The organism is Mesorhizobium sp. P2_E10 (assembly GCF_056404235.1).
In genome coordinates this window covers 1-56266 of the sequence record NZ_JBFUEK010000020.1, presented here as the reverse complement: position 1 = coordinate 56266, position 56266 = coordinate 1, and the positions used below count along the sequence as shown (strand labels likewise).

Genomic DNA, 56266 nt, shown 5'->3' with positions numbered 1-56266 from the left:
ACGAGCGTGATCGCGGGCCTGGGCGTTTTTGCCCTTGGCGCGCTTTCCGTCGCCGGCGATTATCGGGCTGCTGCAGCCGGTGGGGCGGCATTGGCAGCAATCCTGGCCAGCCGCGAGGTCCTGCACGGTCTTTTGAAGCGACTGACCTGGGTCGAACTTCGTTCGGCGCTGATCCTGGCGGTGATGACGGCGATCGTCTTGCCCCTGCTGCCAAACCGGACGATGGACCCGTGGGGCGGTTTCAACCCTTGGGAAGTCTGGTTCCTGACGGTGCTGATGGCCTCGATTTCGTTCGCCGGCTATGTGGCGGTTCGCATTCTGGGAAATACGCGTGGTCTGCTGGTCAGTTCGCTCGCCGGTGCGATCGTCTCTTCCACCGCCGTGACCTTGGCGCTTGCCCGCAACGCCGCCTCGGCGAACAATCCGCTACCGCTCGCCGGGGCGGCATCGTTGGCTGCAATGGTTTCGGTGCTCCGCGTCTGCGCCGTGGTTCTGCTCATCGAGCCAAGCGTGTTCGTTTCGATCGCCATACCGGCGATTGCCGCGGCGCTCGCCTTCGCTGTCTGCGGAACATTGCTGCTGACCCGCGACAGCGGGGACAGTGAAGGCAGCACCATCGCACGCAATCCATTCGAACTGGGTCCGTTGCTGCTCTTCGCCTTGCTCTTTGCAGTCGTCGCGACCGCAAGTGCCGGTCTGGCCGCTCAATTCGGTGGACGCGGCCTGCTGGCGAGTTCGGCCCTGGCCGGCGCATTCGATGTCGATGTCTCGGTGCTTGGCGCGCTGCGCCTGGTCAAGCATTCCGTGTCCGTCGAGACCGTGGGCCAGGCCGTGCTCGCGGCGCTGGCAGCAAACGCGATCGGTCGCCTGTCACTCGCAGTATTTGCCGGTCCGGTCAGGTTCTGGTTGCCACTGGCCGTCACAACCGTGATCGCCGCGACCATGGGCATCTGCGCCCTGCTGTTGCTCGGGCCTGGATAGAAGTGCTGTTCTCGAGCCTCTTTGATGCGGATCAAGGGCCAGGTCCGGCCACCGCTCTATGAAACTCCGTGAAAGGAGTTCGCCATGACCAGTTTGAACGACCTCACTCCGAAATTCCGCAATATCCGGCTGCTGCTCGCGCGTGAAAAGGGCCACCCGGAAGGCGACCGCGAAGAAGGCTATGACATGCTCGCTCCACTAACCGGCGAAGGCCGGATCGATGCCGACGAATGGAAGTCGCACAGGGCCTCTTGCCGTGTTCGTCGCTTTCGCACCGGCGACGAGGATCTGATTGGCCGGCTGAGACGCAAGCCCGGCGGACAGTGGTATTTCGACTATGCCGACGGCGATCGCGACGACGAGATCGGCTTCCATCTCGGCGACGAACGGTTTGTGACCGGTGAGTACGTATCGATAGAACGCAACGGCGCCATGCACACCTACCAGGTGGCAAGGGTCGAGCGCCCCTGACGCGGCACCGCCGCGCTCGCTGGGAGTAGACCATGTCGCGACGCATCCTGATTGTGGTCGGCCATCCTGACCCGTCCCCGGACCGGCTCTGCCGCGGTCTTGCCAACGCCTATGGCGAGGGCGCGGAAAAGGCGGGGCACGCGGTCCGGAGGGTCGATCTGGCAGCGCTTGATTTTCCGATGCTGCGGACGATGCAGGAGTTCGAACATGGTACGGTTCCCGACGAGCTGAAGGATGCAGCCGAGGCGATCGTGTGGGCCGAGCACATCGTCTTCGTCTTTCCGCTGTGGCTGGGCACCATGCCGGCTCTGCTCAAGGCATTCCTGGAACAGGTGATGCGGCCAGGGACGGCCTTTGCTTACCCGGACAAGGGCGGCGGCTTCACCAAGACACTGCTTCGCGGCCGCTCTGCGCGCGTCGTGGTGACGATGGCCATGCCTTCCGTTGTCTATCGGCTATGGTTCCTCGGACACGGCATCGCCGGCATGAAGCGAAGCATTCTGCATTTTGTCGGCATCAGCCCGGTGCGCGAGACCTTGTTCGGCATGGCCGCTGGCGCCAGCGACGCGACCCGCGCGAAGTGGATCAGCCAGATGCGTGGATTGGGTGAACGGGCCAGATAGTGCTCGTTGTGAATTTCAATCGCGGCACGTATCTCGTGTTGACCTTGCCTTAGGGGTTAACTTGCTGTTGTGCGGCGGCCAAAGCGACAAGACTGGCGATCCCGGCAAGCTTGCCGAGACTGCGACAGTTCTAGGCATGGAGCCTGGTTCAGGGCCTATGGATCGACGGTGAACTCAGCCCACATGCCCGCCCCATAGTGACCTGGCACGTTGCAGATAAGCAGATATTTTCCAGCCTTCAGCTCGACGGTCAGAGAGCCTGATTTGCCGGGATCGAGCTCCGACACCTCGCCCTTGTCGCCGGCTTTGTCTTCGTCGACCCGGTTCTCGGCCTCAAGGTAAGGAAGCGGCTTGCCGGGTTCGGCAAGGTACATCACGATCATTTCGTGAACGGTGTCCTTGGAGTCATTTTTCACGTTGAATGTGACCTCCCCGGCCTTCACGGCACCCGGCAAAGCCTTGATGCCCATGGTCGCCTTGGCGAGATCGAGTCCCGGCGCCGCATAGGCGAGCCCCATCGGCATCTCAGTACCCGCGCCCTTGTCCCACAGCGAGATCTCGACAAGCGAAGCAGCCCGAACGGCGCCGGCACTGCCGGCCATGAGCATTGCGGCGGCAAGCCCGAGCGCAACTCTCCTCGATAGGGTTTTCATGGCGATCTCCTTCAGGACAGCAGCAGAAGTGCTCTACATCCTGGCCGTCATCCTGCTCGCCGCGTCACCCGCCGTCCTTGCGCCAGATCAAACCGACCGGCGCGAGCCCATCGGCGCGCCAATGTAGCTGTCAGCCAGTTGTCAGGTTGAATTGGCTATGTCGCACCAATGACGGTGAAATACCCGTCTGACACGACCGATCGAAATCCCAACCGCAGGCGCAACATCCGCGCCCACCCCCCCGAATGGAGCCATCATGTATCGCACACTCGTTCTCGCCACTCTCGCCGGCATGGTTGCAGGACCGGCGTTCGCCGCCGGCGGCAGCTGCAGCACCGCCCCGAAATCACAGTTCAAGCCCAAGGCAACGCTCGAGGCGCAGTTGACTGGCGAGGGACTCACCGTCCGCCAGATCAAGGTCGAGAAGGGTTGCTACGAAGTCTATGCGGTCGACAAGGCCGGCAAGAAGGTGAACCTGGCCTACAATGCCGAGACCCTTGAAAAGCTCGACAATGCCGAAGCCGGCGAAAATTGATCCGAACGGTTCGATGGTCATGGACGCGCGGTCATCGCCAGAGATGGTGCGCGTCTGGGACCTGGTCGTGCGAAGTTTTCACTGGGCGCTGGTGCTCAGCTTCGTCACGGCCTGGCTGACCTCGCATTCCTCCGAGGGCATCCATCATTGGGCTGGCTATGCCGCGGCGGCGCTGGTCGCGATGCGGCTGTTGTGGGGCGTTCTGGGCACCCCCTATGCGCGCTTCTCGCAATTCGTGCGTGATCCGGCAACAGTGCTGCGCTACCTCTCAGCATTGCTGAGCGGTCGAGAAGCCCGCTACATCGGCCATAATCCGGCCGGCGGCGCAATGGTGATCGTCTTGATTGGGGCGATGGGATTAACCGCGATGACCGGATGGCTGATGACGACGGACGCCTATTTCGGCGTGTCGTGGGTCGAGACGGCACACAGCCTCGTCGCGCACGGCCTGCTCCTGCTGGTCCTCTTCCATATGGGCGGCGTCGCGCTGGCAAGCTTTCGCCATCGCGAAAACCTGGTCCGGGCCATGATCACCGGGCGAAAACGCAAAGCCGAGCCCACGGACATAGCCTGACGATCTGTCAAGGCGCCAAGCGATTCGCGCGCCCTCGACGATCTCGGGGGCGCAAGTCGGTCGCCATTCGTTCGGCGGCGGCGAAAGCCATCCATGCGACATCGGGCAAGTGGATCGGACACACGTGCAAGCGATGAGCGAGCGCTTTTCCCGGGCGCCCAGGAACCCCAAACTTGCCATTTGCCGCTCGCAGACGGATTTGACCGGTATCAAGGCAGCTAGTGCTGATTTCTTGTCTGTTGCCTCCCATCAGAGCCTTCAAAGTGGGGAGAGCATCATGACTACGGCCGATTTCAACATCCCTGTACCGAAAGTCGCGACCGCCGCACCAACGAAACTTCGACTGGGTTCCCTGACCGCACTGGTGATCGGTTCCATGGTCGGGTCCGGCGTGTTCAGCCTGCCGCAGAACATGGCGGCAGGTGCTGGTCCCCTCGCAATCCTGATTGGCTGGGCAATCACCGCGGTCGGCATGCTGGCGCTGGTCTTCGTCTATCAGTCGCTCGCGACCCGCAAGCCCGAGCTCGATGCGGGGCCGTACGCCTACGCCAAGGCCGGCTTCGGTCCCTTCATCGGCTTCAACAGCGCCTGGGGCTACTGGATCAGCGCCTGGGTTGGCAACGTCTCCTACGCGGTGATCGTGTTTAGCGCCCTGTCCTATTTCTTTCCCGCCTTCGGCGACGGAAACACCTGGCAAGCGGTGCTCGGCGCATCGGTCCTGCTGTGGCTGATCCACGTCCTGGTTCTTGCCGGCATCCGGCAGGCCGCCGTGGTGAACCTCATCGTCACGGTGGCAAAGATTGCTCCAATCGTCCTGTTCGTCGGCGTAGTGGCCGTCGCGTTCAAGCTGCAAGTCTGGTCGCTCGACTTCACCGGTCTGGGCAACGCCAGTCTCGGCTCGATCACCGCGCAGGTAAAGAGCACCATGCTGGTAACCCTGTGGGTCTTCATCGGCATCGAAGGCGCCAGCGTCTTTTCCGGCCGTGCCGAGCGCCGCAAGGACATCGCCACCGCGACAGTTCTCGGCTTCTTCACCTGCCTCGCACTCTATGCCTTGGTGTCGCTGCTGTCGCTCGGCATCCTGAACCAACCTGACCTCGCCGCGCTGAAGAACCCATCCATGGCCGGTGTCCTGGAGGCGGTTGTCGGCCCTTGGGGCGCCATCCTCATTAACATCGCCCTTGTCGTGTCCGTGATCGGCGCGTTCCTCAGTTGGACGCTGCTTGCGGCCGAAATTCCGCACGTCGCCGCCAAGGACGGCACGATGCCGAAATTCTTCGGCCGCGAAAGCGAGCGCGGCGTGCCGTCGATCTCGCTTCTCATCACCAATCTCCTCGTTCAGGCCTTCCTGGTAATCACGCTTTTCGCGCAGAGCACCTATCAGGCGCTGTTCTACATCGCGTCCGCCGCAATCCTGGTTCCTTACATCTTTTCTGGAGCTTACGCGGCCAAGCTCGCGCTGACCGGCGAGAGCTACGAGGGTGGTGAGCAGCGCGTCGGGCCGCTTTTTGCCGGGTTGCTGGCGACGGTCTATGGGCTGTGGCTCGTCTACGCGGCCGGGCCTGCCTACCTGTTCATGTGCGCGATCCTCTATGCGCCCGGCATCATCTTCTACATCTGGGCGCGCCGCGAAACCAATCAGCGCGTGTTCCACCCTGTTGAAGCAGCGCTCGCCACAGCCCTCGTCGCCGTCGCCATCCTCGCCGTTTACGAGATGTGGACTGGCGCCGTCAGCCCACTTTGAAAGGGTTGGTTCGATGACGAACCTGGGTGTCCATTCCGAAGTCGGTCGCCTGCGCGAGGTGATGGTCCACCGTCCTGACCTCAGCCTGCGCAGGCTGACACCGGAAAACTGCAAGGCGCTGCTCTTCGACGACGTGCTGTGGGTCAAGCGGGCCCGCCAGGAACACGATGTCTTCGTCGATGCGCTGCGCGAACGCGGTGTGCTGGTGCATTCCTTCGGCGAGCTCCTGGCTGAGACAATGAGCCTGAGCAAGGCCCGCGACTGGCTTCTCGATCGCAGGGTACACGCCGGTATCGTCGGGCTGGACATGGTCGACGAGTTGCGCGGATGGCTCAACGAGATGCCGTCAGAGCTGCTTTCGTCCTACCTTGTCGGGGGCGTTGCCAGGGCGGAGCTTCCTTTCGAGCCCAAGGGCCTGACCGGAAGGACGCTCGCCCCCCAGGACTTTGTGCTGCCGCCGCTGCCAAACCAGCTGTTCACCCGCGACAGTTCCTGCTGGATCTACGGCTCGGTCTCAGTCAATTCCATGTACTGGCCCGCCAGACGCCCGGAAGCGTCCAATGTCGAAGCCGTCTATCGCTTCCATCCCCGCTTTCGCGACAGTGGCATCCCGTTCGTGTCGCCGGACCCGGGAACAGGTACCAGCCTTGAAGGCGGCGACGTCATGCCGATCGGTGGTGGAACGGTTCTCGTGGGCATGGGGGAGCGCACCACGCCGCAAGCCGTGGGCGACCTCGCGCGCAACTTGTTCGCGGCCGATGAGGCGACGCGCATAATTGCCGCCTTGATGCCTCGGGACCGCAGTTTCATGCATCTCGACACCGTCTTCACCTTCTGCGATCGCGACCTCGTCACCTTGTATCCGGCGGTGATCGACCGGTTGCGCACTTTCTCGCTACGGCCAGGCGATGGAGTGGCGGCGGTCGAGGTCACCGATGAGGCAAAACCATTCACGGCCGTGGTTGCTGAAGCCCTTGGACTGAAATCGCTACGCATCATCGCCACCGGCGGCGACCGCTACGAGGCCGAACGCGAGCAATGGGATGATGGCAACAATGTCGTGGCGGTCGAGCCCGGCGTGGTCATCGGCTACGATCGCAACGTCTACACCAACACGCTGCTGCGCCGTGCCGGGATTGAAGTGATCACGGTCGAAGGTGCCGAACTCAGCCGCGGCCGCGGCGGCGGACACTGCATGACCTGTCCGATTGTCCGCGACCCGATTTGACCCGAAAGGTAGTCCCGATGTCGATCAACCTTCATGGCCGCTCCGTCCTGACCCTGGACGATCTCACCGCCGACGAGATCCGCTTTCTTCTCAAGCTGGCCGCGGACCTCAAGGCTGCCAAGCTCGCCGGTCACGAAATCCCGCGTCTTGTCAGGAAGAACATCGCTCTGATCTTCGAAAAGGATTCGACGCGCACACGCACGGGGTTCGAAGTGGCGGCCTATGACCAGGGCGCTCACGTCACCTATTTTGGCCCCACCGGCAGCCATATCGGCCACAAGGAATCCATGAAAGACACCGCCCGCGTGCTCGGCCGCATGTACGACGCGATCGAGTATCGCGGTTTTGGCCAGCACCAGGCCGAATTGCTGGCCGCGCATGCCGGCGTGCCGGTCTACAATGGTCTTACCGACGAGGCGCATCCGACGCAGATCCTCGCCGACCTCATGACCATGCGTGAATTCACGCACAAGCATCTTTCGGACATGACCGTCACCTTTGTCGGTGAGGGCCGGGACAATGTCGCGTTGTCGCTGGCGCTCGGAGCAGCCAAGGTCGGTATCGACATGCGCATCGCGTCGCCAAAAGAACTCTGGCCGGATGAGGAATTCTGCGCCCATGTCAGGGATCTGGCCGAACGCAGCGGTGGCCGTTTCCGCCTCGACGAAGACGTGACGGGCTGTGTCCAGGATGCTGATTTCATCTACACCGACGTGTGGATGTCGATGGGCGAGGACAAATCGGGCTGGGCCGAGCGCATTCGCCTTTTGACGCCCTACCGCGTCACCAGCGAGGTGATGGCGGCCGCGGGCAACCCTCATGTCAAATTCATGCATTGTCTGCCGGCGTTCCACGACACCGATACCGAGATAGGCGCCTTCGTGGCGAAGGAATATGGCATCGACTGCATGGAGGTCACCGACGAGGTGTTCGAGTCGGCTGCGTCGATCGTCTTCGACCAAGCCGAAAACCGCATGCACACGATCAAGGCCCTGCTCGTCGCCACGATCGGCAACTGACATGCTTATCGTCGTTGCGCTCGGCGGAAACGCACTCTTGCGTCGCGGAGAACCGATGACGGCCGGGAACCAGCGCGCCAACATCGTGCGCGCTGCGTCCGTGCTGGCCAAACTCGTCGGCGAAGGGCATTCGATTGTGGTCACACACGGCAACGGTCCGCAGGTGGGACTTCTGGCTCTGCAGGCAGCGGCAACCTCGGATGGCCGCACTTTTCCACTCGACGTGCTTGGCGCCGAGAGCGCAGGGATGATCGGCTACGTCATCGAGCAGGAACTCGGCAACCTTCTCAAGGACAGGCTTTTTGCGACCCTGCTGACACAGGTGAAGGTCGATCCGCACGATCCGGCTTTCGCTCACCCGACGAAGCCTATTGGCCCGGTCTACGATGAGGCAACAGCCCGCGGGCTGGCCAACGAACGCGGCTGGCAGATTGCGCCCGATGGCGACAAATGGCGCCGTGTTGTGCCCTCGCCCAAGCCGCTGGAGATCCTGGAGGCCTCCGTGATCTCGTTTCTTGTCGAGCGCGGCGTGATCGTCATCTGCACCGGTGGCGGCGGTGTTCCGGTGATAGCCCGCGACGACGGCAGTCTTTGCGGCGTGGAGGCCGTCATCGACAAGGATCTGGCAAGCTCGCTTCTTGCGCGTCAATTGAAGGCCGACATGCTGCTGATGCTGACCGATGTCGATGCGGTCTATGCCGACTACGGCGCCGCCACCGCCCACGCGCTCCGTCGGGTTGCAACGACGGAGATATCCGGGCGGGATTTTGCGGCCGGCTCCATGGGGCCGAAGGTCAGCGCCGCAATCGAGTTCGCTGATGCAACGGGCAGGCCTGCAGCGATCGGCAAGCTCGATGACGCGATCGAGATCGTCAGGGGTGAACGCGGCACGTGGTTCGAAGCCAGCGCTCCGGCATCACTCATCGAGACTTTCGGAAATAGTGCGTAGCGGTTTTGCGTCCCGAACTGCGGAAAACAAAGAGGTGAGCGGTGCTGTCGAAGACCTGCCCCAGGCTACAGCCGCGTCTGCCATGGTGTGGATTTCGCTGCATTGTACCGCCGGCATGCCTGCTGAGGTCGAGATTGCCTTGCTGTCCGTGCCCGGTGCCGGAATTGCAAAATGGCTAGCAGCAGGTCCCTGCCCGTGTCGATGCCAACATCAGTTTGACGGGCATCAAGGCGGGAGACTGGGCTTCATGGTGATCCTGTTCAAGATTCTGCAGGAGGCACGAAAATGCTCTTCAACACCATCATGGTTCAGCTGGACATCGATTCCCCTGCAGCGCCGCGAACGACCTATGCCCAGAATTTGGCATGGCAGAAGCCGCCCCAACTATCGGCGGCAAGGTTTGATGAACGTCAAGGTGTCCGGCCATGAATGCCGTGACAATCGGTGGGTCGCACACAAGGCCGGCAAGCATGCAAGCTCCGATTTTTTCCGCCCATGGGGTGACCAAGGTCTACCGCAGCGGCGAGGTCGAGGTTTTCGCCCTGCGCGGTGTCGATCTCGACCTCTATGAGGGAGAGATCGCCGTCCTGCTTGGGCCGTCTGGCAGCGGAAAGTCGACGCTGCTAAACATCATGGGCGGGCTTGATCGGGTGACCGCGGGTGAGGTGCGCTTTCGCGACCAGGATTTGACCACCTTTTCCGAGCGGCAATTCACGCGCTTCCGGCGCGATCATGTCGGCTTCGTCTTCCAGTTCTACAATCTGATCCCAAGCCTTACCGCCTGGGAAAACGTCGCGCTGGTCACGGAGATTTCGTCCAATCCGATGAAGCCCGAGGAGGCACTGGAGATGGTCGGGCTCAAAGACCGCATGACGCATTTCCCCGCCCAGCTCTCCGGCGGCGAGCAACAAAGGGTGGCGATTGCCCGCGCAATCGCCAAGCGCCCGGAAGTGATGCTGTGCGACGAGCCCACCGGCGCCCTTGATTCAAAGACAGGTGTTCTGGTCCTCGAAGCGCTGTCGCGGATCAACGAGGAGATGAAGACGACGATGGCCATTATCACCCACAATGCCGGTATCCGGCAGATCGCGCATCGCGTCTTCACCTTCAGGGACGGTCGCATTGCCGATGTCGCCATCAACGACCAGCGGGCACGGCCCTCCGAAGTAAGCTGGTAACGTCATGTCGGTTCTCGATCGCAAGCTTTTGCGTGATCTCCTACGGATGTGGGCGCAGGTTCTCGCTATCGCGCTCGTCATGGCCTGCGGCGTCGCAACGATCGTCATCGCCGTTGGCGCCTATCGTTCGCTGGAGCAGACCCGCGAGGCATTCTACGACCGCTATAGGTTCGCCACCGTATTCTCCGGGCTTACACGCGCGCCGCTGCATCTTCGCGAGCGCATGGCATCGATCGCCGGAGTGAGCGGACTCGAATTGCGCATCGTCGAGCCAGTTTTGCTGGACCTGCCCGGCATGGCCGAGCCGGCAACCGGCATCGCCGTCTCGATCCCCGACCGCGGCGAGCCCGCCGCAAACAGGGTCTACATGCGCATCGGCCGGTTGCCTGAGTCCGGACGGCCGGGCGAGGTAGCGGTGACCGAGCGTTTCGCGACCGCACACCGCATAGCGCCCGGCAGCAGGTTCGATGCCATCCTGAACGGCCACAAGCGGACGCTCACGGTCACCGGCATCGTGCTCACGCCCGAATACATCTATGCGCTCGGCCCTGGCGACATGGTGCCAGACCCGCGGCGCTTCGGCGTCTTCTTCATGCCCCGAACCGTGCTTGCCGGCATCTTCGACATGGGTGGAGCATTCAACGATGTTTCCATACGCACGCAGCGCAGTGCCAACGTTCCGGCTATCGAGGATGCCGTCGACCGTATCCTGAAGCCATTCGGAGGAACCGGTGCTTATGGGCGCGCCGACCAGATATCCCACGCCTTTCTCGACAATGAGCTGATCCAGCTCCGCGCCATGGCGACCGTCATCCCGCCGGTGTTCCTTTTTGTGTCGGCCTTCCTGGTCAACATGATCCTGTCACGGCTGATCGTGCTGGAACGCGAGCAGATCGGACTAATGAAGGCCATCGGCTACGGCTGGGAGGCAATTGGCTGGCACTATGCCAAACTGACGCTGGTGATCGCATTCATCGGCATCGCGGTCGGCGCCGGTGCCGGCAACTGGCTCGGCCATGGCCTTACCACCCTCTATGCGCGGTTCTTCTCCTTTCCTTTTCTGATCTTCCAGCAAAGTCTCGACTTGTATGCCATCGCAGCCGCTACGAGCGCGCTGGCGGCGCTGTTGGGTGCGGCACGCGCGATCTGGAGCGTCGTGGAGCTTCCGCCGGCGGTCGCAATGCAACCACCAGCCCCGGTCCGATACCGGGCGTTGCTCACGAGCGATGGCCGACTTCTTTCAGCGTTTTCGCAATTGACCATCATGGCATTCAGGCATCTCGTGCGCTGGCCTTTGCGCTCGTTGCTGACGACGTTGGGGACCTCCCTCGCCGTCGCTCTGCTTGTGACGGCGCTGTTCTCCTTCGATTCCATAGCATTCATGGTCGACACCGTCTTCTTCCGTGCCGAGCGGCAGGACGCGACGTTGTCGTTCAGCGTCGAACAATCGCCACGCGCCCTGCAGTCGGTTGCTGCCATGCCGGGAGTGCTGCGCGCCGAGCCGTTCCGCGCAACAGCGGTGGTTCTGCGCCACGGTCATCGCGAACGCCGGTTGGTGATCTCTAGCATTCCACACCGAGCTGACCTCGCGCGCGTTCTCGATCTAGATCTTGATCCGGTTGAACCGCCTCCGGCCGGCCTCATGTTGTCTCAACGGGTCGCCTCGCTCCTTGACCTGCGTATCGGAGACTTGGCTGAGGTCGAGTTTCTCGAACGGGCTCACCAAATTGCTCGCGTTCCTGTGACCAGCATCGTTCAGAGTTATGTTGGCCTTTCCGTCTATATGCAGGCCGAGGCGCTCGACCGGCTGGCCGGCGATGGACCACGGATTTCCGGCGTCAGGATAGCGATCGATCCGGCACGCCTGGGTGACCTTTACGCCACCATCAAACAGACGCCCGCCATCGCCTCGATCGCGCTGCAGGGCATATCGCGCCAGCGCTTCCGCGAGACGATTGGAGAGAACATCACCATCATGACCAGCGTCTATACGGCGCTTGCCGTCATCATTGCCTTCGGCGTCGTCTACAATTCGGCCCGTATCCAGCTTTCCGAGCGCGCGCGCGAACTCGCCGGCCTGCGCGTGCTCGGCTTCACCAGGGGTGAGGTTTCGAGTGTCCTGCTCATCGAGCTGGCCACCATCGTCGGTCTGGCGCAACCGCTCGGCTGGATCCTCGGCTATCTCCTTTCGTGGTCTGTCGTCAGAGGCTTCGAGAGCGACCTCTTCCGCATTCCGTTCGTCATCAATCGTTCCACTTTCGCGCTTGCCAGCCTGGTTGTGCTGGCCGTGGCCATGCTTTCGGCACTGATCGTTCGGCGTCGCATTGACAGCCTGGACCTCGTGCGCGTGCTCAAGACAAGGGATTAGTCCTATGAAGTCGATCTGGATGAAACGCGCTGGACTTGCGCTCCTCGCGGTTGCGCTGGTTGCAGGCTTCGGCTGGGCTTTGCGCGAGCAGCCGGCGTTGGTGGATTTGGCCAAAGTCACCGCAGCATCGATGCGCGTCACGATTCGCGAAGATGGTATGACGCGCGTGCGCGACGTCTACACGGTATCGGCGCCGATTGCGGGGCATCTGACGCGCACGGTGGTGAATGAAGGCGATGTGGTGAAGGCAAGCAACACGATTGTCGCGGCCATCCATCCGCTCGACCCGCCACTGATCGACCGACGTGCGGAAGCCGAGCTGCTTGCCAGCCGCGACGCGGCGCGCGCTGGTGTCGGTGTTGCCAAGATCGAATTGCAGCGCGCGCAATCGGCGTTGAAGCTTGCCGAGGACGAGTTGGCGCGGGCACTCAAACTCTTCGGTTCCGGCTTTGTCTCGGAGAGCGCCTTGCAGAAGCTCACCAACGAAGTCGACCTGCAGAAGACCGCGGTCGATGCGGCGAAAGCCGTCATCGGGCTTAGAAACGCTGAACTGGCGAACGCTGAGGCACGCCTGCTGCAGCCCGATCCAGCCGACCCGACCGGTGAAAGGTGCTGCGTCAATCTTCTCGCTCCCATCGACGGAACCGTTCTTGCCGTCATGGCAAGGAGCGAACAAGCCGTGGCGGCTGGCGCCAAGATTGCCGAGATCGGCAACGTCAATGATCTCGAGGTTGCTGTCGACCTGACGTCAACTGACGCAGTTCGCATCGCCCCAGGGACAAAAGCTGAGATCAGCGACTGGGGCGGCGATCGTCCGCTGCGTGCGACAGTGAGGCGCGTCGATCCAGCTGCATTCACCAAAGTTTCGGCGCTCGGGATCGAAGAACAGAGGGTTACCGTCGTTCTGGATTTGGATGATACGGACGGACGGCTCGGCCACAACTACCGAGTGTTCGTCGAACTGACCGTCTGGGAGTCCGCTGAAAGTGTGCAGCTGCCGATCGGAGCACTGTTCAGAAACGGCAATCGGTGGAACGTCTTTGTTGTTGAGGATGGTCGCGCCCACCAAGTGGACCTGGAAATTGGCCAAATGAATGACGATGTCGCTGAGGTGCTGTCGGGCTTGAAGCCTGGAGCCAGCGTTATCGTCCACCCTTCCGACACCCTTGTCGACGGTGGCCTCGTGGAGAGACGCAACTAAATTCGTGGCGGATCGGCAGTCCGACCTTCCCACCACGGCTTCCGTTGCCTGCACTCGATTGAATTCTCGCCAAACCGCGCACTGATTTCCAGGAGAGCAAGGCACACGGTTCGAAGCCGACGCTGGCCTCGCTCAGCCCATCGAAGGGACTGCCTGCGCCCCCGCAGTCTCGAAATAGCGGGCGGCGTCTTTCGCCATCCGGCCAGTACACCAGCGCGCGTATGCATTCGCAAAGATCACGCCAAGCCAACGGGACGGTACCGCCTCCGGCAGGTCGTATTCAATGAAGACTCGAAGCCGGCACCCTCTCGCTTCGGGCATTATTTGGAAACCCATGCGATAGCGGCCGATTACCCAGAGATTTGGCGCTCCGATGGTCTCCCAGACCTTCAGTCTTGGCGGCGTCCGGACTGTAACCACCTGTTCGGCAGATAGCGCAATTCCAAGTATTTTTCCGTGGAATCCGAACTTGGAGCCGATCAAGCGGGCTTCGCCCGCATCGAATTCGTAGTCCATTTTCGAACCGAGCATCATCCATGACGAGGTGCTCATGTGGGCACCCAGATGCCTGTGGTCGTCGAGATAGGCGAACACGGTCTCGGCTGCGGATTCTATCCCGACGATAGTCTCTGTGGAGCGGGACATTGCTGGCATTGTCTCACCTCGGGTTCATCCTGGTTCAGGACAGATCTAAGAAAACAGTCCGATCCGTATCGGATGAAGACCTGCAGATTTAAGCGCCCTCTCGCAGCCACGGCCTTGATTTGCGTCAAAGTGGCAGAGCCCAGTTGGGCTAGACTAAATGCATGAAAATCGCGTTGGCTCAGCTTCGGTTATTGCTGGCCGTGATCCTCCTGATCGCGGCCGGGGCCGTTGCCGGTGTTGTCGAGCAGGCTTCCGCAACGGCCGCTCTTACCGGTGTCACAGCTAGCGTTGCGACACTCTCGGCGCGCGCCCCGCACAAGGTGGCAGGTCACGTCGCTCTCACCGACCAGGACCATCATCGCGCCCCATGTGATGAGTGCCTGGGTTGCGTGCATTCGACCGGCTTCGGCTGCTGTGCTCCAGTCATTTCCGCGAGCGAATGCGACGTTCTCGATGACGCACAGGTTGCCATCCGCTTCATGGCGGGTAAGCCGCACCTGGAAACGGGTATCGACCCCGAGGCCCTCCTGCAACCTCCCCAGATCTTCGACTGATATCGCGTGCTCGCGGCCACGGGGGCTGTTGAATCCAGCGGTCTCCGTCTAGGCGCATAGCGCGAGAACGATCAGCAAAACCACAACCCGGCAGAAGCGCTCGGGCTGCTTTGCGCACCTATCTTCGGAGTTCGCTCGCCGGTCTCACATCAACGACAAGGAAACTGTCATGAAAACTCACCTTCGATTGATCACGTTTGCAGCATTCACAACTCTTTCAAGCGCGGTATTTGCCCAGACCGATCCGCACCATCCGGCGGCCGATGCGCCGCAAGCCACTATAGCTGCTCCGGCCGCACAGGCGATGCCGGGCGGGTTACCCGAGCAGTGCACGGCGATGATGTCCACGATGCAGAAGATGATGCCCATGATGGAGAAGATGGCTCCCATGATGCAGCAAATGATGCCGATGATGCAGCAGATGATGCAGGGTGGGCAAGGCGGCATGCAGGGGGGAATGATGCAGGGTCAAGGCGGCATGACGAACATGCCGATGGACTCTGCCGACATGCCCGAGTCCTCAAGGGCATACATGGATGCCATGAAGCGAATGGATGCACCCATGATGCAGGGCATCCAGGCCCGCGATCCCGATGTCGCCTTCGTCCAGGCGATGATTCCGCACCACCAGGGGGCGATCGACATGGCCCGTGCGGTTCTGCAATTCGGCAAGGATGATCAGGTCAAGGTTTGGGCCAATCAGATCATCACGGCTCAGCAGGCCGAGATCGCCGCCATGCAGGAATGGCTCAAGCAACACGCGAAGTGACAGGAGGAAGACATGGACAAACTCAGCGTCCTGTCCGTCGGCATTGCTCTGGGCGTGACGTCGGCCCTGATGAGCATGCTCTGCGCTTTGGCTGTCGCCATCTGGCCAGAGGCAACATTCGATTTCTTCGGCGCCATCATGCACGGGCTAGACCTCAGCGCGGTCAGGTCTACGGCGCCGATAAGCCCCGTCCGTGTTCTCTACGGCGTTCTCGGGCTTGGCATCGTCGGGCTGCTGGCGGGTGTCGTTTATGCCTCGATCTACAATGTCGTCGCCACGGGGCGCCGGTAATGCAAGTCAAGGTTCAGCCCATGAAAGCCACAGTCAAACCATGGACGACGTCGTCCGTCACTCTTGCCCTGGCGGGGATGATCATCGCCGGCATCGGACTGTATTTCATCGCCCTCAGGCCACCATTATTGCCCGAGGATGTCCGCTATATGAACCTCTCGGTTGCCGAGCTCGAAGCCATCGGTCCGCGTCTTGCCATGTGGCTCACCCAGGTTTTCCGGGTGCTCGGCGGCTACGCCTTGGCCACCGGTGTTCTCCTGATTACGCTGGCAATCACCGCGTTCCGCGCGCGCCATCCGGTCGCGGTGGCCGGCGCTCTGGTCGGAGGAGCGTCATCCATCGGCTTGATGTCGGTGGTCAATTTCACGATCGGCTCCGACTTCAGGTGGCCACTGTTCGCCTGCGCGCTGGTCTGGGCCGTGAGCCTCATCGCCTATGGGCTCGAAAGCTCCCGCAATGACAATCGCTGACAAATAAGGAACCCATCCCATGAATACCAACAACGTTTACCGCATGTCCGATCCGCCGACCGGGCCCCGACCTGAACCGGAGGCCGACACTGGCGGATTTTGGACTTCTAAGACCGGCCTGGTTACGATGGCTTTCCTGCTGATCGCCGCGTTTTTCCTGCTCACGGAGCACTGGGCCCATACCCTCGGTGTCCTTCCGTTTCTGCTGCTGCTCGCCTGTCCTCTGCTTCACATTTTCATGCATGGTGGCCACCGCGGGCATGGCGGTCACGGCGGCCATGGCAGGCACAAGGAACCCGAGCCGGGCGCGCATGACGGCACCACCCACCACAAAGGAGCATGACGATGGTCGAGCAATCTCCTGCCTACGGCCTCTGGGGCCTGGTCATAATCAATTCGGCGGTTTTCATCCTGTTCGCATTCAGCTTCTTCAAGCCGCGAACCGGCCGCGACTGGCGCTCCTTCGGCGCATTCAGCGCCTTCCTGGTGGCACTGTTTGCCGAGATGTATGGCTTTCCCCTGACGATTTACCTGTTCTCGGGGTGGCTGCAATCACGATACCCCGGCATCGACTGGTTCTCGCATGATGCCGGTCACCTCTCGGAGATGATGTTCGGTTGGCGTCTCAATCCACATTTCGGCCCCTTCCACGTTCTCAGCTTCTTCCTGATCGGCGGCGGATTCATGCTGATCTCGAGCGCGTGGAGGGTGCTTTACCAAGCGCAACATCACAATCGCCTCGCAACAGGCGGTCCATATGCCTCCATCCGGCATCCGCAATATGTCGGCTTCGTCCTCGTTATGGCGGGATTTCTCGCGCAATGGCCGACGCTGCTGACGCTGGCGATGTTCCCCATTCTGGTCGGCATGTATGTGCGGCTTTCCTTCATCGAAGAGCGTGAAGCAAGAAAGGAATTCGGGGACGCATACGACCGTTATGCAGCACGCGTGCCGGCCTTCTTCCCGCATTTGGCTAGGCTGTTCGGTTCCCGCCGCGAGCGCCGCGCGCCCTGAGTGTGCTGAACGACACAACGAAATTCCCAATCGAAGAGAAGGAAACGATATGAAACGCCGGGATATCCTGAAGGGCGCAGTTGCAGGCGCCGCAGTTTTTGCGATCCCATCGCCCTTGCTCGCGGCAGCCTCCGCCAGTCAGTCAGGCGGCCAGACGCTCGGCATCTCACGCCGCACGATCGAGGTGAACGGCAAGGCCGCAAGCGTCTTCGGCCTGCAAAGGGCCGACGGCACGCCTGGCCTGCGCTTGCGGGCGGGCGAAGCCTTCAACGTGCTGCTTCGAAACGAGACTGCCGAGCCGACGATCATACATTGGCACGGGTTGACGCCGCCGTGGCCCAGCGACGGCGTCGCCGACGCGCCACTGCCGCTCATCGGCGCCAAGGTCGATCGGAGCTTCGAATTTCCGGTCGGCGGGCCAGGCACTTTCTGGATGCACGCCCATACCTTGCAGGAACAATTGCTGCTCGCGGCTCCGCTCATTGTCGCCGATCCCGCCGATGACGCAAAGGATGAGCAGGAGGTTGTTGTCCTGCTCCACGATTTCTCGTTCTCATCGCCTCAGGAACTGCTGGCCGCGCTGCAGAGCAAGAACACCGGCGGCTCCATGCTGATGGACGGCATGGATATGTCGGGAGCAAAGACCGACGCCATGACAGGGATGAAGGATAGCGGCATGGTGATGGATATCAATGACATCGAGTATGACGCCTATCTGGCCAATGACCGGTCCCTGAACGACCCCGAGATCGTGCCGGTCGAACGGGGCGGACGCGTGCGCGTGCGGATCATCAACGGCGCCACCGCGACGGCGTTTACAATCGATTTCGGCGAGCTTGACGCCGAACTGATCGCGGTCGACGGTCAGCCTGTCGAACCGGTCAGGGGCCGGCAGTTTCCAATGACGATGGGCCAGCGCATCGACGTGCGCGTGCAGGTGCCGCGCGACCTTGGCTCCTCCTTTCCAATCTTTGCGCTGCGCGAGGGAAGCAAGGAACGCACTGGGATTGTCCTGCGTCCGGCAGGGGCGGCGGTGGCCAAGATCGGGCCGGCCGCTGATGTCGACGCTCCGGTTCTTGACCTGGCGCTCGAGGCGCAACTTCGGGCAATGGCGCCGCTAGCATCACGCCCTGCGGAAAAGACATTCGAAATGGCGCTGACCGGCGATATGTCTGCCTATCGCTGGGGACTCGAAACCAGTGCGCCCATCCTTGTCGACAAGGGCGATCGGGTCGAGGTCACGCTGCGCAACGACACCATGATGGCTCACCCAATGCACCTTCACGGCCACCATTTCCAGGTAGTCGCGATTGACGGGCAGCGCTTTCAGGGCGCTGTTCGCGATACCGTGCTAATGCCGCCGATGCGCTCGATCACCATCGCCGTCGATGCGGTCAATCCCGGCAAATGGGCGTTCCACTGTCACCATCTCTACCACATGGCGAGCGGCATGATGTCGACCTTCGCCTACCGAAGCTGAGACACCGCGGGCGGAGCGATTGCCGCCACGAACCGCAGCACGGAGAACGTGATGAAGAAGATCAATCTGGAAGTGCGCGACCTTGTCGGGATAATGGATTTCGCAGCGGTCGAAAAACGTCTCGCGGTTCTGCCCGGAGTCGCCAGTGTCGCGATGAACGCGGGGTCGACGACCGCGAGCGTCGAGTTTGACGAGGGGCAGACGAGCCCGGGAGCCCTTGCTCGGGAAATCAAGGCCTGCGGTTTCCATTGCCGCGGCGAGGTCGCGCCGCGGCATCTGTGCATTCCTGACAGCATGGCGATTCCGCCGGGGCATCCGCGCGCGACCGCCAGGCACGCCGGGCACGATCACGCCGAGCCCGATCATGGGGGGCACGCCGCCATGATCGGGCCGGCTCCAGCGGGCGAGAGGACGATTGCAGACAAGGCGCCGCACGACGCCATGGCTCATGAGATGGGCCACGGCCCCGGCATGGACATGCAGGGCATGGTCAAGGACATGCGCAACCGCTTCTTCATCAGCCTGGTCTTTGCGATGCCGATTTTCGCCATGGAGCCGATGGGTCTGGGCGAGCCTTGGCTGCGTCCGCCCTTCGGTCTCAGCGAAGACCTTGCGATGTTTTTCCTCGCCAGCGCCGCGATCCTCTATCCGGTCTGGCCTTTCCTGGTCGCCGCCTGGCGAGCCCTTCGCAACGGCGTCCTCAACATGGCGGTGCTGGTGGTGCTGAGTGTGGGCACTGGCTATCTATTCAGCGTCGGCGCGACCTTCTTCTTCGAGGCGCAGCAATTCTACGAGGCGGCGAGCGTGCTGCTCGTGTTCATCCTGCTCGGCCATTGGCTGGAGATGCGCGCTCGCGCCGGAGCCTCGGCCGCGATCAGGGCCTTGCTTGACCTCGCCCCGCCCAGGGCCTCAGTCTTCCGCGATGGCAAGGAGGTCGAGGTTGCGACCGCCGACGTCGTGCTCGGCGACATCGTGGTCCTGCGGCCCGGCAACAAGCTTCCGGTCGACGGCGAGGTGGTCCAGGGCACGTCGACGATCGACGAATCGATGCTGACGGGTGAGTCGATGCCGGTGACCAAGAAGGTCGGCGACAAGGTCATCGGGGCGACCATCAACAAGAGCGGCACGCTGCGCTACCGCTCTACCAAGGTGGGTGCCGACACTGCGCTTGCCCAGATCGTCAAGCTGGTCCAGGAGGCTCAGAACTCGAAGGCGCCGGCACAACTACTCGCCGATCGCGCTTCGCAATGGCTGGTGCTCGCTGCGATCCTCATCGGGCTTGCCACCTTCGCCATCTGGTTCTTGTGGCTCGGCCAGCCTCTGCTGTTCGCGATGACCTTGACCATAACCGTCTTCGTCATCGCTTGTCCCGATGCGCTCGGCCTCGCCACGCCGATGGCTGTCATGGTCGGCACCGGCCTTGGCGCTTCAAACGGCATTCTGTTCAAGAATGCCGCCGCTCTTGAGGAGGCGACCAAGCTCAACGTAATCGTCTTCGACAAGACCGGCACACTCACCATGGGCCAGCCCAAGGTCGTCGAAGTCGTCCCGGCTGCCGGCGTTTCGTCCGACGAGGTTCTGCAAGTCGCAGCTGCCGTGGACCAGGGCTCGGATCACCCGCTGGCCCTCGCCATTGTCGAGCGGGCCAGAGACTTGAAGCTTCCTAAGGTTTCGGGCTTTCTGAATATCGAAGGCAAGGGCGCCGGTGCCGCCATCGGAGGGAGTCCGGTTTTCCTCGGCAACCGGCGCCTCATGGACGAGCAGAAGATTGATCTTCTGGCGCTGGGCGAAAAAGCCGAGACGCTCAAGGGCGAAGGCCGCACCGTTATTCATGTCGCGCGGTCCGGCAAGCTGCTCGGATTGATCGCGATCGCCGATACGCCGCGCCCGACGGCCATCGCAACAATTGCCAAATTGCACGACCAGGGTGTTCGTGTGGCGATGCTTACGGGTGACAACGCTGGCACCGCCAAGCGCATCGCTGACGAACTCGGCATCGACATCGTCCTGGCCGATGTCTTGCCAGGGCAGAAGGCCGAGAAGATCAAGGAACTGCAAGGGCAAGGCCTCAAGGTCGGCATGGTCGGCGATGGCGTCAACGACGCGCCAGCCCTGACGCAAGCCGACGTCGGATTTGCGATCGGTGCAGGCACCGACGTCGCCATTGAGAGCGCCGACATCGTGCTGATGAAGAGCGATCCATACGATGTGGTCAGTGCGATGACGCTCTCGCGCGCCACGCTGCGCAAGATGCACCAGAACCTGTGGTGGGCGGTCGGATACAATCTCATCGCCTTCCCGATCGCGGCCGGCGTATTTTACCCGTTCCTGCTGAGCCCCGAGCTTGCGGCGCTGGCAATGTCAGGCAGCTCGGCTCTCGTGGCCGTCAACGCCTTGCTGCTCAAGCGAACCAGGCTCGAAGGCATTCGACCTGCGGCCCCGTCAATACTCGAAGGCATCGGCCATGAGCGCCCGGGTGAAGTCCGGGCATGAGCGTGCCCACGAAAGCTCCCTCCCCGTGTTAGCGATGCTGAGCTTGCTTCGAACTGGAAGAAGCCACTCACGGACGGCCAAAGGAGTGCACCGCCCAGCGCTACAGCATCGACGGCGGCAGTAGAAAGTTCCAACACAGTCGGAGGCATTGTCTTACCTGCCAGCATTCTTCGGCAATGCGCTCGCCGCCACGATCACGTCCGCAGCACCCGGTAGATCGCCGGTATCACCAGCACGGTCAGCAGCGTCGAGGAGGCCAGGCCGAACAACAGCGAGATCGCGAGACCCTGGAAGATCGGATCGGTGAGGATCACCGCCGCGCCGATCATGGCGGCAAGCGCTGTCAGCAGGATTGGCTTGAACCTGATCGCGCCGGCCTCGATCAAAACGTCACCCAACGGCCTGTCCGGTGATGCCGCGTGCCTAATGAAGTCGACCAGCAGGATCGAATTGCGCACGATGATGCCGGCCAGCGCGATGAAACCTATCATCGAGGTCGCGGTAAACGGCGCGCCGAACAGCCAGTGTCCGCCGAGGATGCCGATGAAGGTCAGCGGGATCGGCGTTAGGATCACCAGCGGCACCTTGAACGAGCCGAACTGGGCGACGACAAGGATGTAGATGCCAAGCAGCGCGACGCCGAAGGCTGCGCCCATGTCGCGAAAGGTCACCCAGGTGACTTCCCATTCGCCGTCCCACAGAAGCGTCGGCCGGCTCTCATCCTCCGGCTGGCCGTGCAGCGAGATTGCGGGTTTCTGCAGGCCGGTCCAGTCCTGCGCGTCGATGGCCTTGCTGACGGCCAGCATGCCGTAAAGCGGTGCCTCGAAGCTGCCGGCAAGTTCGGCTGTCACCATTTCGGCGGCGCGGCCATTGTGCCGGAACACCGGGAAGGAGGCGCGTTCCGGCGCCACGCGCACGACGTCGCCCAACTCGACCACGCCGCGGTCGCCAGGCAGTACATTCGCCGGAATGGGCGTGGTCAGGAAGTGCTCGTCGAGCGTCCTTTCGCCCTTCGGCCGCTCGATGCGGATCGGGATCGGCTGACGGCCGCCGCCGCGATGCGAATAGCCGACAGTCTCGCCGCCATTGAGGATGGCGAGCGTGTCGAAGACGTCACTTTCCTCGACATGGAAGAACTCTGCATCGTCGGTGGAAATCGTGGCGCGCAGCCGGCGGGCCGGCTGTCCCCAGGAATTGTCGACGTCGACGATGAAGGGCACGGAGCGGAACGCCGCTTCGATCTTTGCGGCGACCTTGCGGCGCGTCTCGCCGTCAGGTCCGTAGATCTCGGCCAGCAAGGTTGCCATCACCGGTGGGCCTGGCGGCGGCTCGATGACCTTCAGGCTGGTGCCTGCCGGTAAGGGGATCGTGGCGATGCGCTGGCGGACGTCGAGCGCGATCTCATGGCTGGAGCGGGTACGGTTGGCTTTCGGCAGCAAATTGATCGCGACATCGCCCTGCTGCGGCTCGCTGCGCAAGAAGGAGTGCCGGACGAGGCCGTTGAAGTTGAAGGGGGCCGCGGTCCCGGCATGGGTCTGGGCCGAGCGCACTTCGTCGAGTTCGAGAACCATGCCGGAGACCGCCTGCGCCACCGCGTCCGTCGCTTCGACGGAGGACCCTTCCGGCAGGTCGATGGTCACCGAGAGTTCAGATTTGTTGTCGAATGGCAGCAGCTTGACGGTGACATGCTCGGTGTAGAACAGCGCGAGCGAGCCAAGTGTGAGCACGCCGACGGCGAGTAGAAAGGCCCAACTGGCCTTCTTCGAGGCCAGGATCGGCCGGGCGACGGTCGTGTAGACGCGCCCAAGCAGACCGCCACCACCATGATCCTGATCAGCATGCACCGGCGCCCGTCCGGCAAATTTCAGCATCAGCCACGGCGTCACCATCACCGCGACGAAGAAGGAGAAGATCATCGCCGCCGAGGCATTGGCCGGGATCGGGCTCATATAGGGACCCATCATTCCCGAGACGAACAGCATCGGCAGCAGTGCGGCGACCACGGTCAAGGTGGCTACGATGGTCGGGTTGCCGACTTCCGCTACCGCCTCGATCGCCGCCTGGCGGCGGTCGCGGCCGCCGTCCATCGCCCAGTGGCGGGAGATGTTCTCGATCACCACGATGGCGTCGTCGACGAGGATGCCGATGGAAAAGATCAGCGCGAACAGCGAGACGCGGTTCAGCGTGTAGCCCATGACGCGCGAGGCAAACAGCGTGAGCAGGATGGTGACCGGGATCACGACGGCCACGACCATGGCTTCGCGGCGGCCAATGGCGACCCAGACCAGCACGATGATCGAGATCGTCGCCAGCCCGAGATGATAGAGGAGCTCGTTGGCTTTGTCGTTGGCGGTTTCGCCGTAGTCGCGCGTCACGTCGATCGACAAATCGGCGGGGATCAGCGCGCCCTGGAGCAGGGCGACCCGGTGCAGGATGGCGTCGGCCACGGTGACCGCGTTTGATCCGGCGCGCTTGGCAATGGCGAGCGTGACAGACGGCACGCGCTCGACGCCGGCGCCAACCGCGGTGACCGTGGACACCAGCGCTTCGCCGGTGTCGGTGGCGAAGGCGACATCGGCCACATCGCGGACATAGACGGGGCGGTTGTCGCGCGAGGTCAGCAGCAGGTTGCCGATCTGGTCGGGCGAGCCCAGTGTCTCGCCGGCGACGATATCGATCTGCTCGCCCTGATTGCGCACGCGTCCTGCCGGAAAGGCCTTGTTCGCGCCTGACACCTTGGCCGCGAGCTGCTGCAACGTCACGCCGTAGAGGGCGAGCTTTTCCGGGTTCGGGTTGACGCGGATGATCTCTCCGGTTTCGCCGACCAGATAGGTCAGGCCGACATTGTCGATCTTGGCGATCTCGGTGCGCAGTTCGCGCGCGATGCGGGTGAGATCATTGGCGGTCATGCGCGCCGCCGCTTCCGGTTTCGGCGACAGCGTCAGCGTGACGATGGCGACATCGTCGATGCCGCGGCCAACGATCAGCGGCTCGGGCACGCCGACGGGAATGCGGTCCATGTTGGCGCGCACCTTGTCGTGGACGCGCAGCACAGCAGCATCCGACGAGGTGCCGACGACAAAGCGGGCGGTGACCATCACCTCGTCGTCGCGCGTCTGCGAATAGACATGCTCGATGCCGTTGATGCCCTTGACGATCGTCTCCAGCGGTTCGGTGATCAGCTTGACGGCATCGTCGGCCTTCAGCCCGTCGGCGCGTACGAAGATATCGACCATCGGCACCGAAATCTGCGGTTCTTCCTCGCGCGGCAGCGTGAGCAGCGCCACCAGCCCGAAGGCGAAGGCAGCTACCAGGAACAGCGGCGTCAGCGGCGAGGCGATGAAGGCCCGCGTCAGCGCGCCGGCGATACCGAACGAGGCAGGACCTTTCATGGCGTGACTACGACATCGCCGGCCGCGAGGCCTGTCAGGATCTCGACATAGTCGCCGTCGGCGCGTTTTGTCCGCTCGCCGGTTACCACCGCGCGCTCGGCCTGTGCGCCGCTGGCGGCGACGCGCACGAAATCGATCCCCGAACGGGTCTGGATCGCCGACGCCGGCACCAGCAGCGCGGAGCGCTCGGCGACCGGCAGTTCGACCAGGACACGGGCATCGATGAATTCGGTATCCAGATTGTCGACCTCGACGTCGGCGATGACGCGGCCATTGTCGATCTGCGGATAGATCTTGGCGAGGCGACCGGCGGACTCCTTGCCGCCGGCATTGATGCGGATGGCAGCTCCCTGTTTCAGGGACGCCGCATAACGCTCCGGAACGGCCAGCCGCAGGAACACGCCGCCACCGCCGATTGTCGCCACCACTTCACCGGCCATGATAACCGCGCCGCGAGTGACCGGCACGGTCAGTACACGGCCGTCGCCTGGGGCAATGACATCGCCTTCAGCGCCCTGTTGCACGATCACCGAACGCTGGGCCTCGGTCGCGGCAAGCTGGTTGCGCGCGACGTCGACCTCGGTACGGAGCTGATCGAGGCGCTGCGCGGTCACGACGCCCTTGTCGACCAGCGCCTGGCCGCGGGTTAGTTCCGACTGCGCCGTTTCCATCTGTGCCTTCAGAGCGCGAAGTTGCGCGTCCAGCGCCGCGATCTGAAAGGCGATCTTATCGTCCTGGACGGTAGCGATCTTCTGCCCCGCCTTGACCAGCTCGCCCTCGGTGACCGCCAAATCGACGATGACGCCGCCGATGCGGGCGCGCGCCGGAACGGTGTCACGCGCCTCGACACGGCCATAGACCGCCTTCCATTCGGTCACCATGGTCGGGGCGAGCGTTAGCGTGCCGGCATCCGCCGGCGAGCACGCCAGCAGCGCGCCGAGGAAGAAGAGCCTGCGCATTCCGCGCTCCTAGAACGCGGATCCCGGCTTGACGCCGAGCTTGCGGAAGATAATGGCCGCCGGGCAGAAGCCGGTGAACGCCGACTGCAGCAGATTGAGCCCGACGAAGACGGTCAGCCAGACAAACAGCGGCGAGACAAAAGCAGTGAGCACGACGGATAGAAGCACCATGATGCCGGCGAAAGCGAGAACGGAACGGTCGAGGGACATCGTCATCTCCATTTGTATATGATCATATTTAGATATATGAATGTTATCGTTGACCGCAAGAGGCGGTGCCAGATTTTCCGCCGGCGATTTCGGGCCTTCGCCGCGCTCGCCAACCGCCGTTCGCAAAAAGCCCAGCCGCAGCGGCTTGCCCCGGTCAGGCTCCCGGGACATCCGCTGATACCTCGACCTTGATCTGCTTGAGCTTGTCGATGCCCAGTACCTGCAGCGCGAGGCGCTCGTAGAAGGGCTCGGACTTGCCGGTCCTGATCTTGTGCAGGAAATACTTCTCGAAGCCGACCTTTGCGGCGTGCACCCATTTGCCGGAGGACGACCAATTGACGTTGCGCGGCGGGATCTGTGGCTGCGCCACGAAGGCGACGCCGGAATCGCCGAAATCGGCGAGGCAGACCGCATTCCACGTGCCCTGGGCGTCGGGCTCCGCTCCCTTTACCAGCCGACCGATGTTGCGCGCCGTCGCCGTGACCATGGATTCGATCATGAAGCCGGTCTTGGGGACGCCCACCGGCACCGGCGTCTTGCCGATCGGCGGGATGGCAACGCAGACGCCGACCGCGAATATATCGGGGAAGGCCGGGTTGCGCTGGTGCTTGTCGACAAGGATGAAGCCGCGCGGGTTGGTGAGGCCCTCGATGTCGCGCACCGCCGCCACGCCACGGAAGGCTGGCAGCATCATGGCGTAGGTAAGCGGCAGCTCACGCGCCTGCCTGACCGAGCCGTCGTCGGCGATCTCCTGGACGAACATCTTGCCCGGCTCGACCTTGTCGACCTTGGCGTTGCAGATCCACTTGATGTGATGCTGGCGCATCTCGCTCTCGAGCAGCCCTTTGGTATCGCCGACGCCGTCGAGGCCGAGATGGCCGATATAGGGTTCCGAGGTGACGAAGGTCATGGGGACGCGATCGCGCACCTTGGCGTCGCGCAGCGCCTTGTCGAGGATGAAGGTGAATTCGTAGGCCGGCCCGAAACAGGACGCGCCCTGGACCGCACCGATGACGACCGGACCCGGTTTGGCGACGAGCGCGTCGAAGGCCGTTTTGGCCTTGAGCGCGTGATCGATGTGGCAGACCGACTGGGTGTTGTGCTCCGGCCCGAGGCCGTCGATCTCGTCGAAAGCAAGCTCGGGGCCGGTGGCGATCACCAGATAGTCATAGGCGACGGATGAGCCGTCGTTGAGTTCCACCGTGCGTTCGACCGGATGAACGCGCCTGGCTCCCTGCGAATGAAAACCAATGTTGCGCCGTGCCAGCACAGGAGCGAGGTCGATTTCGACGGCTTGCCTGTCGCGCCAGCCAACGGCGACCCAGGGATTGGACGGCACGAAGGAATAGTGGCTGCCGTTGTTGATGACGGAGACCTTGTGTGCTTTGGCCAGTTCGTCGCGAAGCTCGTAGGCCATGATGGTGCCTCCCAGTCCGGCACCCAAGACGACAACATGCGCCATGCTCTTTCCTCCTTTGCGGCGGCGCTTGCGGCGCGACACCGATGCTCCTGTTTCCTAGGCCCACGGAGCGGGATTGACCGATCCTGCGCCATCGCAGCCGACCGCGACTTGATGTGGGTCAAGCAGCTGCCCGCCTGGATTTGCCGTGAGGCATCAATCCTTCAGCTTGACAGGCGCCGGCATCGAACTATTATTATTTGTAAATCTTAATATGATAATGTGTTCATATGCGCAACATAAAAATCACAGAGCTAGGCAAGATGGCGCGGGACGCGTCCGAGCTGCTCGCGGCGATGGCCAACGAGAAGCGCCTGATGATCCTTTGTCATCTGCTGGACGGCGAGACGAGCGTCAACGAACTGGCCGAACTGGTCGATATGAATCAGTCAGCGCTTTCACAGCAACTTTCAAAACTGCGTGCGCTCAAACTCGTGGACACGCGCCGCGACGCCCAGCAGGTCTATTACCGGCTGGCCTCGACCGAGGTCGAGCTCATCCTGCAGACGCTCTACGGCATCTATTGCGATCCGGGGACAAGGACGGCGAAGATCAGGTCCAGGTGACTTCGCACCTCCGCCATGCCGAATGAGAAGCACCCGCTCACCGACCCTGGCGAACACATCCTGAGACGGTGTCCCCGCGTCGCGACTCAAACGGCCGCAATGCCAACAACATAGTTCTTCCCGTAGGCTTTGGCGCATTTCGGACACGTCGTGTAGAAGAAATAGACGTCGCCCGGCTCTGCGTTTCGATCGCGCGCAATCTGCCGCATTTCCTTATCCCAAGTCCTCGCCTGGCTAAACGGCCCCTCGAACACCTTCGTTATGAAGTCTCCACTCAGCGTGGTCATCTTCTCGTCGGGGACAGGCCTCGAAACCGCAAACAGATGCTCGCTGCTCCAGGGTGAGATGTCCCTGCTCAGCACGATGAACTGATCTTCGTCGGAAGCGCCAGCGTCTTCCATGTGCTTGCTAACGCGCGCGAACACGCTGCCCATGTTCATCGGGATATGCATGACGCTGTGGGTTGCAGCTTTGACGAAGCGCTTGTCCTTGAAGTGCAGTTCCTGGCTGTCCCAACCCTCGGGATTGAATCTGGGGCAGCAACCGGTTGTATTGACACTCGCATCGTATCGAGGAGTCTCATTCGTCTTCATGGCTATTCCCCGTTTGAACAGCCATCTGACGGGCAATGAGCCCAGCCATCATTGATCCTTGTCAAAACGCCCCTGAATCCTGATCGAAGCGCATCAAAGCGGCCGCCCTTGCTCCTCGACTGCCTTCAATCGGACCACTGAAACCGAGCAAAGGGCCTGTGCCACGACCTTGGTCGAGACGCTGCCGAGGTGCCGGCGGATTGCCGAGGATGCCCGGGCTCCAACGACGATATGTCCGACGTCGTTGTGCTCGGCGTAGTTGAGGATCGCATCGGCGGGGCTGACCGCCTCAAGCACATGATAGCTGATGCGGTCTTCCGGCAGATGCAGTGGATGGGCCCAATCCTTCAGCGCGACGAGCCGCTTCAAGTAGACTGAGCGCCCTGTTTCGTCGGTCGCCAGCGTATCGCCGATGATTTCGGTCTTCAGGACCGTCACGCAGGCCAGCCAGGAATCCTCGCGCGAGGCAAGCACGCGGGCGGTCTCGTTGAGAACCTCGCCTGCCAGCGCATCACTGCCATTGGCCAGATCGACTGCCGCGAGAACAATTGACGGTCCGGCCTGTGTCCTCGACGAGGTCGGCCTGCCGACACGCGTTCTGTCATCCGTTTTGCGAAACAACCTCGTTATCGAAGCCCAAACCCCTTCGTCCCGTGGCTTGCGCCTGGCAACCACGACCTGATCGGGGTTGCTGAGATCCGAAAGAACATGCGCCGCCTCGACATATCGTCGAGACCTGTCCACTTCCATGCAGCGCAGAATAATGGCTTCCAGCCACCGAGGAATGGTCTCGTTGATATCCCGCGGCAACCTAGGTGCATGATAGAGCCTGCGCTTCATCCCCGCGAAAGTGGCCGGCCGCCCGAACGGCTCCTCGCCCGTAGCCAGCTGATAGAGGATGCAGCCCAGTGCGAACAGGTCACTTGCAGGATCGGACCTCTCGCCTAGCACCTGTTCCGGCGAAATATAGGCGGCAGTGCCCATCGGCACGGAGCTTTCCGCGCCGAGAAGATCGGGAAGCTCCGCGTGGCGAGCGAGCCCGAAGTCGAGGAGCACCGCGCCGCGTTTGGTGAGAATGACGTTCTCTGGCTTGAGATCGAGATGTACGACCTTCTGCCGGTGCAGGGCGGCGAGCGCCGTCGCTATCTCGATGCCGATCCTTGCCACCTCGCCCACAGGCAGGGGTGCGCTACCGACGATATCTGCAAGGCCCTTCCCGGCCACGAACTCCATGGCTATGTAGGGAACCTGCGCCAGGCTGCCAGATGCCGCGAAACGCGGCACATGTGGTCCCGACAGGCGTTTCAGGATCAGCTCCTCCACCTCGAAACCGAGGATGACGGAAACATCCGCGCCCGGGTCGAGAAAAGGGATCTTCAGCACAAGCGGAAAGTCGTACAGCGTGTTGGTCGCCCGCCAAAGCGAGGCCATGCCGCCGGAGGGAAGCTTTTCGACCAGTTCGAAACCATCGATGACCGCGCCTGCCTCAAACCGTCGCATCAAATAGATCTCCTTGAAGCCTAGCGGCCGATCTTCAGCCGCATGCCAAGCCATCCAGGCAGGCCGGCGGCGTGGATCTTGCGGGCTGTTTCTTCGTGATCATAGGGAACGCGAACCATCGTGACCTCTTGCCGCTGCGTGTCGACAAGAACAAAGCACGCCGCCGGGTTGCCGTCGCGCGGTTGGCCGACCGCGCCGGCGATCACGAGGTGCCGTCTCATCTCCGACAGGGGTGCGGCGACATTGTCATGCGGCTGAAAATGCATCGGCCGGCGACCGGGCAGCGCGTAGTAGATGGCGGGAATGTGGGTGTGGCCGCAGAAAACGAAGCGGGCGTCGCTTGCCGAAAGGCAGCGTTCCGCTGCGTCCACGTCGCGTATATACGGCCACTTTCCCGGTCGCTCCGCACTTGCGTGCACATACAGGCGGTCTTCGGATTGCAGCGACAGCGGCAATCGCGCCAGGAAATCGAGATGCGCCGAAGCGATGCGTTTATGAGTCCACTGGACGGCGAACCGCGCATTCTCGGTCATATTGCTTAGGTTCAGCGCCACTGCTTCGTCGTGGTTGCCCATGATGCAAAGCGCGCCGTCAGCCATCAGATGGGCGGCCTTCTCGATCACATAGATAGGATCGGGGCCGTAGCCGACGAGATCACCGAGCAATACCAACTCGTCTGGACTACCGCGTTCGTGAACAGCTTCCAGGACCGCGTCGAGCGCCTCGCGATTGGCATGGATGTCAGACAGGATCGCGATGCGCATTCAACCTTGTCCCAGAGATTGGCAAAACATGGCAAGGCGCGTGCCGCGATTGATTTGATACGGCGGCATCGCGATCATTGGGGACGGCTAAGGCAACGTGCCGTCTCTTTGGGGTGGCGCAACATGGCTGAGTGACGCCGAGTCTGCTTCAGCGTTTGCCGTCGCGCCTTTGGAAACCAGGCGCATGACAAAGACGAAGTATCCGACCTGCAGAACGACCAAGTCGATAATCGCCCAGCCCAGCGCTGTCCAGACCGAGCCCGTTGCCGCGTAGGTCCACACCGCGACGATGGTCGAGGTGACAAACATTCCCACCACAAACTGCGGAAGATACATCGCTACCCACCAGCCGTTCCGATGCAAGAATTCGAAACGACTCCCTATTGCTGTCGCCCAAAGCGAAGGAGGACTTACGCGACCGGCGCGCCTGGACACTTGATGTAGATCAACAATCCGCACGACTAGGTAGTTTCCCGTAGGGATATAACCGAATTTCGCGACATGCGGATTCGCGCGATTGCTGTGCCACGGATCAACCGGGAAAACAGCCATGCACGCCTACACGAGCTCCAGAATTTCACTGCCCTCGCATTCTGTGCAGCCAAGCCTGCCGGACGCGTTCGACCCGACGCCGCTGCAGCCAGTGAGCTTTTTTCCTGCCGGCGCGGAAATCTATGCCCAGGGCGAGAAGGCTGGGGCCCTCTATCAGGTCGAGTTCGGCGCCGTGCGCATCTACCGTCTGCTTGCCGACGGTCGCCGGCAGATCAGCGCCTTTCACCTCGCCGGTGAAACATTCGGGTTCGAGGCAGACGCAACACATCATTTCTTCGCAGAGGCAATCAACGCCACAGCTGTTCGCGTTTTGCGGCTCACTGCCGGGGCGGACATGTCCCGCCAACTATTGCCCTTGGCGCTGAAGGGTTTGACCCGCGCGCAGGAGCATCTGCTGGTTCTCGGCCGCCAGAACGCCATCGAACGCGTCGCCGCTTTCCTGGTCGACATGGCAGAGCGGCAGGGCGGGTTGCGGCAAGTCGAACTGCCAATGTCGCGTATGGACATCGGCGACTATCTCGGCCTCACGATCGAGACCGTGTCGCGGGTCTTCACCCGGCTGAAGGACAAGGGCGTCATCCGCCTGCTCAACCTGCGCAGCATCGAAATCGTCGAGCAGGAGGTGTTGCAGATCATGGGCGAATGAGGGCGCCTGCCTGCGCAAGAGAGACGACAATGACGCCGCAGAACCGCCCCCAGCTCAAGGACCAGATGACGATGGACAACACACTTACCACCCATACCGGCTTTCGCTTCGAAGTGCGCGGCGCGCGCCTTGAAGATGAGCCGACGCTGGCCGAGTTCTTCACTCATGTGACCCCGGACGACCTGCGCTTCCGCTTTCTCGGCGCTGTGAAGGAAGTCTCGCATGATCGGCTGGTGGCGATGACGCGCTCAGACGACGCCCATATCCACAATTTTCTGGCGTTCTCGACGGACGGGATGCTGATCGCGGTTGCGACGCTGGCAAGCGATCGAGCCGATCGAAACGGCGAGGTTGCGATCTGCATTCGCCAGGATCGCAAGCATTTGGGCGTTGGCTGGGAGCTGCTCACCTATATTGCGAAATATGCCGAGGAACTCGGCCTCAAAGCGATCGAGTCGATCGAGAGCCGTGAAAACCGTGCTGCGATCGAGGTCGAGCGCGACATGGGTTTCACCGTCACGACCGATCCCGACGATGCAACGCTTGTCCTGGTTCGGCGGGAGCTGGGGGCGCGGTCAGCCGCCTAGCTACCGCGGTCCCTTTCGGTCACAGGCAAGATGACAAGTCATCGTGCAAGACATGCGATCAATCGCTAGTTGCCCCAAGGCGCCACCTCGGGAACCTGCGGAGGGCGGCACGCCGCCTCACGCAGCGCTAGGGCCTTCTTGAGTATCCGCGCCTCACGTAAGGGCGACGGCCCGTTGTACGGTACAAGCAGCCCGACCAACTCTTCTTCATCACCATCCCCAGAACTTAGTTTCGCCGGCGAGCGCCTGGCGTGCCGGGGCGGTTATAAGTCATCTGCCCAAATGCCAATACGGCCGAAAAGAACACGAAGGCGAGGACCACAGAGGTTATGATTACGGTCGATTCGATAGGCATGCGAGCTTCTCCATTTATGAGAAAGCTAAGCCGAGCCGCGTTTCGTTGCCTTGATCCAAGTCAACAGGCCGAAGCGCTGGTATTGTGATGGATTATCGGAGCATTGCCTCGAACTGGCGCCCGCGCGCGGGCGTTCATCGCTGGATTGGCCGCCAGATGAAGGGGTGGTCGACGAGCTAGATCAACCCGCACCCGCTTCAGAAGGTGAGCATCTCCGTGGCTACGGCTCTTTCTTCATCCGCTGGAATGACAAGGACATCGACGCGGGAATTCGCAGTGCTGACCACCTCCTCGCCTCCTCGGTTCCGCTCCTCGTCGAGACCGACTCCGAGCCAGGCGGCGCCCACGCTGATCCTCTGCCGGATCAACGGCGCGTTTTCGCCAATGCCGGCAGTGAACACCAGCGTTTCCAGTCCTCCCATGGCAGCGGCCAGCGATCCTATCTCGCGTCCGATGCGATAAACGAAGAGGTCGACAGCCTCGGCGGCGGCGGGATCGTCTGAGCCGATCAGCGTTCGCATGTCACCAGATATTCCAGACACACCGAGCAGACCGGATTGCTCGTAGAGAAGCGTGACCAGTTCTCCCGCAGACATCCGCCGCTCCTGCAGCAAGTGGAGGATGACCCCCGGGTCGAGCGCGCCGCAACGCGTGCTCATCATCAGGCCGTCCAGGGTCGAAAACCCCATCGTCGTCGCAACACTTCGTCCGGCATCCATGGCGCACAGGCTGGCGCCGCTTCCGAGATGGGCGACGATCGTGCGTCCGCCGGCGCGAGCGCCGTAACGATCGTGCAGCTTTGCAGCGATATTGCTGTAGGACAGCCCATGAAAGCCATAGGACACGATGCCCGCGTCAGTCATCGCGCGTGGCAGCGCGTAGATTTTGGCTAACTCCGGCCGGCCTGAATGAAACGCCGTATCGAAGCACCCTATCTGCAGGGCCTGCGGCAGGAGGTCCGCGGCCATCGCGACAATCTCGAGATTGATCCGTTGGTGGATGGGCGCCATCGGCTCGAGCAGGCGGAGGGCTTTGAGAGTGCGTTCATCGAGCAGCGTCGCTTCCGTGAAGTCACGGCCGCCGTGAACGATCCTGTGTCCCACTCTGTCGATGCGGCGCAGGAGATCGTTTTCGGCGAGCACGCAGCTAACCGCCGCTAACGCCTTGTCCATATCGATCGGTGCTTCGCCCAGGCTCCTGTCGATCCTGGACCTGCCGGCCGCAGCCTCGACGCGCAGCCGTGGTTGATGGCCGAGAGAGGAGACATTGCCGCGCAGCAGTAACGGAAGTTGGTCACGTCCTTCGAAGACGGCGAACTTCAGGCTCGAAGAACCACCGTTCAGGACAAGGATCGCATCGGTCATGAAGCCATCCGAAATGTTTCCACCCTAAGGATGGGCATCCGATCAGGCTGGACGCTTTGGCACCGCATCAGCATCCTGCCCCCATTTCCAGTCAAGGATCTCCGGCATATCCTGCCCATGCGCGCGGATATAGGCCCGGTGTTCTAACAGCTTGCCGTCCATCGCCTGCTTCAGCGCGACCCGGACGCTTTTGAGGCGCGGAACCCAGTCGAGGACGCTTTGGACGATATGAAAGCGGTCGAGCCCGTTCAGCACCGTCATGTCGAAGGGCGTCGTGGTCGTGCCCTCCTCATTGTAGCCGCGCACATGGATGTTGTCGTGGTTGGTGCGACGATAGGTCAGGCGATGGATGGTCCAGGGATAGCCGTGATAGGCGAAGATGACGGGCTTGTCGGCGGTGAACAACGCATCGAACTCGCGATCCGACAGACCGTGCGGATGATATTCCTTTGGCTGAAGAGTCATCAGGTCGACGACATTGACCACCCTGATCCTGAGATCTGGAACCTGTTGCCTGAGGATCTGCACTGCGGCCAACGTTTCGAGGGTCGGGACGTCGCCGGCGCAAGCCATCACGACGTCGGGCTCAGCCCCATCGTCCGTTGACGCCCAGTCCCATATGCCGATCCCTGCCCGGCAGTGAACGATCGCCTGGTTCATCGACAGCCACTGCCATGACGGCGGCTTGCCGGCGACGATGACGTTGATGCGGTTCCAGGTCTGCAGCACATGGTCGGTCACGCACAGCAAGGTGTTGGCGTCCGGTGGCAGGTAAACGCGCACGACGTCGGCCTTCTTGTTGAGGGCGACGTCGATGAAGCCAGGGTCCTGATGGCTGAAGCCGTTGTGCTCCTGATGCCAGACATGGCTGGACAACAGATAATTCAGCGATGCGATCGGCCGCCGCCACGGGATATCGCGGCAGGCATCCAGCCATTTCGCGTGCTGATTGAACATGGAATCGACGATGTGGATGAACGCCTCGTAGCAGGAAAACAGGCCATGGCGCCCGGTGAGCAGATAGCCCTCCAACCAACCCTGACAGGTGTGCTCGGAGAGGATTTCGAGAACCCGGCCATCGCGCCCGAGATGAACGTCTTCGGGCAGGATCTTTTCCATCCAGCCACGCTCGGTCACTTCAAACACGTCCTGAAGTCGGTTCGAGGCAGTTTCGTCCGGGCCGACGATGCGGAAGTTCTTCGAGGCCTCGTTCAACTGCATGACATCCCGCAGGAAACTGCCCATGACCCGCGTCGACTCAGCCTTGAGGGCGCCAGGGCGCTCGAGCGCAATGGCGTGGTCATGCAACGCCGGTAGATCGAGAGACCTGCGCAGCAAGCCGCCATTGGCATGCGGGTTGGCGCTCATACGTCTCGTCGTCTGGGGTGCTGTGGCACGGATCGCGGCGACAGGAGCGCCGGTGGCGTCGAACAGCTCCTCGGGCCGGTAGCTTTTCAGCCATTCCTCGAGCAGCTTGAGATGCGCGGGGTTTTCCGCAAGGCCAGACAAGGGAACCTGGTGCGAGCGCCAGAAGCCCTCGGTCTTCAGACCGTCGACCTCTTTCGGTCCCGTCCAGCCCTTGGGGCTGCGCAGCACGATCATTGGCCATTTTGGTCGTGACGCGGTGGCAGCAGGTCCGTTGCGTGCGGCATGCTGGATAGAATGTATCCTATCTAACGCATCGTCGAGTGCGCTCGCCATTCGCTCGTGCATCAGCGCCGGCTCGTGGCCTTCCACGAACAGCGGCTCATAGCCGTAGCCGGCAAACAGGGCGCGCAATTCGTCTTCGGGAATGCGGGCCAGAATGGTTGGATTGGCGATCTTGTAGCCGTTGAGATGCAGGATCGGCAGCACTGCCCCGTCACGCGCCGGGTTGAGGAATTTGTTGGAATGCCACGCAGCCGCCAGTGGTCCCGTTTCAGCCTCGCCGTCACCCACGACACAGGCGACCACAAGATCCGGATTGTCAAAGGCCGCGCCATAGGCGTGCGAAAGCGAGTAGCCCAACTCGCCGCCCTCGTGGATCGAGCCGGGCACATCCGGTGCTGCATGGCTCGGTATGCCGCCGGGAAACGAAAACTGCCGGAACAGCTTGCGCATCCCCTGCTCGTCCATAGCAATGTCGGGATTGAGCTCGCTGTAGGTGCCTTCCAGATAGGTATTCGCCACCATTGCCGGGCCGCCATGACCGGGGCCGCAGACATAGATCACATTTGCGTCCCTGAGCCGGATCGCGCGATTGAGGTGCGCGTAGATGAAACTCAGACCTGGCGACGTTCCCCAGTGCCCGAGCAGACGCGGCTTAACGTGCTCCAGCCGCAACGGTTCGCGCAGCAGCGGATTGTCGAGAAGGTAGATCTGGCCAATCGTCAGATAGTTGGCAGCGCGCCAGTAGGCATCGATATCGCGCAACTCGTGATCGGACAAACGTTTGGTGTTGATCGTTGGTGCCGAACGTTCGGTCATCTTCATTTGACTCCATTGCTCATTTTGCGAAAGCCGCGGATTGCGCCTCAGCCATGGGCACCAACGCGTCGTTCGCCTTTCGGTTCATCACAGCTCGGTCCGACGGTCCGCTGCTGCATCGATCAGATCCTGCCGCGTCCTGCGGTCCGATGGTGTCTGCCCCCCGATAGTGCTCGTGCAGTATGCGCGATGGGCGTTCGCGCTGGGTCGGAACCGCAGTCAGAACTTGCATCAGTTGTCAGGTTTTCAGCCGCTCCCGCCAGAAATGTTTCAGCAACTCAAGGCAGACCAGTACTGCCAACCCGGCCGCAAACGTCACGGCGAGATCGTCCAGGTGGAGCGGTCCGAACTGGAAGAGACCACTCGCGAGCGGCCATAGAAGCGTCCCGCCCAGCGCTAGAGCAACCATCACGACGACCAAAGCGAGCGATGGATTTGGTCGGAATAACGCAGTCAGCAGCAACTGGCTGAACGTACGGTTGACGAAAATCAGCCCAACGATCGTCAGCACCAGCGAGAAGAACGTCAGGGCTCGAATCTCGTCTTCCGGCATTCCCCAGTGCAAGGCGAAGAGGAAGATGCCCGCGACAAGCGCGAATGCCAGCAGGCCCTGCACAACGCTCCACGCGATCAGCGAGCGCGAAAAGAGCGCCGCTTCCGGATCCCGCGGCGGACGCTTCATCGTGTCGTCTTCTTCGGTTTCAGCTTCAAAGACCAATGAGCAGACCGGATCGATCACCATCTCCAGAAAGGCAATGTGAATTGGCCCGAACAGGATAGGAAGCCCAAACACCAGTGGAAGCAGGGCTAGCCCGGCGATCGGCACGTGAACGGCAAGAATGAAGCCCATTGCCTTGCGCAAGTTGTCGTAGATGCGGCGACCCAGCCGGATGGCTTTGACTATCGACCCGAAGTCGTCGTCGAGGAGGACGATGGAGGACGCCTCCCGCGCGACATCCGTGCCGCGACCGCCCATGGCAATGCCAATGTTTGCGGCTTTCAGCGACGGAGCATCGTTGACGCCGTCTCCGGTCATGGCGACAATCTCGCCATTGGCCTTCAAGGCTCTGACGATTGCCAATTTCTGTTCGGGCATGATCCGCGCGAAAACCGCTGCGGTTTTCACGCGCGCCGCCAGGGCCGCGTCATCCAGTGTCTTGAGCTCGTCGCCGGTAACGACATCGTCAAAATCGAGCCCGGCCTGACTGGCTATTGCTCTCGCGGTCGCGGGATAGTCCCCTGTAATCATGATCACTCTGATTCCGGCGGAGCGGCAATTGCTTACCGCTTCCGGAACCCCTGAACGCAGGGGATCGGCAAGTCCGACGAGGCCCATGAACTCGAAATCGAAACCAGTCTGCTTGTCCGGCAGTTGATCGCCAGGATGGCTGGAACGCGCCACGCCTAAGACGCGCAGTCCTTCCGTTGCCATGGCGTCCACAACCTCCTTGACCGAAGCAACACGCTCGGCAGGTAGACGACAGAGTGCCGCGATGGCCTCCGGCGACCCTTTGGCGGCAATCATGCAGTCGCCGCTTCCAGCCGACGATTGCCATGCATTCGACATCGCTAACAATTCAGGGCGCAACCCGTAGGCGCGGGTCAGTTTCCGATCAGCGCTGTCTGCGCGCTTGGGCAAGTGCTCCTGCGCGAGTTTGTGAAATGCCCTTTCCATCGGATCAAAGGGAACCTCGGCACTGGCAAGCACGCCGACCTCGACCAACGCCCCAAATGCCGCCGGCATCTCTGTGTTTGAGTTGTTCGGCAGGCGAAACAGTTCGCCATCGGGCGTTCTCAGTTCTGCAATTGTCATGCGGTTCTCGGTCAGCGTTCCGGTCTTGTCGGTGCAAAGGACCGTTGCCGAGCCAAGCGTCTCGATCGCTGCCGCACGACGGGTGAGCACGCGTGCCTGCGAGATGCGCCATGCGCCCATGGCCATGAAGATTGTCAGCACCATGGGAAACTCCTCGGGCAGCATCGACATGCCGAGCGCAATACCCGCCAACACCGCATCGAGCCATCCGCCGCGCAGCAGGCCATAAAGCATGACCGCGAGAACACTGACCGCGCCGCCGACCAGTGCGAAGATGGCGACAAGGCGTTTTGTCTGGCGCTGCAAGCGGGGTGCTTCGGTCTCCATGGTGCTAAGCGATTGCCCGATTGCACCGATTTGGCTGAGCGGCCCGGTTGCCAGAACCTCACCGATGCCTGAACCGCGAACCACGAGTGATCCGGAAAATGCGAAAGGCAGGTCGTCACCCCCCGGCCGGCGTTCGGCTGGCAGATCGCCTTCCCTGGCCGCAATCTTGCGCACCGGCACTGATTCGCCTGTCAGCAAGGACTCATCGGTCTGGATATCCCGGCACTGTATGAGCAAGATATCGGCCGGAACCCGATCCCCCTCGCCCAGCACGACGGTATCGCCGCGCACCACCTCGCGACCTGCAATCCGCTTGCGCTCGCCATCGCGTATCACCAGGGCGCGCGGACTTGTCAGGTCGCGCAATGCCTCGAGAACACGCTCCGTCCGCGACTCCTGAACGATGGTAATCCCCACCGACAAGGTGGCAAATGCAAGCAGGATCAACGCCTCCTGAAGATCGCCAAGGAGCAGGTAAACGCAGCCTCCGCCCAACAGCAGGGCAAGCATCGGCTCGCGCACGACCTCGATAGCAATTCGCAAGGGCGTCCGACGGTTGGATCTGGGCAACTCGTTGAACCCTTCGGTGACAAGCCTAGCCCGCGCTTCGGCCTCGCTGAGGCCGGTCAAGGGTACGGTCGATGAGGTGGCTTGAGACATTTAGGCTTTCTTCCATCGCCAGCGCGCATGTTCCGGTGCGCCGTCAGGTCACTTTGCTCAGGTGCTACTGCCATCGGTGTCGAGCGCCCTGCGCATGCGCCGGATCACCGCTGCGCGGCTCTTCTCGTCGGCCGCGGCGCTGACCGCCTCGTTCACGTCCAGGAGAAGTTTTGAAAGGTCATTGTGCCAGTCGAGGCGGGCAATCTTTTCCGGCCTCAAACGGTGGGGCTCGTTAACCTCGACCGGCACACTACGACCGGGGGTCAATTGGAAAGCATCGTCCAGCCTCGGGATGATGATCTTGTCGTCGGATATCAGTCCTGCAAGCCTTCCACGCAAGCCACCTAGCCCAGTCTCCTCTCCATGCGTCAGGAATACCTGCTGCCTCACCGGAGTTCGGGCCTTGAGCCAGGAGACCAGTTCGCTGGCGTCGGCGTGGCCGGAATAAAGGTCGAACAGCCTGATACGTGCCTTGACCTCGACTTCCTCACCCTGGATGCGCACGCGCTGCGCGCCGTCGAGCAGGATCCTGCCGAGCGACCCCTGGGCCTGATATCCGGCCATCATGACCGTGGCGTTCCTGCGCCAGAGATTGGCCTTGAGATGATGACGGATGCGCCCTGCATCGCACATGCCGCTGGCGGCGATCACCACGAAGAACCCGGTGAGGCGGTTGATGGCCTTGCTCTGTTCCACTGTCTCGGTGAAGCGCAGCTCCTTCGAGTTGAGGGCCAGGCGCAGCACGTCACCCTGTTCGATCTCGTTGGCATGGCGCTCAAAAATCGCACTGGCGCGTGTCGCCAGCGGCGAGTCGACAAAGACCGGGGCTGACGGCACCTCCCCCGCTTGCATGAGCAAATACAGGTCGACCAGCAGTTCTTGCGTCCTCTCGACAGCGAAGGACGGAATGATGAGGGGGCCGCCAGCCTCAGCGGCGCCGCGCACGATGTCACTGAGCTGGGATCGCCGCTGTTCGGGCGAAACGTCCGGCCGGTCGCGGTCGCCATAGGTCGATTCGCAGATCAGATAGTCAACGCCGGCTGGCCCCTCGGGATCGGTTTGAAGCAGCTTATGGCCTGGGCCGATGTCGCCCGAAAATATGATGCGCAACGGCGCGTCGTGTCGCTCGATCTCGAGCTCCACCGACGCCGAACCAAGCAGGTGACCAGCGTTCCAGAAGCGAGCGCGAAGGCCTTCTGCGATCGTGGTCCATTCGCCATATTCCAAAGCCCGGAACAAGGTCATGCACGCGGCGGCATCCTGGTGGCTGTAGATCGGCTCAACGGGCGGACGTCCACGCTGCGCGTTTCGACGATTCAGGTGCTCGACCTCCATTTCCTGGATATGCGCCGAATCCGGCAGCATGACCGAGCAAAGATCGATGGAGGCGCGGGTCGTATGGATGGGACCAGAAAAGCCCTGTTTGACCAGTTTCGGCAAAAGGCCGCTGTGATCAAGATGCGCGTGCGTCAGGATGACAGCGTCAATCGCGTCCGGGGGAAACGGGAACGCACCGTAGTTCAATTCCCGTTCGGACTTCGATCCCTGAAACAGGCCGCAGTCGATGAGGATGCGCGAATGCGGCGTCTCGATTTCATAACATGAGCCGGTGACGCCATGGGCTGCGCCGTGGAAACGCAGGATAGGATCCGTGCCGCCTCTCATCTCGCCGCGACCTAATGCGACAGGAGGACTGGCAGGCGCAGATCCGCGAGAATGCCTTCGGTGGCACCGCCAAGCACGAAGTCCCTGACGCGGGAGTGGCCGTATCCGCCCATGACAAGCAGGTTGCCGCCGATCTTGAGAGCATGCTCCTGAAGCGCTGTTCCGATCGAACTGTCCCCTGCCTGGATAGAGACAGCCTCGGCAACCAGACCACGCGTCCTCAAGCCCAGTGCAAGGCGTTCGCCGATGCCCTGCCCCGGAAGCGGCTTTTCGTCGGTCACGGTCAAAACGGTGACCCTCGAGGCACGTTCAAGAAAAGCCCGCGCGTCGGCAACAGCCCGTGCGGCCACACGGCTGCCGTCCCAGGCGATAACGACATGTCCAAGCACGCCAACGTCCGTGGAGTCGGGAAGAAGCAGGGTCGGTCGACCCGAGCCGAACAGGATCGCCTCGGCTATCATTCGCGCCGCTTGGTTGGCCGGTGCCCAGCCGACCAGGCAAACATCGAAATAGCGCGCATGCTCCGCGGCAACATCGCCCATCAAGGCCGGTGGTGCTGTTAACTCCTGCCTGCTGAGGGTCACATCCGCATGCGCGGCCTCCTGGACAACTGCCTCGAGCAGATCCCTGCCACGCTTGCGACTGGTCGCCTCGACCTCTTGGATCTTGTAGGGAAGATCCAGCAAGTAATTTGAGAGCGCGTTCGAGACATCGGGGATGTCGACATCGATGGCAACAGCATGAAGCGATGCGTCGATCTGCTTGACGAGAGCGACCGCGTTCGCCGCGATTTTCGAGGAGTTCGCGTCTGGATAGGTCGCCAGACAGAGAGATGCCATAAGCTTCATCGGATTTCGCCTCCATTGCGGCAAGGCCAGACGCCGTCTTTCATTTGTAGTCACAAGGGACGAGTGTAGTCACAAGGGACAAGGCGAGCTTTGATTCACCGCAAATGCGTCTCCGCTAGATGATGGGCGCGCTGATGTTTGAATTGCCGCGCCGTCGAAAGCCCTGAGGGTGGCCAAGCACAATCGCTTCAAGGTGACTTTGCCCCGAGCGATTGACATAACGTGCCGCATACTCCGGCGACCCTACGGATCACGCGGGGTCGCGTCTCATTTTTGTGCCTGGGACCCTGAAAATTCATCGCTGAATTCTTCAGTATTGTAATACTTTCCCCTGTCTCCAAGAGTGGCTTGCGTGGCGAGTTCACTGCAACGTACGGAGCGCCTGACGTCTGTTTTACCCTCGTTCGTCGGATGATCGAAGCGCAAGCACGCATCGAAGGACTTTGCTATTCGGCTTGCCACCCCAATTCGCGGGACGGCTATTGCGACGAGTGCAAGGCTCCGAACCACGCGCTTCGACATCGCTCAAGACAGAGGCTCTGGGGCCGTATTCCCGAAAGTGTCGCGAACGCCGTTCAATGACTCTGGGTCGTGGCGCGCCATCTGCCAGGAAATCGCTTGATCACCTAGCCGACAGCGATTCCGCAATAGTTCCGCCTGTGTAGTTTGCCACACCACCTGGCGTTAGCCGATCGCGAGAAAGATGCAAGCCGTGTCGCAGGTGGCCGGCGAGACTTGGGAAAGTCGCCCTCTATCTTTCCGCGATAACCAAGAGAGGCAGTGGCGCCGGTCGCGCCATTGCATGCGACAGGTGCTGTGACAGCCACGTGATCAACGGCGTCCTTCAGCGACCCATCCATGGATACGATACAATATTATTTAAGTCTTACTTCGGCATATAGAGTTCCTATGGCGATTCACGTGGGTGCGAAGTCAGAACCTGATTTCCTCGCCTTGACGGGTACGGGTCTGGTCCATGTCCTCGAAAGCAAAGGACGCGCTGGTTTCGGTACCTATGGCGTCACCGAGAGGGTAATCAACGGCGCACGCAACAAGGCATTGCGGCAGGTTTGCCAGATCGCCACCGTCAATGGTGCTCCGCCGGAAACGCGCATGGCTTGTGTGTTTGCTTTTGATCAGAGTGGCACTTTCGGTCAGGTGACCGACCCCCCAAGTAGCGAGACTTACGACTATCAAACCGACGTTCAGAGACTCATTCGCCAATCCTACGCCGTGGTGCTAGACCCGCTCTTCCAGCATTCAGCACTGGGATCGACGTCGACTACATCGGCATCGAGTTTATCCCAGGCTGGAAGTTCGGCATTCACAAGGCCGTCTATAAGCAGCTGCTGAGCATAAATGACGAGGAGGGAGCAGCGGAGTTTCTGCTGATGCTCGGTGCCCCCCCCGTTTCAATCCACTGACGTTTCAGACCCAGACCGGCGAGCTGACCAAAGTATTGGCCCAGATGGAATGATTCTGACTGGCAATTCCGACTTGCTCAAAGGCCGCTTGCCCGACCCGTTTGGCTGATACTTCTGGTCCATCTCGGCCGCCTCTCGTTCAGACCGTACTCGACGGCCTGTCATGTGCAGCTGACAACAGACAGTTATTCGAGGCCTAAAGGTCGGCTCGCGGCGCGAAGGTGGATAGCTGCGGACCATTGGCACGACGGCTTGCCCACCCATTGGCTGCGCAGCTAGCGAACGACAGCTTTCGGGATCTGTCTTAAGGTCCTCGAACGACCGGAATGCGGCGCATTGCCGCGATTCGCAACGCGGACAATGAAGGTCACCGTTGGCTCGCCCTCTTCTTTCGGAGTGATTTGGGCTTTTGAGGCGAGAGACGCGGCTATGAGGGCCCCCGAACCTGAACTAGGGGCCGGGCGCGCCGCCTAGGGGCCCCACAAGCCACCCCCTACCCCCGCCACCGACAAACCCCGGTGGGGCGGGTGCCGGGCGTTACCAGCGCGAGCCGAGCGGTGTCCGCATCTCAGGCTCGGCGACCTCTTGTTGAAATCTTGCAGCTGGTTCAAGCACCGGAGGCGATGATTTGGCCTCGGCCGTTCGTTGCCTCGTCTTCGCACTTCCGCTCGCTGCCAGCATTCTTGAGACGGCAGTCGGTGTGTACTGCGTTCCGGCACTCGACAGATACCCTGCGTCCGCCAACGCCTTCGCTACATCAGCCAGAGTCCGCTGCCGGCCATTGACCGGATAACGGTGCAGCTTTTTTGCGAGTGCAATCAGCTCAAGTCCGCCATCGATCTCGGCATAGTTCCGACGCCCGCCGACTTTCTTGCCGGTCTCGCGGCGCTTGCGTTCGCGGGCACCCCTGAGCTTCTCCACCAGCATCGCTTTCTCAAACTCCGAGACCGCGCCGAGCACTTGACGGATAAGGTTCGCAGTCGGGGTGTTGCCGACAAAACTGTCGGGACTGTCGACAGCTATCAGCTCGATCCCACGTGATTTCAGCATCTCGTAGCCAGTCTCCTGAACGATCAGATCGCGGGCGAAGCGGGAGGCGGTCTCGACGAGGATGGTGCGCACGCCATTTGACAGGAGCCGCTCGAGCATTGCGGAAAAACCGGGACGCGCTGTGACCGCATCGGCACCGCTCACCGCCGCGTCGTAATAGCTCTCGATGATTTCATAGCCGGTTGAACGAGCAAACGCCTGGACGGCCTCGCCCTGGCGCCTCTCGCTGTCTTTGTCGACGCCGACGTCGGCTGCGGATGAGGTACGAAGATAGGCCACAGCCTGCCTCAAATTCTTACTGTTCATAGCTTACCGCCCGTATTTCATATCGTTTGCTTCAGGATAACGCCGTAACCAGCGATGGACCGTGCGCAGAAGGCGAGATATTCAGGTTGCGGCAGTCATACCGACTGTGATACAGGATGACTTAATCGAGTGGAAATATCTTAGTAAAATCAACGTTTTATAGTCTCGAAGAAGCACTCCGCCTCTGGGCACCATTTTTTCAATGTCCGTCTCGGCGTCGCCTTCCCCAAGCTGCGCGACATCGCTGCCGAAATCACTTTGCGCGCATCAGCCAAATCGCGGATTTAGTTTGCTTGGTGATCCCCTCTGCCTAGGGCAAACTGCCTGCCGGGGCTGCAGGAGGAGCAATGCGAGCACGCGCAGCTACGATCGGCGATCTCGAAGGTGTTTTCCGGGATCTGTCCACGAGGATGTCGGACGAATACGTCGCCGCCGGCAAGGACAGCAAGGTTGCCTACGACAATCTGATGATGAATTTGAAGGAAGGCCGCGCCCATGCACTTGTCGAGGGCGACAAGACGGTGGCGATCATCGCCTGGCATGAGAACAGCGACGCCGCCGACACCCTGTTTGCCGCGCAGGAGGGTTTTTTCAGCGCCGCGACCATCCGCTTCTGCAGGCGGCACATCCGCCACATCCAGGCGCTGGCCGGCAACCTTCCCATCCACTCGCGCAGCTGGCTGCAACGCGCCGACGTCGCCAGATGGTTCCGCATCATCGGCTATGTCGAGCGTGGCCAGGAGAACGGCGCCAATCTGTTCGAGCTGCCGCCGGCTCAAGGATAGACAGTCACGGTATATTGCAAGACGCTGCGAACGAGTTGCGGCAATTCGGATGGCGAGCTGACGTTCATCTCCCATGCCGCGAACGCCGCCTGCACCCGCGGTTAACCGTCACCGCATGCAATGGCTCCAGAAAAATGCGTTTGACCGAAGTCGGCTTCGGGCTTTGGTCTGTCTTTGCAGACTGAGCCATGCAAGGTAAGTTCGCGGCACATTCGGCACGGGGCCGACTCGGTGGAACCAGACAGTGGAAGAAGAACCCAAGCCGGAGCGCCGCCTTCTCAGCCGCCCGAATGTGTTGAAGCAGGCAATCATCCTGGCGGGGAGTTCTGAAATACCGTGCTCGGTGAGGAATCAGCACAAAAGCGGCGCCGAGTTGCGCGTGGCTGCCGATGCATCCGTACCGGACCGATTCTTCCTGGATGTGCCCGATGATGGCGTTGTCTATCAAACCGTCGTGAGGTGGCGGAGGAACGAACGGCTTGGCGTGCAGTTCTACGGGATGCAAGAACCAAGGCTGAAATGAGAAAGGCACTGGTGCTTCATTCATCGCTCGAAGCTGGATGAATGTGACCGTTGCCGTCGCCCCAAAAACTCTAGGAAACAGGCGTTCGCTTACGGCAGACCGAGGTCGAAAGAGTGCATCCGGATCACGTTCTCATCGACTTGATGCCAGAGCAGTTCGGCTCATCAGAAGCGATCGTCGCCCGATATGCAGGCCTCATCGCCACCGCGTTTCGCTACCGGTCCGGCGTCGCAGGCCTGCGGATCAGCAACGCAAAGGGTGAGATCGTCATGCTGCCGTTCCAGGGGCAGCAGATCTGGGATGCGACATTTCTCGGCCGCTCGTTGACCATGCGCTCGATGTTCGACGAGCCGGTTGCGACGCGGGACTATCTCTCCAACTATGGCGCGTTCTTCATCCATTGCGGCGCCACTGCGATGGGGAACCCTGGAGCGAATGACCGCCATCCACTGCATGGCGACCTGCCCAACGCGCCCTACACGGATGTGCAGGTGATCGTTGGCGACAACGCTGAAGGGTCATTCATGGCGCTGACCGGCCGCTGCCGTCAGACCGTCGCCTTCAGCCACGACTATGTGGCGCAGCCCATCGTGCGGCTGCAGCGCGACGCGACCGGCGTCGCCGTCGACCTTGCCGTCGAAAACCTCAAACGCTCGCCCATGGAGCTGATGTATCTGGCGCACATCAATTTCAGGCCGGCGGATGACGGTCGTCTCGTCGACAGCGTGGCCGACGATCGCACCGACATCGTCGTGCGCCAGGTGCTGCCGCCGTTTTTCACGCCGAGCGAGCGCTATCTTGCCTACCGCGATGCCGTCGTCGCCGATCCGTCGCGCCATCGCATACTGGCCAAGGGTGAGCCGATCGATCCGGAACTGGTGCTGACCATGAAAGCCAAGGCGGATGCCGAGGGCTGGGCGCACGCCTTGCAGGTTCATCCGGACCAAACTGCCGATTTCGTCAGCTTTCGGCCCGAGGAGCTCAACTATGCCGTTCGCTGGATCACGCGCGGCGCCGACCAGCACGCGCTCGGCCTCGTGCTGCCGGCGACCGCCGAACCCGATGGTTATCTCGCGGCCAAGGAAAGAGGCCGCCTGGTTGTCGTCGCTCCAGGGGAAACATTCCGCTGCGCCCTGCGCTTTGGCGCGATGACAGCGGCGGAGGCGGCGAGGCAAGAGCAGGCCATTGCCAGGATAAAGGCCTGAGACATCGAGGGATGTCCATGCGGGTTGCGGAGCCATTGCGGGGCATGGCATCTGTCACCCTCCATTCCGGGACCGCCAGACCATGACACGGCCGCCAGACATCGCCCGACGACTACCCGCCGCTGGCGGCGTCAGCCTTTGCCGTGCGCTGTCGAAACTCGGGCTCTGTTCACGCAAGCAGGCGGAGCTTCTGGTTGCCGAAGGGCGCGTGCGGGTGGGCGGCAAGGTGGTGCGCAACGGGTCGCTGCGCGTCGACCTCAATCGCGACCGCATCACGGTCGACGACGAGCGTGTCGTTGCCGAGGCCAAGGTCTATCTGATGGTCAACAAGCCGCGTGGGCTGGTCACCACCCGCGACGACCCGCAGGGGCGCGGCACCGTCTATGACTGCCTGACGGGGCTCGACCTGCCGTTCGTGTCGCCAGTCGGCCGCCTCGACAAGGCCAGCGAAGGTCTGCTTTTGATGACCAACGACACGCGCTGGGCCAATGGCCTGCTCGATCCCGCCTCGCATGTCGCAAAAACCTATCACGTGCAGATCGGCACGCCGCCGGACGAGGCAATGCTGGCGCGGTTGCGCGAGGGTGCGGTCGTCGACGGCGAGCTGTCGAGCGCGCGCTCGATCGAGATCCTGCGCAGCGGCGGCCGCACGGCATGGCTGGAAATCGTGCTCGACGAGGGCCGCAACCGCCAGATCCGCAAGTTGCTTGGCGCCTTTGACGTCGAGGTGCTGAGGCTGGTGCGGGTGGCGATCGGCTCGCTTCTGCTCGGCGATCTCGCCAAAGGCACGGCGCGGCACCTTACATCAGAAGAACTGGCGATGCTGGCGGCCTGACGCCAACTATCTCTGGTTCCATTTGCGGATGACCGGCTCGGTCAAATCGTGCTCATAGCCGAGGACGCTAAGGCTCGCAGTGTCGAGAACCAGCAGCGCGCCATCTTCGGGCGGCAGGCCGAGCCAGCGCGCCGCCAGCACCCTGAGGAAATGCGCGCTCGAGAACACCAACACGCTGCCATTGGCGACGCGAAGCTGACTGACGATCGCATCGGCGCGCGCGCCGACATCCGCGGCCATCTCGCCACCCGGGCAGCCGTCGCGAAACACGTTCCAGCCGGGGCGTTCGGCAAGAATCTGCTTCGTCGTCAGCCCCTCATAGGCACCGTAGTCCCACTCTTGCAGATCATCCTTCCTGACGCCGGAGAACCCGGCCAGGGTGCAGGTGTTGAAGGCGCGCTGCGACGGGCTCGACCAAACAGCGGAAAACGACTGGCCCTTGAGGCGGTCGGCCACGCCGCGGGCAGCGGCCTCGCCCTTTGCCGTCAACGGTATGTCGGTGCGGCCGGTGTGTTTTCCCGACGCGCTCCATTCCGTTTCGCCATGGCGAACCAGGTAGATCTCGGGAAACTGGCTGCTCATTCGCGGACCCTTCGATTCTCTTGCGCGGCCTGCACCCTAGCCGGGAAGACCCGGCCGGCACCAGCCGGGTGTGCACCTCGGTTGGCGACAAGAAGCAGGCCGCAACCGGGGCACCGGCTGCGGCCTGAACAGTCTTGGGGTCGAACGTCTCGTTCTGCTCTGCGATCAGGCGGCCTGGAGATCGCCCGACAGCGCCAGATCGGCCTCCTCGGACAATGTGCCGGCCATCGCTGCGGCGAACTTCGTCTGGTCGAGTTCGCCTTCCCAGCGCGCGACGACAACCGTCGCAACCGCGTTGCCGACGAAATTGGTCAGGGCCCGGCACTCCGACATGAAGCGGTCGACGCCGAGGATCAGCGCCATGCCGGCAACCGGCACCGTAGGCACCACCGAGAGCGTTGCGGCCAGCGTGATGAAGCCGGCGCCGGTGATGCCGGCGGCACCCTTGGAGCTCAGCATGGCGACAGCCAGCAGCAGGATCTGGTCGCCGTAGGTGAGCGGCGTGTCGGTCGCCTGGGCGATGAACAAAGCGGCCAGCGTCATGTAGATGTTGGTGCCGTCGAGGTTGAAGGAGTAGCCGGTCGGGATGACCAGGCCGACCACCGAACGGTTGCAGCCGGCGCGCTCCATCTTGGCCATCAGGCCTGGCAAGGCCGCTTCCGAGGACGAGGTGCCGAGCACCAGCAGAAGCTCTTCCTTGATATAGCGGATCAAGGCGAGGATCGAGAAGCCGTTGTACCATGCAACAGCGCCAAGCACGACCAGCACGAAGAGCAGCGACGTCAAGTAGAACGTGCCGATCAGAAAGGCGAGGTTGGCGATCGCGCCAATGCCGTATTTGCCGACGGTGAAGGCCATGGCGCCGAAAGCGCCGATGGGGGCGGCCTTCATCAGGATGGCGACGAGGCGGAAGATCGGCGAGGTCAGCGCCTGCAGGAAATCGACGACCGGGCGGCCACGCTCGCCGACCAGAGCGAGAGAAATGCCGAACAGCACCGAGAAGAACAGCACCTGCAGGATATCGCCCTGGGCAAAAGCGCCGGTGATGGTGTCGGGGATGATGTTGAGGAGGAAGCCGACGATGGTCGTGTCATGCGCCTTCTCGGTAAAGGTCGCCACCTTGGTGGGGTCGAGCGTCGCCGCATTGATGTGCATGCCGGCGCCTGGCTGGACGACGTTGGAGACGACCAGGCCGACGACCAGCGCCAGCGTCGAGAACACCAGGAAATAGATCATCGCCTTGCCGGCGACGCGGCCGACTTTTTTCAGGTCGGAGACACCGGCGATACCGGTCGTCACCGTCAGGAAGATGACCGGCGCGATCACCATCTTGACCAGCTTGATGAAGGCATCGCCGAGCGGCTTCAGCGAAGCACCGAGTTCGGGATAGAAGTGACCGAGCAGCACGCCGGCGGCGATCGCCGTCAGGACCTGCACGTAGAGATGCCGGTATAAGGGAACCTTGCCGCGCGGTTCGGCGGCAGCGAATGCTGGCTGCATGACGTCCTCCATTGGCGCCCCGATCGAAAAGCTCGACCTCCCGGGGCAATTGTTATGACCTCCGCAGCCTCGCGACTGCTGGATCGGTATTTGCAACTGTCGTGCCAGACTGCGCCGATCGGTCTATTCCTTGATTTTGTTGGGTATTTTCGAATCGGTGACCGTTTCTCACACACAGGTAGTGCGAACATCCGCATGGTCTGAATTGCCCTTTGTGCGAAATCATGCACAAATGGGCGATGCTGCAACGCGCTGCCGCTGCCTTGTCTTCGACGCCCGAGCAACTGCGCAGGCGGGCGCGCCGCGCATGGTTGCTGTTTGCGGCGGTCGCTTTTGCGATCACCGCGGCAGCACTCTACGGCGCCGGCCTCTACGGCCGCACCACCGAGGTCGCGACCCTGGCGACGCAAGGGCGCACCGATGCCAATCTGAAGGTGGCGCTGCTGCGCGCCGTGCTGGAAAGCCCGCGCGCGCTGCCCTTGCTGCTGGCGGAGGACCAGCAGGTGCATGATGCGCTGACGCAAGGCGGTGCCGCGGCGATCGACCTGCTGAACCGCAAGCTCGAAGGCCTGGTCTCCGGCACCAAGGCTTCGGTGCTCTATGTCACCGGCACCGACGGGCTGGCGATTGCGTCCAGCAACTGGCGCGAGCCGATCAGCTTCGTCGGCAACGATTACGGGTTCCGCGCCTATTTCTCCGGGGCAATGCAGAACGGAACCGCGGAATACTTCGCGCTCGGCAATGTCAGCAAGCGGCCAGGCCTCTACATCTCGCGGCGGGTCGGCAATGCTGCCGCGCCGCTCGGCGTCGTCGTCGTCAAGATGGAGTTCGACCAACTCGAGGCCGACTGGCACGAGGCGAACCGCCCGGCCTATGTCAGCGACGACCATGGCGTCGTGCTGATCACCAGCGTGCCGTCATGGCGCTTCATGACAACCGCGCCGCTGGCCGGACCGACGATTGCCGCCATCCGCGACAGCCAGCAATTCGGCGACGCGCCACTGGTGCCGTTGCCGATCACGCGCCCCGAAACCTTGAGCCCGGACGTGGCGATCGTCCATGCGATCACACCGGGCGGCAGCGACGCGGAATATTTGCGCCTCTCCACGCTGGTCCCCTCGACGCCCTGGCGGCTCGACTATCTCGTGCCGGCCGAAGCGCCGATCGCCGCCGCGGCCCGCGAGATGCGGCTTCTGGCGCTCGGCGTCGTCATCCCGCTGCTTGGGCTGGCCGCCTATCTTTTGTGGCGCCGGCAGTCAGCGCAGATGCGGATCGCCGCCGAACAGGCAGCGCGCACCGAACTCGAACGCCGTGTCGTCGAACGCACCGAGGATCTGAGCCGCGCCCGCGACCGGCTGCAGGCCGAGATAACGGGGCACCGCAGCACGGAAGCCAAGCTGCAGGTGGTGCAGCAGGAGCTGGTGCAAGCCAACCGTCTCGCCATCCTCGGCCAGGTCGCCGCCGGCGTCGCCCATGAGATCAACCAGCCGGTCGCCACCATCCGCGCCTATGCCGACAATGCCCGCGTCTTCCTCGACCGCAAGCAGACCTCGCCGGCCGTGGAAAATCTCGGCGCCATCGCAGCGCTGACCGAACGCATCGGCACCATCACCGAGGAGCTGAAGGCCTTTGCCCGCAAGGGCCGCACCGCGGCAGAACCGGTCGAACTGCGCGGCGTCATCGAGGGCGCCGTGGTGCTGCTCAGAAGCCGCTTTGCCGGCCGGCTGGAGGCGCTTGATATCGCATTGCCGCCGCCAAGCCTCAAGGTGATGGGCAACCGCGTCCGACTCGAACAGGTGCTGATCAATCTGTTCCAGAACGCGCTGGAGGCGTTGGAGGGCCGCGACGACGCCAGGGTGCAGGTTTCGGTGGAAGAGACGGCGGACGGTGTGACGGTCAGCGTGTCCGACAACGGACCCGGTATTCCGCCCGATATCCTCAAATCGCTGTTCACGCCGTTCAACACATCAAAGGAAAAGGGCCTCGGCCTCGGGCTTGTCATCTCGAAGGACATCGTCGCCGACTATGGCGGCCGTGTCGAGGTTGCGAGTGGCGACAGCGGCACCCGCTTCATCATCCATCTTTCGAGAGCAGCATGATGGAAAACGGTGCAGCACCTGTCATCCTGATCGACGACGACAGCGATCTCTTGAAAGCCACCGCGCAGACGCTGGAGCTTGCCGGGTTTTCGGTGTCGGCCTTTGCGGTGGCGGCCGAGGCGCTGGCCGGGCTCGATGCCGGTTTTGCCGGGGTGGTGGTGTCCGACATTCGCATGCCAGAGATCGACGGGCTGCAGCTTTTCGATCGCATCCTGCGTCTCGACCCTGACATTCCGGTCATCCTCGTCACCGGGCATGGCGACATCGCGGTTGCCGTCAAGGCGATCAAGGATGGCGTCTACGATTTCATCACCAAGCCGTTCGCCGCCGACCGGCTGGTGCAGAGTGTGCACCGGGCGGCGGAAAAACGGCGCCTGGTGATGGAGAACCGGGCCTTGCGCGAGGGAGCCGAGCAGGCGCAGGACGGTCTGCCACTGATCGGCCAGACGCCGGCGATGGAGCGGCTGCGCAGGACCTTGCGGCAGATCGCCGACACCGATGTCGACGTGCTGGTGACCGGCGAAACCGGCTCCGGCAAGGAGGTGGTGGCGAGCCTTCTGCATCGCTGGAGCCGCCGCGCCAAGGGCAATTTCGTAGCGCTGAATTGCGGCACGCTGCCCGAAACGGTCATCGAGAGCGAGTTGTTCGGCCATGAGGCGGGCGCCTTCACCGGGGCGCAGAAGAAGCGGATCGGCCGCATCGAGCATGCCAGCGGCGGCACGCTGTTTCTCGACGAAATCGAAAGCATGCCGCCATCGACCCAGGTGCAGATGCTGCGGGTGCTGGAAATGCGCGAGGTGACACCTCTCGGCACCAACGAATTGCGGCCGGTGGATCTGCGCGTCGTCGCCGCGGCCAAGGTCGATCTCGGCGATCCGCGCCAGCGCGGCAGCTTCCGCGAGGATCTCTATTACCGGCTCAATGTGGTGACGATCTCCATCCCGCCGCTGCGCGAGCGCCGCGACGATGTTGCCCTGCTGTTTTTCTACTTTGCCGAGCGCGCCGCCACGCGGTTCCGGCGGTCGATGCCAGCTGTGCCGGCCACCGTCCACCGCCGTCTCAGGGAGCATGACTGGCCGGGCAATGTGCGCGAGCTGGCGCATTTTGCCGAGCGTTTCGTGCTAGGGCTGGAAGAGGCAGCGCAAGCGCCGCCGCCTGCCCCGACTTCGCCGGATGGCGCCATGCCATTGCCCGAACGGCTGGACCGCTACGAGGCCGACATCATCCGCGAGACACTTGGTCGCAATGACGGCGACGTCCGGCGGACGATCGAAGCGCTGGGGATCCCGCGCAAGACCTTCTACGACAAGCTGCAGCGGCACGGCATCGTGCGCAGCGATTTCTCCAGATGATTTTGCCTGCACACGGCCCAGGAGCGCTGGAACCGTCAAGGTCTGATCCAAAAAACAGTGGCGAGTCAGCATCAGAAGGTGTTGAAGACCGTATCGGCCGCCTTCAATGAGGCGTGATCCGGTTGCGCTTGGCAAGCCTTGATGGTTTGTTGCCGGTTAGCGGAGAATGAGTGATGCAAGAACCTGCCGGTCAAGATGAGTATGGGTCGACCAGTCCGTTCGATCCGGACGATCTGCCGAACTTGAACGCGATCGGCCCAGGCATGGGTGGAGGCAACGACTTCGAGAAATACGCCGTCGCCGTGATCATCGTGTTCGGCGCGGTGATTATTGGCGGACTGATGGCAGCCGGCTTGACCCTGGGTCACCGCAACGGCTTCCTATTCGCGCTTGGCGGCGCAACCTCGGCCTGGATTTCCGGCAATGCGCTGCTGCTCGACCGGCCGCGCATCTATGCGCTGTTCGTCGGCATCGCCGCCCTGATGCTGGTTGCGTCGACCATTACGCTGGTCGTTTAGGCGGGTGCGTTCAGTAGCCTAACGCCTCGCCGGATGCGGCGCGGCTGTCGATGGCGCCGTTGTAGCGGGCGCCGCCGCCTTTTTCGATTTCCGAGAGGCTCTTGCCACCGACCAGTATGCCGGCCGCCTGGCCCCAGGTCGTATCGCCGAGATCGAGGTGATAGCCCATGCCGGCAAGCAGTCTTTCGGTATCCGGCGACAGACCAAACGGCTCGACATAGACCGTGTCGGGCAGCCACTGATGGTGGATGCGCGGCGCGTCGATCGCCTCCTGGATGTTCATGCCGTGATCGATGACGTTGATGATGGCTTCCAGCGTGATGGTGATGATGCGCGACCCGCCTGGGCTACCGATGACCATGAACGGCTTGCCGTCCTTGGCCACCACGGTCGGGCTCATCGACGACAGCGGCGTCTTCTTCGGCTGGATGGCGTTGGCTTCGCCCTGGACCAGGCCATAGAGATTAGGCACGCCCGGTTTCTGGGTGAAATCGTCCATCTCGTTGTTGAGCAGGATGCCGGTGCCGTCGGCGACGACGCCGGCACCGAAGGAGCCGTTCAGCGTGTAGGTCACCGCCACCGCATTGCCGTCATTGTCGATGATCGAATAGTGCGTCGTCTCCTTGCTCTCGCCAAAGCCCTTCGGCATCAATTCCTGCGATACGCCGGCCCGGAACGGATCGATCTTATCGCGGATGTCCTTGGCATAGTTTTTGTCCAGCAGTTTGGTCACCGGGTTGTCGACGAAGTCGGGATCGCCGAGCGCCGAATTGCGGTCGACATAGGCATGGCGCATGGCTTCGACCATGACGTGGACGGTCTCCGCCGAACCGGGGCCGAGATAGGATAGCGGGTAGAATTCCAGCACGTTGAGGATTTCGCAGATGATGACGCCGCCTGAACTGGGTGGCGGCGAGGAGGTGATCTCGTAGCCGCGGTAGTTGCAGGTGATCGGCTTGAGTTCACGGACTGCGTAATTCTCGAAATCGGCCTTGGCCAGAATGCCACCCTTGGCGCCACTCGCCTTGACGATGGCGTCCGCGATCGGGCCCTTGTAGAAGGCGTCCGCGCCTTGCTGCGAAATGGCCGAGAGCGAGGTGGCCAGATCGGTCTGGATGAGGTGTTCCCCCACGGCGTACGGTTTGCCGTCCGGCTTCAGGAAAATGGCGGCTGCCGCGGGATCCTTTGCCAATCGCTTGGCGCCGCTCTCCAGGGAGGCAACATCGCCCTGCTCCAACGCGAAGCCGTCCTTTGCATAGCGGATGGCTGGCGCCATCAGGTCCTGTCTGGACAAGGTGCCGTATCTCTCCCGCGCCATCTCGAAACCAGCCACCGAGCCCGGCACGCCGACGGCGAGATAGCCGTCGAGGCTGGCGCCCTTCACCGGCTTGCCGTCCTTGTCGAGATACATGGTCTTAGTCGCGGCCAGCGGCGCGCGCTCGCGGAAATCGAGGAAGGTCGATTTGCCGTCCTTGAAGCGGATGGTCATGAAGCCGCCGCCGCCGATATTGCCGGCATTGGGATAGACGACAGCCAGCGCGTAGCCGACGGCGACCGCGGCATCGACAGCGTTGCCGCCCTTCTTCAGCACCTCGACGCCGACTTCCGAGGCCAGGTGCTGAGCGGTTACCACCATGCCATGCTCGCCCTTCGCCGGCTGCGGCCAGGCGGCATAGGTGGCTACGGATGGTGTCAGCGCTATTGCGAGCGAAAGGGTGACGCCAATCAGCGTCCGGCGGGTCAAGGGCATGGCGGTGCTCCAAGTGCAGTGTGCCTAGAAGAGCTACTTGGAGCGGCTGAGTCCATCATCAATATGAGCGAACACATATTGGTGTTCGCCTGCTGGCCGAGGCCAGCCAATCTCCCCCTCGTGGGCAGGGGAATCGCATATGGGGATTTTGGGCTTGAAGTTGGTTTGAGAAGGGATTCTTTGGGAAGGCAGTCTTAGCGAAGGAGCGACTGCCATTTCCAGCCTTGAGAGCTATTTCGGCGCGGTGCCAGATCCGCGCGCAGCCAACGCCACGCACCGGCTTGGCGACCTGATCGTGATGATGATCGCGGCAAGCCTGTGTGGCGCGACCAACGCGACGGAGTTTTCGTTGTTCGCGCAAGAGCGCAAGC

Annotated in this window: 52 protein-coding genes and 1 pseudogene (1 of these 53 cut by a window edge); 34 read left to right on the top strand and 19 right to left on the bottom strand. The window is 62.2% G+C overall.

Translation table 11 applies throughout. From position 1 onward, the window contains the following. The 3 genes from AC1D0N_RS28780 to AC1D0N_RS28770 form a co-directional block, all read left to right on the top strand. On the top strand, positions 1–981 hold the 3' portion of the coding sequence (locus AC1D0N_RS28780; RefSeq protein ID WP_477249679.1) for an MgtC/SapB family protein. The gene continues 273 nt to the left of window position 1, outside the view; 981 of the gene's 1254 nt are visible here — the last part of the coding sequence; its start codon lies off the left edge, out of view; its stop codon occupies positions 979–981. Between the two features lie 84 nt (positions 982–1065). Next, positions 1066–1452 carry a hypothetical protein gene (locus AC1D0N_RS28775; protein WP_477249677.1) on the top strand — a complete coding sequence of 129 codons (387 nt, stop codon included), beginning with the start codon at positions 1066–1068 and terminating at the stop codon, positions 1450–1452. Positions 1453–1484: 32 nt separating this feature from the next. Next, entirely contained in the window at positions 1485–2075 is a 591-nt protein-coding gene (locus tag AC1D0N_RS28770; protein ID WP_477249675.1) for an NAD(P)H-dependent oxidoreductase, read from the top strand. 155 nt (positions 2076–2230) lie between these two features. On the opposite strand, the gene AC1D0N_RS28765 is transcribed toward AC1D0N_RS28770, so the two are convergent. Further along, positions 2231–2728, bottom strand: a complete 498-nt coding sequence (locus AC1D0N_RS28765; protein WP_477249674.1) for a sulfocyanin-like copper-binding protein — start codon at positions 2726–2728, stop codon at positions 2231–2233. Between AC1D0N_RS28765 and AC1D0N_RS28760 the strand changes: the two genes are divergently transcribed. The 11 genes from AC1D0N_RS28760 to AC1D0N_RS28710 all read left to right on the top strand — a co-directional run bounded on the left by AC1D0N_RS28760 (position 2727) and on the right by AC1D0N_RS28710 (position 13524). Then, positions 2727–2855 (top strand): hypothetical protein, encoded by a 129-nt coding sequence (locus AC1D0N_RS28760; RefSeq protein WP_477249673.1) that lies wholly within the window; start codon positions 2727–2729, stop codon positions 2853–2855. The genes AC1D0N_RS28765 and AC1D0N_RS28760 overlap by 2 nt on opposite strands. Positions 2856–2984: 129 nt before the next feature. Then, complete coding sequence (locus AC1D0N_RS28755) at positions 2985–3263, top strand: PepSY domain-containing protein (RefSeq protein WP_477249671.1); 279 nt, start codon at positions 2985–2987, stop codon at positions 3261–3263. Continuing rightward, positions 3241–3837, top strand: a complete 597-nt coding sequence (locus AC1D0N_RS28750; protein WP_477249669.1) for a cytochrome b/b6 domain-containing protein — start codon at positions 3241–3243, stop codon at positions 3835–3837. Before AC1D0N_RS28755 ends, AC1D0N_RS28750 begins: the two co-directional genes overlap by 23 nt. Before the next feature lie 277 nt (positions 3838–4114). Next, positions 4115–5581: an arginine-ornithine antiporter gene (gene arcD / locus AC1D0N_RS28745; RefSeq protein ID WP_477249668.1), complete on the top strand. Its 1467-nt coding sequence runs from the start codon at positions 4115–4117 to the stop codon at positions 5579–5581. A gap of 13 nt (positions 5582–5594) precedes the next feature. Continuing rightward, positions 5595–6809: an arginine deiminase gene (locus tag AC1D0N_RS28740; RefSeq protein ID WP_477249666.1), complete on the top strand. Its 1215-nt coding sequence runs from the start codon at positions 5595–5597 to the stop codon at positions 6807–6809. Positions 6810–6826: 17 nt separating this feature from the next. Continuing rightward, positions 6827–7828 carry an ornithine carbamoyltransferase gene (gene argF / locus AC1D0N_RS28735; protein WP_477249664.1) on the top strand — a complete coding sequence of 334 codons (1002 nt, stop codon included), beginning with the start codon at positions 6827–6829 and terminating at the stop codon, positions 7826–7828. A gap of 1 nt (position 7829) precedes the next feature. Further along, positions 7830–8777: a carbamate kinase gene (arcC, locus tag AC1D0N_RS28730; RefSeq protein ID WP_477249662.1), complete on the top strand. Its 948-nt coding sequence runs from the start codon at positions 7830–7832 to the stop codon at positions 8775–8777. 285 nt (positions 8778–9062) lie between these two features. Beyond that, positions 9063–9206 (top strand): hypothetical protein, encoded by a 144-nt coding sequence (locus tag AC1D0N_RS28725; RefSeq protein WP_477249660.1) that lies wholly within the window; start codon positions 9063–9065, stop codon positions 9204–9206. A 41-nt stretch (positions 9207–9247) separates the two neighbouring features. Beyond that, positions 9248–9955, top strand: coding sequence for an ABC transporter ATP-binding protein (locus AC1D0N_RS28720; protein ID WP_477249658.1), 708 nt, complete (start codon positions 9248–9250; stop codon positions 9953–9955). A gap of 4 nt (positions 9956–9959) precedes the next feature. Then, positions 9960–12323: an ABC transporter permease gene (locus tag AC1D0N_RS28715; protein ID WP_477249656.1), complete on the top strand. Its 2364-nt coding sequence runs from the start codon at positions 9960–9962 to the stop codon at positions 12321–12323. Between the two features lie 4 nt (positions 12324–12327). Next, positions 12328–13524 carry an efflux RND transporter periplasmic adaptor subunit gene (locus AC1D0N_RS28710; RefSeq protein ID WP_477249654.1) on the top strand — a complete coding sequence of 399 codons (1197 nt, stop codon included), beginning with the start codon at positions 12328–12330 and terminating at the stop codon, positions 13522–13524. Between the two features lie 132 nt (positions 13525–13656). Here AC1D0N_RS28710 and AC1D0N_RS28705 read toward each other — a convergent pair whose 3' ends face one another. Beyond that, the gene (locus AC1D0N_RS28705) at positions 13657–14118 is read right to left on the bottom strand and encodes an SRPBCC family protein (RefSeq protein WP_477249652.1); all 462 of its coding nucleotides are present in this window, start codon (positions 14116–14118) and stop codon (positions 13657–13659) included. A 212-nt stretch (positions 14119–14330) separates the two neighbouring features. Here AC1D0N_RS28705 and AC1D0N_RS28700 point away from each other — a divergent pair, with 212 nt between their 5' ends. From AC1D0N_RS28700 to AC1D0N_RS28665, 8 genes are all read left to right on the top strand, one after another. Continuing rightward, positions 14331–14723: a hypothetical protein gene (locus AC1D0N_RS28700; RefSeq protein ID WP_477249651.1), complete on the top strand. Its 393-nt coding sequence runs from the start codon at positions 14331–14333 to the stop codon at positions 14721–14723. A 169-nt stretch (positions 14724–14892) separates the two neighbouring features. After that, the gene (gene copM / locus AC1D0N_RS28695) at positions 14893–15492 is read left to right on the top strand and encodes a CopM family metallochaperone (protein ID WP_477249649.1); all 600 of its coding nucleotides are present in this window, start codon (positions 14893–14895) and stop codon (positions 15490–15492) included. A 12-nt stretch (positions 15493–15504) separates the two neighbouring features. Further along, the gene (locus AC1D0N_RS28690) at positions 15505–15783 is read left to right on the top strand and encodes a DUF5676 family membrane protein (protein ID WP_477249647.1); all 279 of its coding nucleotides are present in this window, start codon (positions 15505–15507) and stop codon (positions 15781–15783) included. Then, on the top strand, positions 15783–16253 hold the full coding sequence (locus AC1D0N_RS28685) for a hypothetical protein (RefSeq protein ID WP_477249645.1): 471 nt from the start codon (positions 15783–15785) through the stop codon (positions 16251–16253). The genes AC1D0N_RS28690 and AC1D0N_RS28685 overlap by 1 nt, the downstream gene beginning before the upstream one ends. A 19-nt stretch (positions 16254–16272) precedes the next feature. Beyond that, positions 16273–16596 (top strand): DUF2933 domain-containing protein, encoded by a 324-nt coding sequence (locus AC1D0N_RS28680; protein ID WP_477249643.1) that lies wholly within the window; start codon positions 16273–16275, stop codon positions 16594–16596. Between the two features lie 2 nt (positions 16597–16598). Next, positions 16599–17267: a methyltransferase family protein gene (locus AC1D0N_RS28675; RefSeq protein ID WP_477249642.1), complete on the top strand. Its 669-nt coding sequence runs from the start codon at positions 16599–16601 to the stop codon at positions 17265–17267. Between the two features lie 49 nt (positions 17268–17316). Beyond that, positions 17317–18747, top strand: coding sequence for a multicopper oxidase family protein (locus AC1D0N_RS28670; RefSeq protein ID WP_477249641.1), 1431 nt, complete (start codon positions 17317–17319; stop codon positions 18745–18747). Positions 18748–18798: 51 nt separating this feature from the next. After that, positions 18799–21240 (top strand): heavy metal translocating P-type ATPase, encoded by a 2442-nt coding sequence (locus AC1D0N_RS28665; protein WP_477249639.1) that lies wholly within the window; start codon positions 18799–18801, stop codon positions 21238–21240. Between the two features lie 194 nt (positions 21241–21434). Here AC1D0N_RS28665 and AC1D0N_RS28660 read toward each other — a convergent pair whose 3' ends face one another. The 4 genes from AC1D0N_RS28660 to AC1D0N_RS28645 form a co-directional block, all read right to left on the bottom strand. Beyond that, entirely contained in the window at positions 21435–24632 is a 3198-nt protein-coding gene (locus tag AC1D0N_RS28660) for an efflux RND transporter permease subunit (RefSeq protein WP_477249638.1), read from the bottom strand. Then, positions 24629–25591, bottom strand: a complete 963-nt coding sequence (locus AC1D0N_RS28655; protein ID WP_477249636.1) for an efflux RND transporter periplasmic adaptor subunit — start codon at positions 25589–25591, stop codon at positions 24629–24631. The genes AC1D0N_RS28660 and AC1D0N_RS28655 overlap by 4 nt, the downstream gene beginning before the upstream one ends. 9 nt (positions 25592–25600) lie before the next feature. Further along, positions 25601–25801, bottom strand: a complete 201-nt coding sequence (locus tag AC1D0N_RS28650; protein ID WP_477249634.1) for a YgaP family membrane protein — start codon at positions 25799–25801, stop codon at positions 25601–25603. A gap of 154 nt (positions 25802–25955) precedes the next feature. Further along, positions 25956–27263 (bottom strand): NAD(P)/FAD-dependent oxidoreductase, encoded by a 1308-nt coding sequence (locus AC1D0N_RS28645; protein ID WP_477249632.1) that lies wholly within the window; start codon positions 27261–27263, stop codon positions 25956–25958. Positions 27264–27490: 227 nt separating this feature from the next. On the opposite strand from AC1D0N_RS28645, the gene AC1D0N_RS28640 reads away from it, so the two are divergent. Next, positions 27491–27826 carry an ArsR/SmtB family transcription factor gene (locus AC1D0N_RS28640; RefSeq protein WP_477249630.1) on the top strand — a complete coding sequence of 112 codons (336 nt, stop codon included), beginning with the start codon at positions 27491–27493 and terminating at the stop codon, positions 27824–27826. Positions 27827–27912: 86 nt separating this feature from the next. Here AC1D0N_RS28640 and AC1D0N_RS28635 read toward each other — a convergent pair whose 3' ends face one another. The 4 genes from AC1D0N_RS28635 to AC1D0N_RS28620 form a co-directional block, all read right to left on the bottom strand. Further along, positions 27913–28419: a hydrolase gene (locus tag AC1D0N_RS28635; RefSeq protein WP_477249628.1), complete on the bottom strand. Its 507-nt coding sequence runs from the start codon at positions 28417–28419 to the stop codon at positions 27913–27915. 93 nt (positions 28420–28512) lie between these two features. Continuing rightward, a complete protein-coding gene (locus AC1D0N_RS28630) occupies positions 28513–29919 on the bottom strand; it encodes a protein kinase domain-containing protein (RefSeq protein WP_477249627.1) in 1407 nt (468 codons plus the stop codon). A gap of 20 nt (positions 29920–29939) precedes the next feature. Continuing rightward, on the bottom strand, positions 29940–30683 hold the full coding sequence (locus AC1D0N_RS28625) for a metallophosphoesterase family protein (RefSeq protein WP_477249625.1): 744 nt from the start codon (positions 30681–30683) through the stop codon (positions 29940–29942). Positions 30684–30770: 87 nt separating this feature from the next. Then, positions 30771–31019: an exopolysaccharide production repressor protein gene (locus tag AC1D0N_RS28620; RefSeq protein ID WP_477249623.1), complete on the bottom strand. Its 249-nt coding sequence runs from the start codon at positions 31017–31019 to the stop codon at positions 30771–30773. A 214-nt stretch (positions 31020–31233) separates the two neighbouring features. Here AC1D0N_RS28620 and AC1D0N_RS28615 point away from each other — a divergent pair, with 214 nt between their 5' ends. Then, positions 31234–31881, top strand: coding sequence for a helix-turn-helix domain-containing protein (locus AC1D0N_RS28615; RefSeq protein ID WP_477249621.1), 648 nt, complete (start codon positions 31234–31236; stop codon positions 31879–31881). A 71-nt stretch (positions 31882–31952) separates the two neighbouring features. Next, complete coding sequence (locus AC1D0N_RS28610) at positions 31953–32468, top strand: N-acetyltransferase family protein (RefSeq protein ID WP_477249699.1); 516 nt, start codon at positions 31953–31955, stop codon at positions 32466–32468. Between the two features lie 552 nt (positions 32469–33020). Here the strand turns inward: AC1D0N_RS28610 and AC1D0N_RS28605 are convergent. The 5 genes from AC1D0N_RS28605 to AC1D0N_RS28585 form a co-directional block, all read right to left on the bottom strand. Then, positions 33021–34187 (bottom strand): acetate/propionate family kinase, encoded by a 1167-nt coding sequence (locus AC1D0N_RS28605; protein ID WP_477249619.1) that lies wholly within the window; start codon positions 34185–34187, stop codon positions 33021–33023. Positions 34188–34229: 42 nt separating this feature from the next. Then, the gene (locus AC1D0N_RS28600; RefSeq protein ID WP_477249617.1) at positions 34230–36653 is read right to left on the bottom strand and encodes a phosphoketolase family protein; all 2424 of its coding nucleotides are present in this window, start codon (positions 36651–36653) and stop codon (positions 34230–34232) included. Between the two features lie 238 nt (positions 36654–36891). Continuing rightward, on the bottom strand, positions 36892–39453 hold the full coding sequence (locus AC1D0N_RS28595) for a cation-translocating P-type ATPase (RefSeq protein ID WP_477249615.1): 2562 nt from the start codon (positions 39451–39453) through the stop codon (positions 36892–36894). Between the two features lie 57 nt (positions 39454–39510). Continuing rightward, entirely contained in the window at positions 39511–41118 is a 1608-nt protein-coding gene (locus tag AC1D0N_RS28590) for an MBL fold metallo-hydrolase (RefSeq protein WP_477249613.1), read from the bottom strand. Positions 41119–41129: 11 nt separating this feature from the next. Next, positions 41130–41990: a universal stress protein gene (locus tag AC1D0N_RS28585; protein ID WP_477249611.1), complete on the bottom strand. Its 861-nt coding sequence runs from the start codon at positions 41988–41990 to the stop codon at positions 41130–41132. 885 nt (positions 41991–42875) lie between these two features. Here AC1D0N_RS28585 and AC1D0N_RS28580 point away from each other — a divergent pair. After that, positions 42876–43319, top strand: a complete 444-nt coding sequence (locus AC1D0N_RS28580) for a hypothetical protein (RefSeq protein ID WP_477249609.1) — start codon at positions 42876–42878, stop codon at positions 43317–43319. Positions 43320–43927: 608 nt separating this feature from the next. Here AC1D0N_RS28580 and AC1D0N_RS28575 read toward each other — a convergent pair. Continuing rightward, positions 43928–44746 (bottom strand): recombinase family protein, encoded by an 819-nt coding sequence (locus tag AC1D0N_RS28575; RefSeq protein WP_477249607.1) that lies wholly within the window; start codon positions 44744–44746, stop codon positions 43928–43930. A 347-nt stretch (positions 44747–45093) separates the two neighbouring features. Between AC1D0N_RS28575 and AC1D0N_RS28570 the strand changes: the two genes are divergently transcribed. From AC1D0N_RS28570 to AC1D0N_RS28555, 4 genes are all read left to right on the top strand, one after another. Further along, positions 45094–45531, top strand: a complete 438-nt coding sequence (locus AC1D0N_RS28570) for a hypothetical protein (protein ID WP_477249605.1) — start codon at positions 45094–45096, stop codon at positions 45529–45531. 244 nt (positions 45532–45775) lie between these two features. Beyond that, positions 45776–46054, top strand: a complete 279-nt coding sequence (locus AC1D0N_RS28565; protein WP_477249603.1) for a PilZ domain-containing protein — start codon at positions 45776–45778, stop codon at positions 46052–46054. 113 nt (positions 46055–46167) lie between these two features. After that, complete coding sequence (locus AC1D0N_RS28560) at positions 46168–47259, top strand: DUF4432 family protein (protein ID WP_477249601.1); 1092 nt, start codon at positions 46168–46170, stop codon at positions 47257–47259. Between the two features lie 82 nt (positions 47260–47341). Further along, positions 47342–48094, top strand: coding sequence for a pseudouridine synthase (locus AC1D0N_RS28555; RefSeq protein ID WP_477249598.1), 753 nt, complete (start codon positions 47342–47344; stop codon positions 48092–48094). Between the two features lie 6 nt (positions 48095–48100). On the opposite strand, the gene AC1D0N_RS28550 is transcribed toward AC1D0N_RS28555, so the two are convergent. Continuing rightward, on the bottom strand, positions 48101–48676 hold the full coding sequence (locus tag AC1D0N_RS28550; RefSeq protein WP_477249596.1) for a histidine phosphatase family protein: 576 nt from the start codon (positions 48674–48676) through the stop codon (positions 48101–48103). 165 nt (positions 48677–48841) lie between these two features. Further along, positions 48842–50176, bottom strand: a complete 1335-nt coding sequence (locus AC1D0N_RS28545; RefSeq protein ID WP_477249594.1) for a dicarboxylate/amino acid:cation symporter — start codon at positions 50174–50176, stop codon at positions 48842–48844. Positions 50177–50400: 224 nt separating this feature from the next. Between AC1D0N_RS28545 and AC1D0N_RS28540 the strand changes: the two genes are divergently transcribed. The 3 genes from AC1D0N_RS28540 (at position 50401) to AC1D0N_RS28530 (ending at position 54145) form a co-directional block, all read left to right on the top strand. Beyond that, the gene (locus AC1D0N_RS28540) at positions 50401–52275 is read left to right on the top strand and encodes a sensor histidine kinase (RefSeq protein WP_477249592.1); all 1875 of its coding nucleotides are present in this window, start codon (positions 50401–50403) and stop codon (positions 52273–52275) included. Continuing rightward, positions 52272–53627, top strand: a complete 1356-nt coding sequence (locus AC1D0N_RS28535) for a sigma-54-dependent transcriptional regulator (RefSeq protein WP_477249590.1) — start codon at positions 52272–52274, stop codon at positions 53625–53627. The genes AC1D0N_RS28540 and AC1D0N_RS28535 overlap by 4 nt, the downstream gene beginning before the upstream one ends. 173 nt (positions 53628–53800) lie before the next feature. Then, on the top strand, positions 53801–54145 hold the full coding sequence (locus AC1D0N_RS28530; RefSeq protein WP_477249589.1) for a hypothetical protein: 345 nt from the start codon (positions 53801–53803) through the stop codon (positions 54143–54145). Positions 54146–54155: 10 nt separating this feature from the next. On the opposite strand, the gene ggt is transcribed toward AC1D0N_RS28530, so the two are convergent. After that, positions 54156–55895: a gamma-glutamyltransferase gene (ggt, locus tag AC1D0N_RS28525; RefSeq protein ID WP_477249587.1), complete on the bottom strand. Its 1740-nt coding sequence runs from the start codon at positions 55893–55895 to the stop codon at positions 54156–54158. 244 nt (positions 55896–56139) lie between these two features. Between ggt and AC1D0N_RS28520 the strand changes: the two are divergent. After that, positions 56140–56266 (top strand): annotated as a pseudogene (locus tag AC1D0N_RS28520) (ISAs1 family transposase); the annotation flags it as partial.

What these genes read in the sequence shown, in the direction of transcription:
- AC1D0N_RS28605 (WP_477249619.1), bottom strand. Translation starts at nt 34,187, where the DNA reads ATGACCGATGCGATCCTTGTCCTGAACGGTGGTTCTTCGAGCCTGAAG.
- AC1D0N_RS28590 (WP_477249613.1), bottom strand. Translation starts at nt 41,118, where the DNA reads ATGAGAGGCGGCACGGATCCTATCCTGCGTTTCCACGGCGCAGCCCAT.
- AC1D0N_RS28750 (WP_477249669.1), top strand. Translation starts at nt 3,241, where the DNA reads ATGCCGAAGCCGGCGAAAATTGATCCGAACGGTTCGATGGTCATGGAC.
- AC1D0N_RS28550 (WP_477249596.1), bottom strand. Translation starts at nt 48,676, where the DNA reads ATGAGCAGCCAGTTTCCCGAGATCTACCTGGTTCGCCATGGCGAAACG.
- AC1D0N_RS28760 (WP_477249673.1), top strand. Translation starts at nt 2,727, where the DNA reads ATGGCGATCTCCTTCAGGACAGCAGCAGAAGTGCTCTACATCCTGGCC.
- AC1D0N_RS28625 (WP_477249625.1), bottom strand. Translation starts at nt 30,683, where the DNA reads ATGCGCATCGCGATCCTGTCTGACATCCATGCCAATCGCGAGGCGCTC.
- AC1D0N_RS28775 (WP_477249677.1), top strand. Translation starts at nt 1,066, where the DNA reads ATGACCAGTTTGAACGACCTCACTCCGAAATTCCGCAATATCCGGCTG.
- AC1D0N_RS28570 (WP_477249605.1), top strand. Translation starts at nt 45,094, where the DNA reads ATGCGAGCACGCGCAGCTACGATCGGCGATCTCGAAGGTGTTTTCCGG.
- AC1D0N_RS28655 (WP_477249636.1), bottom strand. Translation starts at nt 25,591, where the DNA reads ATGCGCAGGCTCTTCTTCCTCGGCGCGCTGCTGGCGTGCTCGCCGGCG.
- AC1D0N_RS28535 (WP_477249590.1), top strand. Translation starts at nt 52,272, where the DNA reads ATGATGGAAAACGGTGCAGCACCTGTCATCCTGATCGACGACGACAGC.
- arcC (WP_477249662.1), top strand. Translation starts at nt 7,830, where the DNA reads ATGCTTATCGTCGTTGCGCTCGGCGGAAACGCACTCTTGCGTCGCGGA.
- AC1D0N_RS28755 (WP_477249671.1), top strand. Translation starts at nt 2,985, where the DNA reads ATGTATCGCACACTCGTTCTCGCCACTCTCGCCGGCATGGTTGCAGGA.
- ggt (WP_477249587.1), bottom strand. Translation starts at nt 55,895, where the DNA reads ATGCCCTTGACCCGCCGGACGCTGATTGGCGTCACCCTTTCGCTCGCA.
- AC1D0N_RS28610 (WP_477249699.1), top strand. Translation starts at nt 31,953, where the DNA reads ATGGACAACACACTTACCACCCATACCGGCTTTCGCTTCGAAGTGCGC.
- AC1D0N_RS28670 (WP_477249641.1), top strand. Translation starts at nt 17,317, where the DNA reads ATGAAACGCCGGGATATCCTGAAGGGCGCAGTTGCAGGCGCCGCAGTT.
- AC1D0N_RS28765 (WP_477249674.1), bottom strand. Translation starts at nt 2,728, where the DNA reads ATGAAAACCCTATCGAGGAGAGTTGCGCTCGGGCTTGCCGCCGCAATG.
- AC1D0N_RS28720 (WP_477249658.1), top strand. Translation starts at nt 9,248, where the DNA reads ATGCAAGCTCCGATTTTTTCCGCCCATGGGGTGACCAAGGTCTACCGC.
- AC1D0N_RS28715 (WP_477249656.1), top strand. Translation starts at nt 9,960, where the DNA reads ATGTCGGTTCTCGATCGCAAGCTTTTGCGTGATCTCCTACGGATGTGG.
- AC1D0N_RS28690 (WP_477249647.1), top strand. Translation starts at nt 15,505, where the DNA reads ATGGACAAACTCAGCGTCCTGTCCGTCGGCATTGCTCTGGGCGTGACG.
- AC1D0N_RS28740 (WP_477249666.1), top strand. Translation starts at nt 5,595, where the DNA reads ATGACGAACCTGGGTGTCCATTCCGAAGTCGGTCGCCTGCGCGAGGTG.
- AC1D0N_RS28675 (WP_477249642.1), top strand. Translation starts at nt 16,599, where the DNA reads ATGGTCGAGCAATCTCCTGCCTACGGCCTCTGGGGCCTGGTCATAATC.
- AC1D0N_RS28680 (WP_477249643.1), top strand. Translation starts at nt 16,273, where the DNA reads ATGAATACCAACAACGTTTACCGCATGTCCGATCCGCCGACCGGGCCC.
- AC1D0N_RS28710 (WP_477249654.1), top strand. Translation starts at nt 12,328, where the DNA reads ATGAAGTCGATCTGGATGAAACGCGCTGGACTTGCGCTCCTCGCGGTT.
- AC1D0N_RS28615 (WP_477249621.1), top strand. Translation starts at nt 31,234, where the DNA reads ATGCACGCCTACACGAGCTCCAGAATTTCACTGCCCTCGCATTCTGTG.
- AC1D0N_RS28630 (WP_477249627.1), bottom strand. Translation starts at nt 29,919, where the DNA reads ATGCGACGGTTTGAGGCAGGCGCGGTCATCGATGGTTTCGAACTGGTC.
- AC1D0N_RS28700 (WP_477249651.1), top strand. Translation starts at nt 14,331, where the DNA reads ATGAAAATCGCGTTGGCTCAGCTTCGGTTATTGCTGGCCGTGATCCTC.
- AC1D0N_RS28575 (WP_477249607.1), bottom strand. Translation starts at nt 44,746, where the DNA reads ATGAACAGTAAGAATTTGAGGCAGGCTGTGGCCTATCTTCGTACCTCA.
- AC1D0N_RS28640 (WP_477249630.1), top strand. Translation starts at nt 27,491, where the DNA reads ATGCGCAACATAAAAATCACAGAGCTAGGCAAGATGGCGCGGGACGCG.
- argF (WP_477249664.1), top strand. Translation starts at nt 6,827, where the DNA reads ATGTCGATCAACCTTCATGGCCGCTCCGTCCTGACCCTGGACGATCTC.
- AC1D0N_RS28595 (WP_477249615.1), bottom strand. Translation starts at nt 39,453, where the DNA reads ATGTCTCAAGCCACCTCATCGACCGTACCCTTGACCGGCCTCAGCGAG.
- AC1D0N_RS28620 (WP_477249623.1), bottom strand. Translation starts at nt 31,019, where the DNA reads ATGTATCTTCCGCAGTTTGTGGTGGGAATGTTTGTCACCTCGACCATC.
- AC1D0N_RS28545 (WP_477249594.1), bottom strand. Translation starts at nt 50,176, where the DNA reads ATGCAGCCAGCATTCGCTGCCGCCGAACCGCGCGGCAAGGTTCCCTTA.
- AC1D0N_RS28645 (WP_477249632.1), bottom strand. Translation starts at nt 27,263, where the DNA reads ATGGCGCATGTTGTCGTCTTGGGTGCCGGACTGGGAGGCACCATCATG.
- AC1D0N_RS28650 (WP_477249634.1), bottom strand. Translation starts at nt 25,801, where the DNA reads ATGTCCCTCGACCGTTCCGTTCTCGCTTTCGCCGGCATCATGGTGCTT.
- AC1D0N_RS28660 (WP_477249638.1), bottom strand. Translation starts at nt 24,632, where the DNA reads ATGAAAGGTCCTGCCTCGTTCGGTATCGCCGGCGCGCTGACGCGGGCC.
- arcD (WP_477249668.1), top strand. Translation starts at nt 4,115, where the DNA reads ATGACTACGGCCGATTTCAACATCCCTGTACCGAAAGTCGCGACCGCC.
- copM (WP_477249649.1), top strand. Translation starts at nt 14,893, where the DNA reads ATGAAAACTCACCTTCGATTGATCACGTTTGCAGCATTCACAACTCTT.
- AC1D0N_RS28530 (WP_477249589.1), top strand. Translation starts at nt 53,801, where the DNA reads ATGCAAGAACCTGCCGGTCAAGATGAGTATGGGTCGACCAGTCCGTTC.
- AC1D0N_RS28685 (WP_477249645.1), top strand. Translation starts at nt 15,783, where the DNA reads ATGCAAGTCAAGGTTCAGCCCATGAAAGCCACAGTCAAACCATGGACG.
- AC1D0N_RS28725 (WP_477249660.1), top strand. Translation starts at nt 9,063, where the DNA reads ATGCTCTTCAACACCATCATGGTTCAGCTGGACATCGATTCCCCTGCA.
- AC1D0N_RS28600 (WP_477249617.1), bottom strand. Translation starts at nt 36,653, where the DNA reads ATGACCGAACGTTCGGCACCAACGATCAACACCAAACGTTTGTCCGAT.
- AC1D0N_RS28770 (WP_477249675.1), top strand. Translation starts at nt 1,485, where the DNA reads ATGTCGCGACGCATCCTGATTGTGGTCGGCCATCCTGACCCGTCCCCG.
- AC1D0N_RS28635 (WP_477249628.1), bottom strand. Translation starts at nt 28,419, where the DNA reads ATGAAGACGAATGAGACTCCTCGATACGATGCGAGTGTCAATACAACC.
- AC1D0N_RS28555 (WP_477249598.1), top strand. Translation starts at nt 47,342, where the DNA reads ATGACACGGCCGCCAGACATCGCCCGACGACTACCCGCCGCTGGCGGC.
- AC1D0N_RS28665 (WP_477249639.1), top strand. Translation starts at nt 18,799, where the DNA reads ATGAAGAAGATCAATCTGGAAGTGCGCGACCTTGTCGGGATAATGGAT.
- AC1D0N_RS28540 (WP_477249592.1), top strand. Translation starts at nt 50,401, where the DNA reads ATGCACAAATGGGCGATGCTGCAACGCGCTGCCGCTGCCTTGTCTTCG.
- AC1D0N_RS28580 (WP_477249609.1), top strand. Translation starts at nt 42,876, where the DNA reads ATGGCGATTCACGTGGGTGCGAAGTCAGAACCTGATTTCCTCGCCTTG.